This window comes from Fischerella major NIES-592 (assembly GCF_001904645.1).
Classification (GTDB): domain Bacteria; phylum Cyanobacteriota; class Cyanobacteriia; order Cyanobacteriales; family Nostocaceae; genus Fischerella; species Fischerella thermalis.
Map to the genome: position 1 here is coordinate 90,322 of NZ_MRCA01000003.1, position 57,671 is coordinate 147,992.

Here is a 57,671-nt window from a genome sequence, read left to right on the forward strand (position 1 = left end):
GTTGCAATTAAAGCTGGGGATAGTTTGTTAGTACCTCCTAATGGTACTCACGTGATTGAGAATACGGGTTCGGGACGTTTATATACGTTGACTGTTATGGTTCCCAATGAAGATTTTGCCGAACTCATTCGCAGTGGTACGCCTGTGGAATTTGACGCGGAAGATATGGCTGTACTTGGTAGGTTTGATGCTTTTATTTCAAATTGAAGATATTATTATCGGTGTGTATCGGTGTGCATCTGTGTTCGATTTTTCCACGAGATTGTAACTAGGTTGTGTAGGTGAGTGATGAACGAACACCGATGAACACGGATGAACACGGATGAAAACCATCCGTGTTTGGATTTATCGCACAATCCGTTTAATTTCGACTTTGGGATTACCGAAATTTATCAGTAAACAGACTTTTAGTCGAGAGGCTTTTAAGTAACTCATACATTGAGCAAAGTTACCATCATCCAAGTTTTTCACCGCTTTGAGTTCTACTAGTACGCACTCTTCTACTATTAAGTCAACAAAATACTCTCCAACTACAATACTGTCATATAGTATTTGTAAATTGTATTGTTGTTTTACTCGTAACCCTGCCTTCCGTAATTCATGAAACAAAGCATTTTCATACACCTTTTCTAAAAAGCCGACGCCCAAAACGTTACTTACTGTGTAGGCACAGCCGATAATTTTCTGCGTAATTTTATCTATTTCATCTGGATGCATCTGTATTCATTTATAGTTAAGTTCATAATCCCTCCATCATACCCATGCTCAAAGTCCTTCCTAAACAAACCGCATCCATGTACACTCGCGATGGAATTCGTCTGGATGCAGATATTTATCGCCCTGATGCTGAAGGAAAATTTCCGGTATTATTGATGCGCCAACCTTATGGTAGAGCGATCGCATCTACTGTTGCCTATGCCCATCCACGTTGGTACGCTGCCCAAGGTTACATTGTGGTAATTCAAGATGTCCGGGGACGCGGTACATCAGCTGGTGAATTTAAATTGTTTGCCCATGAAATTGCTGACGGTGAAGATGCGGTAAATTGGGCTGCAAGTTTACCCGGTAGTAATGGGGCTGTGGGGATGTATGGTTTTTCCTACCAAGGAATGACTCAGCTATATGCTGCTGCTGCTAAACCAGCAGCCCTGAAAGCGATTTGTCCGGCAATGATTGGTTATGATTTATACACAGACTGGGCTTATGAAGGTGGAGCATTCTGTTTGCACACTAATCTGGCTTGGGCAATACAATTAGCGACGGAAACTGCCCGTTTGCGAGGAGATAAACAAGCTTATCAAGCTTTATTAGCAGCATCTCGGAATTTACCTCTATACGATCCCATTCCCACACGTCCTGAAGTTCTCCAAAATCTTGCCCCAGATTCTTTTTATCACGAGTGGGTAGAACACTCCCAACCCGATGCTTACTGGGAAAATCTTTCGCCCAAAACGCATTTGCAAAATATTGATTTGCCCATGTTTCATATCGGGGGATGGTTTGATACATATTTGCGTGGTACCCTGAATTTATATAAAGAGATGGCATCTCGGAGTCAGTACCGCCAACAGCTTTTAGTGGGGCCGTGGGCGCATTTGCCTTGGGGTCGCAAAGTTGGTGAAGTGGACTTTGGTGTTAATGCTATTAGCCCTGTAGATCGAATGCAAATATGTTGGTTTGACCAGTTCCTCAAAGGTATAGACACTGGTTTAACCCATCAGTTACCTGTGTGGCTCTTTGAGATGGGCAGCAATACTTGGCAAGGATTTCTCAGCTTTCCTGAATTTGAACACAAACCCTACTTTTTGTCAAGTTACGGAATAGCTGGTATTCGCGAGGACGAAGGCATTCTCACCACGGCTTGCCCAGAAAATGGCGTAGATGATGTCTTAGTTCATGACCCCTGGCGACCTGTTCCTAGTTTGGGTGGTCATGCGGGCATACCTGCGGGTGTTTTTGAGCGATCGCACATTGATTGTCGTTCTGATGTTTTAACTTACACCAGTGAACCACTTGATTTCGACTTGCATTTAGCAGGCGATGTAGTCGTAGCTGTTTCTTGTAGCGCTGACAAACCCAGCTTTGATTTATCTGTGGTGCTATCGGAAATTTATCCTGATGGAAAAGTGTATAACTTGACACAAGGTTATCTACGTTGTCAAGATGGTATGAATCATACTACTAGAAAAATTCAATTACAAACCACTTGTGCGCGCATCGTTAGAGGTAATGCCTTGCGATTAAGTATAAGTGCGTCTTGTTTTCCAGCCTATGCAATTAACCCTGGTAATAATTCAAGTATGGGTATGGAAGCAGAAATTATTACATTAACAATCAGTTGTGGAGGTGCTTCCCTTTCCCAAATTTTACTCCCTGTAATTGCAGGATCTTGAAAACTAGGTAGGAGGCAGAAGGCAGGAAGGGTAATAATTTTCATGTTTGGTTATGTACCAACGTTCATGAATGGCTTCCAACACAATCGTTTGACCTTCGATGTAGTTCATCGCCAATTTGCTGTTCTGGTTCTTCACCAAAAAGTTTAGCGATCGCTGCTCCCAATGCCCCCCGGGTGGGTTATATTCCATAACCACTTTGACTTCAGTACCCCGATCACTAGGTGCTTTCGTGAAGCGGACAAAACTAGAGTTATCTACATCTGACCCTTCTGGGGAAGCCCAAGAAATAAATTCGTTTTCCCGATCTTCTAGGATATACGCATCCCATTCCACACTTTGACCCCAAGGTGCATTAGCAATCCAGTGCGACTTTTTTTCGTCATACACCTCCACATTTTTAAGATGCTTCCTGTGATGATAGCCACTTTGCCTTCTAAACGTCTATCCATTCGCATCCTTCCTTTGGGTTATTTAATTATTAATTCCGTTGATAATTGGTGATTAGTAATTGATTTTTTTCTATTATTCATTACCAATTACCCCTTTTAATTCTTCTGCAATTTGGTTGAGATACATCTGTCTTCAGTAAGGTTAAATAATCAATAATGCTTTGATAACTTTACTGTTGGTATCTTAATTTATGGCAAATCGGAGTTATCATGACATATACCCAAACTAACGATCCAACTATTCGTGAATATGTACAATCCTTTCAAAATTTACCTGTAGATGAACAGCTTGCTTTATTTTGGTTTATTTACACAGAAATGGGTGATTCTATAACCCCTGCTGCACCAGAAGCTAGTACTGTTTCTCCCAATATTGCTGAAGGTTTATTCAATCAAGTCAAGGAATTATCTCACGAAGAACAGCTACAATTACAGCGGGATTTAATCAATAACGCAGATAATAGATATACCCGCGAATACGGTTCCATGAGCGATACTACTAAATTACTATTTTGGTATCGTTTAGCCCAAGGAATGGAAAATGCTACCATCGTTCCTATGCCTCCTAACTATCAGCTTTCTTCTCAAGCAGACGAACTCTTCAATAAAATTAAAGAGTTGGATTTTGGTCAACAAATAACTCTTTTCCGTGATTACGTTTCTCCTATGGGTGCTGAACCAAAAACAGGTGCTGAAGTTTAAAAATTATTCAATAGGTATGACTTAAAGTTATACCGATAATTTTGAAGTTTGCAAAATCCTATCTCCCCCAGCCCTCTAGCTTACTAAGAAGGCTAGGGGAACGCTATTATTTATTAATATTTATAAATATAATTTTATTGGCATTTTATATTTTGCTCTGACCATAGACAGATGTAATACATCTATTGACGGTTAAATTATCTATCTTTTGATAGTGATTTATTTACTAACAAATTTAGCTATTAATGTAAAGTAGACAACCATATATTTTTTGATAAAAGTATACAGTCAGGTATTTATGTTGAGACAAGACACAGTTGCAAGAAGCAATACGATCAAAAGAAAGCATCTTGTTTTTAGTTTGATTACTGGTTTAATTATCGGTACATTGTTGGGTACGCCTATCGGCTGGTTAGCTCATCGTTTTTATGAGCAGCAACGTTTGGCGAAGGTTTTATTGTGTCGAGAAGAAAACAGAAATCAACCAGCAGTATTTGTTGACTCTATCTGTGGTCGAGCATATTAGAGTTTTCTGCGTTGCACAGATGATAGTAAGATGATGTGAAGAAAATTTTTGAGATTGCTTTGGGAATTATTACTAGTAAAATGAATTTGTAAAAATATCATCCAAAAAATTCCCGGATCAGAACATGGCAAATTATGATGTTGATTTGGAACTATTGCTGGGCAAACCAGTAGTAGATCCAACAGATACACCTGTAGGCGTAATTGAAGAAATACGTGCTGAAAAGCAAGGTGACGAATGGGTTATGCAAGCATATCTCATCGATTGCATAACAATGCTAGAACGATTATCGATTTGGACTAGCAGCTTGGAAATTTTACATCTAATGGGAGTGCATGAAATTCATGGCGGCTACATTATACCTTGGGAGAAATTAGATTTAACCTACCCAGAAAAACCACGCTTGCTTTGTACTCTTAATGAATTACAGAAATATTAAATGAGCTAAAAAGGAGAAAATATAAAAGTTGGATATTGCCAAAATATTATGACCTTAATTCTGACTAATGACGATGGGATTGACGCTCCAGGTATTAAAGCACTTCGTGAAGCTGTAAACAGACTTGGTATGAATGGCAAATATCCAGCATCCAGTACTCACTTACCCGTGATTATAGCCGCTCCTAGAGATCATCTCTCCGGCTGTGGGCATCAAGTAACCACAACTCAACCGATACACGTTCACCATCGCTCAGATCATGAGTATGCTATTGCAGGCACTCCTGCTGATTGCGTGAGAATTGCCATAACACATATCTGCGAGCATGTCAACTTTGTCATATCTGGCATCAATGCTGGTGGTAATTTAGGAGTAGATGCCTATATTTCTGGTACTGTTGCTGCCGTAAGGGAAGCAGCGATGCATGGTATTCCGGGAGTTGCGATATCTCACTATCGCAAAGGTAAACTTAATGTTGATTGGCATGTAGCTGCACGCTGGACAGCGAATGTTTTAGCTGACTTACTCAACCGTCCTTGGGAAGCGGGAACTTTTTGGAATGTAAATTTACCCCATCTCTTGCTAGGAGAACCCGATCCAGAAGTAGTATTTTGCCAACCTTGTACTAAACCATTGCCCATTAACTACCGCATAGAAGGTGATAAATTCTATTATGCTGGCGTATATCAACAGCGCGATCGCACTCCTGGCAGTGATGTTGATGTTTGCTTTTCAGGTAAAATCGCAGTCACTCAGTTAAAAGTATAAATTTAGTGACTAGTGATCATTATTGAGGGAGACTGAGGAGAATTAATTTATAAAGTAAATCTAAAGTAGGGGAGCCAGTGCGGTGGACGGGTTTCCCGGTACAAAGCATCTGGCGTTGTGTCACGGCTTTAGCCTGACGCACTATGTTATGTTGCGGTAAGTTAGGCGCTTTGATAAAGTTTTTGTTACCAATCATCTCGAAATACGCGCCTAACACGCCCAACCGTAATTTTATTTTTACTTTATAAATATCTCTAAAGCTTGATGGTTAACAAATTTATCTATCTTCACGGCTTTGCTTCTAGTCCTAATTCTGCCAAAGCTCGGTATATACGCGATCGCTTTGCGGAACTTAATATCAAGGTGAATATTCCTGATTTAAATTTTGGTGATTTTTCCCACTTGACAATTACTCGCCAAATTAATCAAGTCGCGTCAATCATTTCAGCAGATGGTAAAGGGGATACAGAACAATCTCCACCTCAATCTACGCCAGTAACCCTCATTGGTTCCAGTCTCGGCGGTTTAACAGCTGCTCACCTAGCACAGCAATATCCCCAGGTGCAACAGCTGATTTTGTTAGCACCAGCCTTTGGCTTTTTATCCCACTGGTTAGCCCAGCTAGGAGATGCACAAGTACAACTTTGGCAAAAAGAAAAGTATTTAATGGTTTATCATTATGGCGAAGGGCGATCGCTACCTTTAAGTTATGATTTCCTAACAGATGCGGCTCAATATCAAGAAGAAATATTACAGCGCCCAATTTCTACCCTCATCCTACATGGAAAAAATGATGAGGTTATTCCGATCCAAGCCAGTCGTGCTTTTGCTAAATCACGTCCTTGGGTAGAGCTAGTGGAATTAGAGAGTGATCACGCCTTAAGTAATGTCCTAAGACAAATCTGGCAAGCAATCTACCAGTTTTGCCAGCTAAATAAAAGTTAAATTAAGTTTAATAAACTAGTCTACTATCTATATTACTGCCTAAACGGCGTACTATTGAAACTGTTTGTGGTAAAACACCTACTAATAGTGCAAATGCTTCATCTGGCAAATGTTCTACCATCTCAAGCGGAAAGTACTGCTCAAATTGATCCAGAATCTTTTGAACTCGCTGAGTAGGTACAGGGTTTTCTGTAATCTGTTTGATTAGCCTAATCCATTGTCGCCTAATTAAATAAGCTTTCTGCCGCTCTTCATTGGTTTCAGGAGTTAATAAAGATAAATTTCCTATTGGTAATACTCCTTGACAATCACAATCATAATCGCCGCCTACCGCTGCTCCTGGACCAGCAAACTCTGTATGGTAGCGTTTAAAGAGTATCAACCCATTTCGTCTTCGACTGTTAACAATGAAAACCTTTCTACTTAGCAAATTTGTTAGGATATCCGAGCCATAGGATTGCTCAGTTCCATCTGACATGACAATATAGTCAAGAAAACTTGTGTCTGGGTAATAAGTAGATACCATAGCAGTCTGATAGCGTTGATTTTTTTCGCTATCCATCTTCTTTCAAAACGAGGATGAATTCGGGACTAGTTTGTGTCTAAATATAGATATATTGCTATTAAATCAAAGTTTTGATTTTTTATTAACAAGATTGCTTCTGTGAATGTAACTTATGATGAAACTTAATAGAGACTGTGCTGTATATTGATTATCCATATTCTATGAGATTTAACATTGATTTGTCTGCTGTATAATGGTATTTTTTTTAAATTTTCTATAAAGATGAAGATTTTTAATGCAAATTTATTGTGAGGTCTTGACAGATGACTTTCAGTGTTTTTACTGAATATATCTAAAATCACGAAATATTTTATATCGCACTCATAAATCATTATTCATTATCTATATATTATTTTTTGACCAAAAAAATTTGAACAATATATACTAAAAAACATATATTTTTGTTTGTACAAATTCACAATTGAATTTTAACAAGACTCTATCATGATTTTTCAAATCTAATATAAAAGTATTAGTTTTTTATTTATAATAGATTTTATCAAAAATTACCTTGGCTGGCATCTTCTGAATTTCACGAGAAAAGATATACATTTATTTAACTAATGTAATAAAAATTTATCAAAACCATCAAATTACAAAGTGATTAGAAAATAAGCACACATGGCTAAGAGCAACTGAATACTCAGCCAACCAAAGTTTTCCATGATTTAGCAAGGAATTAATTGCTATTCTCAAATCGAGGATTAGTAGAAGACAAAAGATACAGTAAACAGGCAAAAAGACTTTTCTAGGCTATTCCTAGTTATAAGTAAAAGAAAGTTGACATTTCCCGTCCACCCATCACTTAAAAATTAGCTAGTTGAATTGGGCATAAGATGCTTATGCAATAATATCTGTCGTGAGTTTCTAAAAAATAATATATTCCAATTAGATTCCACTTTATGCACACGATATCCGAACTTGAGATAGAGTTGCCGTGCCTGATGGTTGTTTTCTAGGACATGAAGATATAAATCTTCAAATCCCCATTCTCTAACAAATTTTTCACTAGCTTGAAGTAATTGAGAGGCTGCACCCTGTCTACGGCACTTTGACGAAACAGCCAAATTAGACAGGTAAGGAAAAACTTTGCCAACCTCTGTCCAAGAATCACTGAACCGCACACCTACCTCCAAAGTACCAACTAAGTTATTAGGTGTATTGGCTGCGGTGTCAACGACAACTAAACAGACGTGGTGGGATGTAGATGATACTAGTCGGTGTCTTAAATCTTCATAAATACCCAAGCGTAGTAAAGGGAAAGCCCATGCCCAGATACCATTTTGGGAGTGAAAGCTTTCAGCAATAATTTGGGCAACGCTAGTCAAATCAGCAGGTGTCGCTGTACGGACTTGGAACCGACAGGAAGCTTGTTCAGCAGATGCTGCTGTGACTGGTGGTTGATGGGATTGTTGGAAAAACCAGGGTGTCAAGGCTAGTTATGTGGTGAATTAATAGAACAAAAATCCTTTCAAATATCGTAAAACACCATTCAATACTATGTGAAAAACTTAAAAAAAGCTGGTGTGAGGCATAGGGGATAGAGGATAGGTGAATGGGGATTGGGGATTTGGCATGAATCAGTGACCAGTTTAATTTGATAACTGATAACTGATTAGTTGTCCTTCTTGTCCCCCTTGTCTCCATAGTCCCCCTTCCCTTGTCCCTATTATCTATATCTCTTACCACTTGTCTAGTTGATAATCCTAATGGCTAAATTGTAAATAGCTATTTGTCTAATAGTATACTTTGCTCTTTAATCTTAGTTGTTGTGGGATTGCTGACTTGAAAATGACTGTTATAAATAAAATTTACCCAAAAGTGTTAGTGTCGATGCTACGGCGGGAAAAATTAATATGCAGCTTCAGTTGGATTGTTCAACCAGTCTTGATTGCTGTATATGCTATAAAACAGTTCTCGTTGGAGGTGAGCAGAGATTTGGCTACAAAACAAAAATTCTGTCAAACTAATACTGAGCATCAAATTAATTGGGGTGCACCAAAGCAAACAGTAATCGGCATAATTTATTGAGACAGATGACTGTGAGCAAACCCTCTTCCAATCAGCACTCATGTGGGCAAACGGCTTAGGTCGTCAAAATGCTCTGCTCTTACCTGAGTCAGTTTCATCCTTATCTGATCAGATTATTGTTTATCCGACTGCCTTTGCAGCAGGAAAGCGGTGCATGAAATCCCAAGCAAACAATAAGCCTAAAATTTTAGTTGTCGACGACGAACCTGACAACTTAGACTTGCTTTACCGCACTTTTTATCGCGACTACAAGGTGTTGAGGGCAGGTTCTGGTCCAGCTGCGTTGGAGCTGCTGGCGCAAGAGGGAGATGTGTCAGTAATCATCTCCGACCAGCGAATGCCAATGATGAGTGGTACTGAATTTTTAAGCCTAACAGCAACTCAGTATCCAGATATCATCAGGATAATTTTGACTGGCTACACCGATGTCGAAGACCTAGTAGAAGCCATTAACTCTGGTAAGGTATTCAAATATGTCACCAAACCGTGGGAAGCAGAGGAACTTAAAGCAGTAGTACGCCAAGCCTTGGATACCCACAATGTCCTCAAGGCCCGTACTCGCGAATTAACTCGTACACTCCGCCAAGAATCGCTGCTGAACACCGTTACCAATACTATTCGCAGCGCTTTAGACTATCGACAGATTCTGCAAACGATTGTGGATACGGTAGGGCATATGCTGGAGGTGGATGTTTGCCTCTTGCGTCCTTTCCAAGAGAATCAATTGGTTGATGAAGGGTTTATTTATCAGAAGCTACCAGAGAAAGACACGGAGACATTAGGACACGGGGACGCGGAGAATGGGAATCAAAGTTTCTCCGTGTCTTCTGACACTCCATTACCCCTGTTGTCTCAAACAGTTTGGGAAACCCGGGAAGTACAAGTAATTCATGATGTAGCCAGTGACGAACGCATTCAAGGGGATGCTGTTGAGTTGCGATCGCGTGCTGCTGCTTTCACTGATGCCAATATTTGCTCTAGTCTAATTGTGCCGCTGATTTGTCGGCAGGAACTAATGGCGGTGCTGGCGTTGCACCAGTGTTATGCACCTCGGATCTGGAGTGAGGACGAAGTGCAGCTGGTGATGATGGTAGCAGATCAAGCCGCTCTGGCTTTGTCTCAAGCCTATGCTTACGAGCAAGTACGCGCTCTTGCTCAAAGGGAAGCTCTGATTAATACAATTACTAGTGCGATTCGCTCTAGTTTAGATCCACAAGATATTTTTGCTGCTATTACCCAAAAATTAGGACAAGCTTTACAAGTGGATGGCTGTGTGCTGTCTTTGTGGACAGAAGATGATGAATATGTTCGCTGCGTAGGTTTGTATGACAGTTCTGAAGATGTAAATACTCATAATCCCAAAAATATTGAGGATGTCAAAACTCATAATTTACCTCAGTCGCAAGCACCGATCAAAGGAAATCCGATTCTGCAAGAAATGTTACGGACACAAGAACCGGTGATTGTCCCAGATATGGGCCAGTGTCCGCCAGAAACCAGGGGATTTGACCTACATTTGCGAGTACCAGCGCGATCGCTAATGGTAGTTCCCCTCTTAGCTGATGGTAAAAGTATTGGTAGTATTACTTTAAAACAAAGTAAAAAATCACGTCAGTGGTTGCCTTCAGAAATTGAGTTAGCAAAAGCAGTTGCAGCACAAGCAGCGATCGCAGTACAGCAATCTCACTTGTACCAAAAAACTCGCGAACAAGCCGAACGCTTACTGGAATTAGACAAACAAAAAACCGAGTTTTTCCAAAATATTTCCCACGAATTTCGTACTCCCATTACCCTCATTCAAGGGCCACTAGAAACAGCAGTATCTGAAAAAGAGGGTTTATCTTACGAACAAAGCGCGATCGCCTTACGTAACTCCCGTCGTTTGTTAAGGCTTGTCAACCAATTACTGGATCTGCAACGCTTAGATGCAGGTCGGATGCAACCAAGTTTTCGTCCCTGTGATTTAGTCGAATTTGTCAGTCAAATTGTTGAGTCGTTTCGTCCCTACTGCGAAAAAAAAGGACTGCGCCTGACCACCGACATGGCTGAATGCCCAAAAGTATACTTAGACATGGAAAAATTTGACAAGGTGGTTTACAATCTCCTGTCTAATGCCATGAAGTTTACTCCTGAAGGTGGTACAATCACTGTTGCCATCCAGTATCAAGATGATCATTGCATTTTGACAGTAGAAGATACTGGTATTGGTATTGTTCCAGAACAAATCCCCCTCCTATTTGAACGCTTCCGCCAAGCTGAAGGCTCTGAAAGCCGTTCCTATGAAGGCACTGGTTTAGGTTTGGCTTTAGTAAAAGAATTAGTAGAACTCCACGGTGGCAAGGTAACTGTAAAATCAGTTTATGGTCAAGGTACTACCTTTAGCGTCTGGTTAATTCCTGGCAATGCTCATTTACCCCCAGATCAAGTGTCGGAAGTGACTGTAGAAGTCAATCTTAGCCGTGCTGCTGTGGAATTGGCAGATTTAGAATTGCTCGAAGAAAGGGCTGGGGATTCAGAACTAGAAACCAGGGAAGAAGATTTTAGTAATAGCCCCGAGCCTCTAGCCACTAGCCCCTATATCCTAGTTGTAGACGATAACCCGGATTTAAGAGCTTACGTATCTGGTATTCTTCGCGACCACGGCTATCACGTACGGACAACTCATAATGGTTTAGAAGGATTCCGACTGGCCAAGGAAACTTCACCTAGCTTAATTGTTAGTGATTTAATGATGCCTGTAGTGTCGGGGCTAGAGATGATTCGGATGATCCGCAACGAAGAGCAATTAAAAGGAATACCAATCATCCTGCTGACAGCAAAAATTGATGAAGAAACTCGCATCGAAGGTACAGAACTGGGTGCAGATGCTTATTTAGCTAAACCATTTAATGATCGCGAACTTTTGGCAGAGGTGAGGAATCTGTTAGCCTTGAAGGCTACTGAACGTAAAGTAGTAGAATTAAATACTTATCTCACCGAATCAGTACTCAAACGCTTTTTACCACCAGCTTTAGTACAAAAAGCCGCAGCTGGAGACTTAGTTCTGGATTTGCGACCAGAACCGCGCTTAATTACAGTTTTATTTAGTGATATTGTTGGTTTTACCCAATTAGCAAATACCCTTAGATCACGTCGAGTCGCTGAGTTGCTCAATGAATATTTAGAAGTGATGACAAAAGCGGTATTTGATAATGGCGGTACTGTAGATAAATTTATGGGTGATGCTATTTTAGCTTTGTTTGGAGCGCCAGAAGAGTTAACACCTAACGAACAGGTGCGGCGTGCTGTGAATACAGCCAGGGCGATGCTGCGATCGCTAGAAAAGTTAAACGAACATTGGCGAGAGCATGGTGTTTTTGATACGACGGAACGTCAAAGTGTACAGTTTCGCTGTGGTATCCACCAAGGTACAGCTGTTGTAGGTATGTTTGGTAGCTCTGAACGCGCCGACTATACAGCCATTGGCCCGAGTGTAAACATTGCTGCAAGATTGCAGCAAGCAGCTGCTCCCGGTACTATCTTAGTTTCGGCGGCGGTTGCAGATTACTTACAAGAGGAAGAAATTATTAAACGTAGTCCGCTAGAACTAAAAGGAGTAGACGAAACAGTTCTTACCTTCGCTCTGACGCCAGAGTTAATGGCTAATCGCTAAAATGGTCAATGGTTAGTGATTAGTTGTTGTACCAGACGTGCCATGGCACGTCTGTTTGGTGGTTAGTGGTTAACGGAACCAACAAACAACAACCAACAATCAACAACCAAACCAACCATTAGCAAAATTATGACAAAATCGGTTACTGAGCAAAAAGCAACTTCATCTCCAATATATCGCCGGCATAGCGATCCTCCTGGTTTGTGGATTGCTGTATTTACGGGTTCAGTAGCCATACATTTGCTTGCATTTTGGATGTTGCGCTTATACTCATATCAGTTGAGCCTGAGACAACAGCAAAACTCGAGTAACAATATACCTATTGAAATCATAGAAATTTCCCCAACAGAATCTGCAAAAGCTCAATCACAAGCCAAAGTCAAACCAGTTTCACCACAGTCATCATCTTTGCTCACTAATGAGGATGCGATCGCTTTGATTGATCAAAAAACAGCGATCGCCTCTAAGCCTAATTCTTCTCCACGCCAGCAACCCTCTCCAAAACCAACTGTTGCTCAGCAACAAACCGCAACAGCAAAACCTCAACCAACTACACAACCCGAATCTACACCCACGTCAGAGTCACCAGCAAATCAACAGCCTGATACTATACCTCCAACACCGCCTCCTGATAATACAGACACATCCACCTCAGAATCGGAAAATCCCATACCAGATGAGCAAAATCAGGCTTTATTACCAAATACAAACCCTACAACTCCTCCAAAAGACAGTTTTCCCTCCACAAATGAGCAACTAGAGTCCCAACTCCCAGAACAACCAAATGCCAATATTTCCCTGGGAAAATCAACGCCGCTACCAACAATAGATCCATCGCTGCAACCACCACCCCAATTACCAACAGACGAAACTCAAACTAGTGGTGGGCTGGTAGCAACCTGGGATGCTTTTTCTAGAGATGAAATGATTGATTTGATCCAAAAAGGGGTGGTGATACAAGATGTACCGCCAGATATTGTGGCTCAACCTTTGGGAGACAATACAAAAGAATTGCCCGTAAGTTTTATCAGCAGCGAACCGGATTTGGATAATGTAGATTTGGTTGCTTCCTTGGCAATTGATGAAAAAGGTAAGTTGATTGCTCGTGATGCCAATGGCAACCCAGGAGTTGAGATTATAGATATGACTCCCGAAGAACTAGCAACCAAAAAAACTAAATATCAGCAACTTCTGATTGATGTTTTTCAGAATGTGTCATTTAGTCCTGGTAGAAACCAAGATGTTAGCCAGCCGCTCCAAAGCAACTTATTTGTGCGTGTGAAAATAGAGCGCCGTTAGTTCTTGATTTGTAGCTAAGATTATGTTATATTATTGAAGTTGAAAATTTTTCGCGGGCATAGTTTAGTGGTAAAACCATAGCCTTCCAAGCTATTGATGCGGGTTCGATTCCCGCTGCCCGCTTTTAAGAGACGTAGCAATGCTACGTCTCTACAAAATGTAGATAAACACAATTCATGACCAAATTCAGCAACGCCGATTTTTGATGAAATCGTAGCATTTTTCGACGCAGTCCCGACGAAAAAATTTCACCACCAAGCATGAAAAACCTCACAAGAGGTGCCACTCTGGTGAACACGCGCAGAGGTAGGATAGAGGTTTTCCAGATCTTATGAAAAGTCAGGCTAGCCGTTCAAAGTCCTGTCAATCATCCCCAGCGTGGTCAGATGATAAAATTCATAAAAGTCTAACCTGTACAGACAAATGTGTAGCATTTATGTATTATTTTAGACTGAAATGCAAGAACAAAACACCTAATTAACCTACTATTTGTGTAGCAACTGTGTAGCATTATGCTTATAAAGCCTGAAAATATTGATAGAAAAGAGAACTTAGCATTTTTATTAGAAGTTGGTACAGAAGAATTACCTGCAAGCTTTTTGAGTAGTGCTGTTGCACAGTGGAAATCGCTGATTCCTCAAAGTCTCCAAGAACATAACTTAAAGAGTGAATCTGTAGAAATTTATGGTACTCCCCGGCGTTTAGCAGTACTAATCAAAGGTTTACCATCCCAGCAAGCCGACAGAGAAGAAGAAATAAAAGGCCCACCCGCACAAACTGCTTTCAAAGACGGAAAACCTACCCCAGCAGCACAAGGTTTTGCCAAAAAGCAAGGTGTAGAACTCGATGCTTTGGAAATTCGCAACACTGACAAAGGGGATTTTGTTTTTGTACGCAAGCTGATTCCTGGTCGTCGGATAGCAGAGATTTTAACAGAACTTGTTCCCCAGTGGATTTTTGCCTTAGAAGGTAAGCGGTTGATGCGCTGGGGTGATGGGGATTTGCGGTTTTCTCGTCCCATTCGTTGGTTGGTAAGTTTGTTAGATAATGCTGTTTTGCCCATAGAATTGGTGAATGGTTCCGAGACGATTAAAAGCGATCGCATTTCTCAAGGTCATCGGGTTTTACATCCCCAACCAGTTACAATTCCCCAAGCTACCGATTATGTAAGTGTACTGCGTTTAGCTTCGGTTGTTGTAAATATTGAGGAACGGACAAATATTATTGTTGAAGAAGTTCAAAACTCTGTTAACAAGTTAAATGGTTCTGTAGAAATTTACCCAGATTTATTAGAGGAAGTCACAAACCTCGTCGAATGGCCTTCTGCGGTAATTGGTGAATTTGAAAGCGAATTTTTGGATTTGCCTACAGAAGTTATTACTACTGTAATGGTGCATCACCAGCGTTATTTTCCTGTATTTAAAGATAGCAAACAACAAGAATTGCTGCCGTATTTTATCACCATTTCCAATGGCGATCCAGCAAAATCAAATATAGTTGCCGTTGGTAATGCCAGAGTGATTCGCGCTCGTTTAGCTGATGGGAAATTTTTCTATGATGCTGATTTAAAAAATCCTTTAGATAGTTTTTTACCAGAGCTAGCAAAAGTTACTTTTCAAGAAGATTTGGGTTCACTGTTAGATAAAGTCGGACGCATCTCTAAAATTGCTGCACAGATTGCTGAACAATTGCAATTAAGCCCAGAACAAAGTCATCATATCCACCGTGCCGCTTTATTATGCAAAGCTGATTTAGTTAGTCAAATGGTCTATGAATTCCCAGAGTTACAGGGAATTATGGGACAAAAATATGCCCTAGCAAGTGGAGAAGAAGAAGCTGTAGCAACAGCAATTTTTGAGCATTATTTGCCTCGTGGTGCAGATGATATTTTGCCACAAACAATTACAGGTCAAGTTGTGGGTCTGGCAGACAGATTAGATACTTTAGTCAGTATCTTTGGTTTAGGGATGATTCCCACAGGTTCTTCTGATCCCTTTGCCTTGCGACGGGCAGCCAATGCTGTTGTTAATATCACATGGACAGCAGATTTAGCAATTAATTTACAGCAGTTGTTGGAGCAAATCGCCACAGATTTTGTTGCACAACATAACAAACATAAAGAAGAATTAGTTGCGTCTTTGCAAGAATTTTTCTTACAACGCATTCGCACTTTATTGCAGGAAGAAAAACAAATAGATTATGACTTGGTGAATGCTGTCTTGGGTGAAAATGACCCTGAATATACCCAAAGAGCATTACAAGATTTATTGGATATACGCGATCGCGCCTTATTCCTGCAAAAAATCCGCACAGATGGGACTTTAGATAAGATCTACGAAACCGTTAACCGTTCTACCCGTTTGGCAGCCCAAGGTGATTTAGATACCAAACAACTTGATCCTACATCTATAGTGCAGCCAGAACTATTCCAAAAGTCCTGCGAAACGGCATTCTATTATGCCTTACTAGAATTAGTTCCCCAAACTCAAGCTGCACAAAAGTCACGCAACTATCAACAGTTAGTAGCAGCACTCGAAAAGATTGCTCCTACCGTGAGTAATTTTTTTGATGGGCCAGAAAGTGTGTTGGTTATAGATCCAGATCCCAATATTAAGCGCAATCGGTTAAATTTGCTGGGTTTGCTGCGTAATCACGCGCGAGTGCTAGCAGATTTTGGCGCAGTTGTAAAAAATTTGTAGCCAAAGTCTATAAAAATATTGTGTAAATTGTGCCAAGAAACGTTAGGATAAGGTGTGCTTAACCAGGGATTTCTGCTACAGTCTATGCCCAAAGCCCATGTAATTGGATTAGGAAAGTCCGGTGTTGCGGCGGCGAGATTGTTGAAGCGGCAAGGTTGGGAGGTGGTGCTAAGCGATCGCAACACCTCTTCCAACCTCCGCACACAACAACAAGAACTCGCAGCCGAACAAATCACTGTTGAATTGGGTTATACCCTGGACTTGACTGGTTCAGATTTACCCCAGCTAATAGTTGTTAGCCCCGGCGTTCCTTGGGATATTCCCCTACTAGTCCAAGCGCGAGATTTGGGCATAGAAACCATCGGCGAGATGGAACTAGCATGGCGCTACTTACAGTCTATACCTTGGGTGGCGATTACTGGCACGAACGGTAAAACCACCACTACCTCTTTAATTGCCAGCATTTTTCAAACAGCAGGGTTAAATGCTCCGGCTTGCGGTAATATTGGCTACGCTGCCTGTGAGGTTGCCCTCTCGCAAGCAGCAGGGAGAGAAGAAAGCCCAATCCAAAATTCCCTTGACTGGGTAATTGCAGAGATTAGTAGTTATCAAATCGAATCATCTGCCACCTTAAAACCACGTATTGGTGTATGGACAACTTTTACACCCGATCACCTCAGTCGTCATAAAACATTAGAGAATTATTACAACATCAAAGCTTGTCTGTTGCGTCAGAGTGAAATCCAAATCTTTAATGGTGATGATGCATACTTGCGGAAAGTTGGTTTGAGTGATTGGCCTGACGCCTACTGGACAAGTGTGCAGGGTAAAGATTTTCTAATTGGTGAAAAAGGTTTTTACATTCAAGATGGCTGGGTTTTCCAGACGCACTATGACGGTTCTGCACAAGATGAACCGATTGTCGAAGTATCTGCATTGCGGATGGTGGGAGAACACAATCAGCAAAACCTACTGATGGCAGTAGCGGCGGCGCGGTTGGCAGGAATTGATCAAGATGCGATCGCTCGAGCCATTAGTGAGTTCCCTGGTGTACCCCATCGCTTAGAACACATTTGTACTTGGGAAGGTATTGATTTTATCAACGACAGTAAAGCTACCAATTATGACGCAGCCGAGGTTGGGTTAGCATCGGTGCAAAGTCCAGTTATCTTAATTGCTGGTGGCGAAGCTAAAGCTGGTGATGATACTGCTTGGATGGCAAAAATTAAAGCCAAAGCTGCCGCAGTTTTACTGATTGGTGATGCTGCCAAAGTCTTTGCTCAACGCTTGCAAGAAGTAGGCTACACCAATTACGAAATTGTGGAAACGATGGACAAGGCTGTTTCCAGATCAGCAGAATTAGCTAAGCAATATCAAGCAGCTGTAGTGTTGCTGTCGCCCGCATGTGCTAGTTTTGACCAGTACCCCAACTTTGAAGTACGAGGTGAGCATTTTCGGCAGTTGTGCTTGGAGTGGGTGGAAAATAGGTAATATGTATGTCCGTTTGAACAGTTATCATATCTGTGAAGGTTGGTAATCGGTAATGGGTAATTTGGTCGCAGTGTTAATGAGGGGAGAAACGCAACCGGATTGCCTGGTTGTAGTGTGAGGCGAAATGAACGGGTGATCGCAGCTAGCAATAAAGTAGCTTCCATGATCTGGCAAGTGATCGCCCAAAACCGTTTCTAACTCTTGTTGCTTTTTTATCAGCTTCATCCAGTCGAGCAAAGTTTCGCAATGAACAAACTATTTCCCTGATGCGTTCCGCACCAACCTTCATAGAAGCAAGAATTTTGGGGAGATCAGTAGTTAAAAAATCTAGCTCAATTTGGGCGATCGCAGTTTGGATTTGTGCTATTGGTTCAGGATAATGTTGTTGATATAGGCTGAGTAAAAAGAGCAAATCCTGAAAATAGCAGCTAGCGTGATCCAAGTTGCCAGCAATGAAGTTAACAGGGTTATTAATTTCGTGAGCAACTCCAGCAACAAGCTGTCCTAAAGATGCCAATTTTTCATTTTGTACTAATTGCGTATAGTTTTTTTGAAGGTCAAGCAAACCTGTTTTAGCTACTTGTGATTCTTTCTGCGCTTGCTGTAAATGAGTCAGAGTTAAGATATAAATTTGAGAATAAGCTAGCAGTAACTGATAAAAATCAACTAGCCCATAGTTGCCAGAATCATTTTTAACTTCTTAACCTCGTAAACAAAAAATCAATATTTTAATGAGCATAGTTTACCCTTTTTTTTGGTAAAAAATCTGTAGCTATAGTTCGGTCATGAAATAAAAATTCTGATTAGAAATTGATATTAGTAAAAAATTTGTGTATTTTTCTCAAGTCAATAAAAATTTGTGGTATTTACAGCAGTTTTTAGTAAATCGAGCTACATATGCTCTAACTCTCCTTCCCTTCGTTTCCATAACTGTTATTAAAATCTGCTGTCGTGAATGTGCGTGATGTCGATACACAAGGTATCATTGTTTAACTTCCCTGCCGTGGATGCGATCGCCTGTTTTCTGTCCCAGTTGCAATTAAGTTGCATTCAAAAAGAGTAGTTGAAGCATCTGCCGATCCGGAGAGAATTTCTCTCCATCTCATAACACCCCACGAATTTCTTACACTAGATCTGCAAGACACTCACAAATGCTCAAGACAATGAAAACCCCCGGAAATTTCGACTTTGAGGATGATAAATTTAACGCACCGCCTTCTCAAGTCATCCCTTGGTGTCAGATGATTAATCCTCGCTATGGTCAAGATGGTATCCAGCCCTATGGCTTAGCAATAAAGTTAGATAATGCCCATGCTGTAGGGTTTCAGCCGGATGAGAATTGGCAGCAGATCGAGCATGAATTTAGCTCCGGAGTGGAAACAGTGTATATTACTACCACCCCACGCATAGTAGTAGTGCGGCGCGGGCCGTTGTCTGTCAAAGACCGAGAAACTGGAGTCAAATTAGGTACACTCAGAGAGAATTATGATGCTTTTTTAGCAGACAAACTTAAATTTAAAACTTTTACACGTTATCTAATTTTTATAGTTGGAGAAAATAAAAAATTTTTACATGAATTACCACTACAACTTACTTTAAATGGTGCAGCCGGAGCAAGTTTTAGTAAAGCTTATTGTGAATATCAACAAGGCAGAATAACAGGTGGATTTCTAGCGGAACTAGAAAGGGCTTATGCTGCTTACCGCAAGCTACCATTAACGCCAAAAGGGCCGCTATTTCACGCTCACGGCATTTTTTGCCCAATTATTGATTCGGAAGAAAGAGGTATTGAACCAAATACAGTTTTGGTTGCTTCTACTGTGGACTACAAACATCCGACGGTTTCGACTTTAACCCAATATTTAATAGCTTCTGATGCTCCAGAGTCGGAGATAATTATCAAGAATTACGAAGAATACAAAGATTTTGGCAAGGAACCTACTAAGGCAGAACCACCTAAGATGGTAGCAGCAGGAGTTTCTAGTTCCTATATTTATCCTGATGAGGATGACTTTAGTTATCCACCTTATTAAATTGGTTGAAGAAGGCAAAAAGCAATTAGCAAGTAGCGTGCGTTATGTACATTAGTCCTAACGCACCGAAAATATCTTCTTTCAATTGAAAATTTAGCGGTCTTCAATGCTGCTGGTTTAGAAAATCAAGCTACTGTATCTGAAAATAGGAACCGGGGATCAACTTAACAATCTGTGTGCATCGGTGTACCCTGCACCGATGCCGATGGGCGCGTCTACATTTTTTCTCTTATTTCTCTATTACCTGCCTCACTGATGTAACTTTGCCAACAATTCGGCAATTTGCTGATTAATATTTGTCACATCAAAACGCTGACTAGCTGTAGTCCGAGCATGATTAGCAATTGTCGCAGTTTTTGATAACTCTTGTAAACAGGTGGTAATTACCTGTGCAAGTTCTTGAGATTCTCCTGGTGTGACTAAAAAACCATTTACACCATCTTCTACCAATTCCACTGCACCACCAGCTTTTGCTGCTATGACTGGTTTCCCGCATAGCATAGCCTCAACAATTACCCTGCCAAATGGTTCAGCAGCTGTGGAGGTGTGAGCTACTAAGTCACAAGCTGACATTAATTGGGGAACATCTGAACGAAATCCTAAAAATTTGACTCGATTTTCTAGTCCTAAAGCGACAACTTGTTGACGTAATTTTTGAATATATTCTTGTTCACCAAATAACGCATCACCGACTAAAACTGCTGTCACTTCTGGAGGACATTGCCTGAGGGCTTCAATTAATATATGTTGTCCTTTCCAAGGTGCAAGACGACTAAAGTGTCCAACTACAAATTTTCCTTCTAGCCCTATTTCTTGTCTGGTTTGATGAATAATAGATGCGTCTATTTGATAGTTTTTGGGAGCAAAACCGTTGTAGACAACTGCGGTAATATCTGCACGTCCTCCCGCTTCTATAAATGCCGTTTTACTCGCTTGGGAATTGGCAATTACTAATGATGCCCGATTAGCAGCAGTAACAGCAATACGACGGTTAGTTTGGCTAAAATGCTCTGGTGAAAGAATGTCATGTAAATGATAAACCAAAGGACGCCCACTTAAAAAACTAGCGATCGCTCCCACAACTAATGCTTTTTGAGTGTTGGCGTAAATTAAATCGTATTCACGAGCTGTTTGCACAACTTTAGCAAGTAAAGGTATGAGTTGTCCAAGACTTGCTAATCCTTGTACAAAGGAACTTTCTTTGCGAACTTGGATGATTTTATTGCTAAAAACTTGAACTCGAATATGATTTTTTTCTAGTAAAGTTCTAAAATCACCATCAGCAAATAAGCCAACTAAACAATTATCTCGATAAGGTTTGGCAATATCTATGAGACATAGTTCTGCGCCACCTGGTTTACCACTTTGGTCTAAAAACAGAATTTTCATGTTTTACTCTTTCATCTTTCCACCATTAGATTCAGTGATCAATAAAAATACAAAAATAATATAGTCATTATAAAATAAATATAATTAGGCTAATATTACTTTCCTAACATCTTGCGCGATTTTATACCAATCAAAATTAGCAGTCACATACTCACGGCACTCTTCTCGTGAAGGTGTTACTATTTTTCCTAATAGCACTTGTTCTAATTTTTCTGCAATGGCTGAGACTTCCACAGAAGAAGTGATTAACTGGGGTGAAAATGGTTCTAAAATCTCTGGCATTCCACCCACAGGAGTACACACGACGGGAGTACCACAGGCAAGGGATTCTACTACTGCTAAGCCAAACCCTTCAAAACACTGACTGGGCATGACACTAACATCAGCAGCTTGATAAGCTATGGGCAAATCCTCATCAGGTAGAAATCCTAGAAATTTCACATGTTCATTAAGTCCCAATTCTGTTGCTTGCTGTTGCAATGCTGCTTGGATAGGCCCCCGACCAGCGATCGCTAACCAAAAATCTGCTACTCTTGGTTTAATAATTGCCAAAGCTTGCAATAATTTATCAATTCCAACTCGATGCACTAGGCGACGACTAGCGAAAATAATAGACCTGTCTTGTGGCCAGTCAAGTTTGGCACGGGCCTCGCTACGTGATAAGTTAGACTGAAACTGATCAGTATTCACTCCACCAGGAATTATGTGAATTTTTTCCCAGGGAATTTGATACTGTTCGTGTAGTATCTTACCAAAGGCCTTACTTAGAACAATAAAGTGATCGCACTGATCGTAAGTTCTTTTTTCGATCAGTTGGTGCTTAAGAACAACACTTAATCGCTGACGAACTACTTCGTGGTTACTTTCGGATGCCCAAGGCCCGTGAAAGTTAAAGGTAATGGGTACTCCTTTGGGTAATAAATCTAAGATGGGGAAGCTATATAAGGCAAAATGCAAATTAACTGCATCTGGTTTGCCCATTCTTGTTTTCTTGAAGTTTTGGCGAATTGACCATAACCGTTGCCAAATGTGACTATCTGGTGAACTCAAATTGGTCAACTTGATTGGTAGATTTGGTTGTGTTTCCGGTAAACCGACTCCACATAATTCAATCTGGTCTTGATTTGCTGCTAATTTCTGAGTCAGTTCGTACACATATCTCTCTAGTCCTCCGGGTGTTGTAGGAAACCAACCTACTCCCACACAGAGAATGGATGCAGATGAATAATGGTCTTTTTTGTTACCTTCCACGTATATATCCCCAACCATGAACTGCTCGTCTTTGTATTTACTTTTACCAGCATTTTAGCCACCTTATTTGAAAATACCAGGAAACTAGTGGCTGTAAGGTTTATATTTTTTGATTGAACACATTATTTAGTACATCTTTGTCAGATCTAAGATAGATTTGAGAAAAGTTTGCTCATCACTAAACATTAAAATAGTTTAAATGTACTACTTAAAATCATCAGGTTTTTGATTACACATTCAACAAGAATTTGAGATATCTCCATAAATTAAATACGATTTGCAAATATTTAAGCTTTGCAGGTACAGCAATAGTACTTAAAGTTCGTAACCCTTTGGACACCTGCACCTGGCTTGCATGAGTGACTGACGTCGTCACCTATGGTAATCCGATTTGATTAATGAATTTACTCGTGGAGACAGGCAATAAGCAATAGGCACTCTTGCAATAGAGAAACCATATGTGTAATTAATTCTGCATATTTACATACTTTATGTTTAATGAGGCTAAGTGAAATAGTGCTTCACATGAAATTTTCAATAAAAATAATAACTAATCAATAGATAATGATGCATCAAAATTTTTGTGATTGTGGTTTAGATTACAAAAGAGCAGAAAATATAGTAATTCATTCCGGTAAAGACCCTACCATAGAATTTTTACGAAATTGTCCTTAGCTAAATTAAAAAAATAATGTGCTTTTTGTAAATTTTTCATGAAATTAGCCATATTCACTGTAGATATTAGTTATTTTATGGATGAAGATCGTACGCATAAATAATCATGATTACTTCTAATTAAATAACTAATGCCTTACAGCTAAGTATATTTGTTAACCATTAGTAAATAGCATACTTATTTAACTATATGAATCACTTACAGTCTAAGAACCCTTGGCATCTTGGTGGTTCTCATCACTTCGACAGATCCATTGGCTCCTCGTAGAGTAGCCGAAGCATAGTTCATATAGATTAAATTTTGAGAATTCTTGCTTAAATCCTAATATTAACTAATCAAAATATAATTACTTAGATATTTCAGAAATAAGCCAAAATTCATCAATAGTTTTTTGACAAAAAATCACACATGAAAAATAAATTGCTACGGCAGATTGGGAAACTCTATCAAAAGCAACATATCAATAACTTATTAAGGAGAGGTATTTTTAGAAATAACAAAAGGTTAAGGTTTGTACTTAGTGTTATCGTCGGTTTTATAAGTGTAACTTTAATTGCTATTTATTTGACTGGCAGAGTTACATCTGTAGCGAATACTCAGACAACATCAACAATCAAGGCATACACGCTACCTGAAAAAAATACTCATACACCTTCTAACACAGATACATACACCACATCTGCTGCTAATACGTATACATTCCCAGATCAAAATACTTATACACCGACTGCTACAGACACTTACACACTAGCTGCGACAAATGCCTATAAAACATCTTGGATAGGTAACTCCTTTGGTGGCGGTAACAAATGGGTACAAATCCAAGTAACTGATATGTACGTGACTCCTGATGGCACAGTGTACACCAATACAGATTGGGATGAAGCCGGAAGAGAGGTAGGAATTTATAAAAATGGAGACGTCATTGGTAAAGCCGATGACTTGCATGGATGGGGAAGGATGGGGGGAGATGCGATCGCAGTCGATCAAAAATATATGTATGTAGGGATGCAGCAATCTGCTGATGGGAAACCAGGAGAAGATTACCCCCCCAAAGGCACAACATGGTATTGCATCAGACGCTATAACTTATCTGGAAAAGTTGCACCTTTTGCCCAAGGGCGCGGCTGGGATAAAAGCATGTTAATAGTCAGCACCAAAGGTAAAATTGCAGGATTAGCAATTGATGGCCAGCAGTTGTATGCAAGTGACAAAGCAGCCAATTTAGTTCATGTCTACAACACCGCTACGATGAAAGAAATACGTAGCTTTCAAGTCAATAATCCTAGCAAAATAGCCCTTGACAAACAGGGAAATCTGTGGATTATTCAAGACAAAAACAAGATAGGGCATTATTCGCCAACAGGAAAGCAATTACCTGGTGCGATCGCAGATGTTGCCCAACCAAGCGCGATCGCAATCGATAATCAAAACAGGTTGTTAGTTGCAGACAACGGCCCACGTCAGCAAGTATTAATATATGACATTGCCAATAAACCCAAACAAGTAGGCACTTTCGGCACTCAAGGAGGAGTTTATTCCGGTAAGCGTGGTGAAATCGGAGATTTGAAATTTTACGGTTTGAGTGGAGTCGGTACAGATGCAGCCGGAAATATCTATGTTAGTAATGTTGGTTTCAATCGTTCCGGCGTAGATTTACGCAAGCTTTCCCCATCGGGCAAATTACAATGGCAATTGCTAGGCTTGCAATTTATAGATACTGCTGATGCTGATGTTGGTACTGATGGCGCAAATGTCTTTACCAAAGACGAACATTTCATCATGGATTACAGCAAAGGTAGCGGTAAAGAATGGCAATACAAAGCCTATACCGTAGATAGGTTCCGTTACCCTAATGATGCCAGACTCCACACCACGCCCACAGCAGCCTTTGTCCGGCGTTTGCAAGGAAAGCGTTTGTTATATCTCTCTTCAGAAATGATGTCAGAACGCCTGTTAATGTATCGTTTTGACGGAGAGATCGCAGTCCCCTGTGGTATATTTGGCAAAGGCAAAGAAGACTGGCTAGCTAATGAACCGACTAATAGTAGTTGGATCTGGATTGATGCGAATGGTGATGGTTCACCTCAAACTAACGAATATCAAGCCACGGGTGAAAAAGATGATTCTGTTTGGGGCTGGGACATAGATAGCAAAGGAGATGTTTGGCTAGCAGCAGAAGCAGGCTATATCAAACATTACCGCTTTGGTGGATTGAATGCTCATGGTTGTCCAGTTTACAATACCAAAGCTGTGCAAAAAACAGCCATGCCCCAACCGTTTAAAACTCTCACAAGAATTAAATATTTTCCGGAACAAGATGCCATGTATTTAAGCGGTTATACAAGCGATCGCCCCAACATTGATGGTGATTGGGGATTGGTTGGTACAGAAATCATCCGCTACGATAATTGGAGCAAAGCCAAAAAAATACGCTGGCGCATAGCATTACCATATGAAGTCAAACGCGATCCTAAATTGCACATCAAAGCAATGGATGTAGCAGCTAACAGAGTGTTTGCTGTCAGTAGTAAAACCGCAGACGTGTTTGTCTACGACGCCACCACAGGAAAACAAGTACAACAGTTAAAACCAGGCCCCGAGGTTGCAGGCGAAAGCGGCTGGATCGATATACCCTTTGGGATTCGTGCCTTTCGTCGTTCCAATGGTGAGTATTTAGTGTTTGTAGAAGAAGACTTGAAAGCTAAAGTTCTTATGTATCGACTACCAGGATAGATATGAGATTTTGATGGGTCTGCCCCGATTCTTCTTGTTCTTCCAAACACGCTTGGGTAATTGTGGCCTGATAGCACGTTTACGAAAAGCAGCACGTTTATCTTTGGAATCGTAACCTTTATCAGCTGCCAACACCTTTACTCGTTCGTTTACGTGGTCTACCGGGTTTATTAGTTTTGACTTTGACACTATCGAGTAGTGGAATAACTTGATCTCGTTCACTGCCATTGGCAGGTGTTGTGCAATTGGCTAAAGGCATTCCATGACCGTCAGTCAGGGTATGTATTAAAATTCCTTTACCTTTATGACCATACTTAACTCCTTCACCGCCACCCTTTCCAGGGGGAAAAAGACCCGTCTACAGCACCGTAATTCCAGTTAATTAAACCCTTCTCTTGAGCAATTCCTAGTCTACGTGCTTGTAAACTTTCTAACGTTCTGTCTATTTTCCAACGCATCAGCCATCTGTGCGCTGCACTTTTTGATGCCCAGATTAATTTCGCCAACTTTTTTAATCCCACCGTTATTATCAGTTCGTTGCCACAGTGTATTTCTTTCTTGTCCACTAATCAGTGCGACAACTCTCCAGGTAGCATGATTATGAATTGGTGATACTCTTCCTGACAACCATGCGACTGTCTGCACTGTCAAGGGAAAATCTGGCTCATCATACAGAGTAAGTACCGACCAACCTGTTTGTGGATCTGGTTCAAGATATTCACCTTGTAACCATTCAGAACTGGTCAATAATCGCCGCACTAGAGGGTAAATTGCTTGGAGGCGATCGCGATCGCTCTTCCATTTATACAGAATATCTTCGAGATCTGTTAAAAATAGATAGAGCCGATATTGACCTATCGGTAATTCTAGATTACCTGCCGATTCTTCCGAAGCTTCACATTTGCCGTCGTCTGTCACTAACCAATCTTGACTTACCATATCTTTTCAAAACTCAATAATTGCTATGTATCTGCTTTTACCAAGCTTAAAAGCTCCTTGCTCTCATAGTGCTACCCGGTTTAATTGTTTGGGTAACAAAATTTTGAGTTAGGTAAATCCTTTTTGGCGTTAGGTTCGTATCAATATTAAGTTCAAGATTGGCAAGAATCTATTTTCAACAAATTAACCTATCATATTTTTGATAATATGTCAAGATTTGGGCTTTAAATAATGGTGTTATCTAATGAAACAGATACCGAAATATTTCAGGCTTTGCGTTCTGGAAACCCGTTAGCTTTAGGTATCTTCTATGATCGCTATGGAGAGGTAGTCTACCGGGTGGCACTGCGAATGTTAGGCAATGCCCAAGAAGCTGAAGATTTAACACAAGAAGTCTTTCTGACTCTTTGGCGCACGGGTAAATATGACTCAAAGCGTGGTTCTATGCTGGTTTTTCTGACAACTTTAACCAGATCAAAGGCTATTGATCGTCATCGGCAGATCAAGGCACAATGGCAACGTCTGCAACGATGGAGTCGCAACGTTCCTCCTGAGAATTCGAGTAATTTAATGGATAAGGTTTCTTTAGAAGAAATGTCTCAACGTGTACGTGAGGCGCTGGCTGAACTACCTCCTAATCAAAAGCAGATTTTGGAGATGTCTTATTATGACGGATTGAGCCAATCAGAAATTTCCGATAACTTAAATATGCCTTTAGGAACAGTGAAAACACACAAACGTAAAGGTTTGTTATATCTCAGACAAATGTTGCAAGATTTGGTGGAATAGCAATGGCAGACTTTCGAGAATCTGATGAATTAAAAGAACTTTTAGCCAGCTATGTTTTTGGAGATTTGACTCCAGAAGAGGTGGCTGCTGTTAACGAATTATTGGCAACTTATCCAGAATTAAATGATGAAGTTAGTCGCTTACAAAAAACCTTAGCATTACTTCCCTTAGCTTTACCGGAAACAACACCTTCTCCGACGCTAGGTGATCAAATCTTACAGGCTGCATCAAGGACTAGTACCGATTCTCCTACTGCAATCTCAAGCCGAGTTCGCATTTTGCCAAAAGCTTGGCTGGCTGCTGTGGGGAGTGTAGCAGCTTCTGTTGTCGTTGGGTTTGGTTTATATACTTATAATTTACATCGAGAATTAGTTACTGCTCAAACGGAATTATCGGACTACAAACAAGCGATCGCTTTGTTGCGTCAACCTAGTAATCGCTTACTGACATTTCAAGGAACTGATGTTAGTCAATCAGCCTCCGGGAGTTTAGTCATAGTCCCTAAATCTGATGTGGCTGTACTCAGTATTCAGAATCTAGCAACCTTACCCCAAGGTCAAATTTATCGCTTATGGGCTGTAGTTGATAATAAAAAAGTATATTGTGGAGAATTTAACCCTGACTCTGAAGGAAAAGTGTTTATGCAAATGCCTTTAGATGATGATATGACAGTTTCTTCTCAGGCTTTGATCACCGTTGAGCCGTTGCAAAGAATTCCTCAACCAACGGGAGAAACTGTGATGACGGGTAGTATTTCATTGTGAAAAATTACTCTCTTGAGAAGTTGTAGACACAAGTTTGTTAATTCACGCGCTTGTTGCTTTCATCGTCAAATTACTAATTACTCAGGTGCGCTCATCTTTTTATGCCTTGGTAATCTTGGATAACAAAAAATAAAGGTGGCAAGCGATCGCCACGGAGAAACCTGTACCAATTGAAGCATAACCTTCTGTATATTGAGTATAAAAAATGCGCTACTGTTAATTTCACTATTGGATTTACAGCAGTCTATATAGCCTGTATTCTGTTTGTAGCAATAGCACCAAAAGCAGCATATGTACTTCATCATACTTTTTGTTCCGTGTTAATAGTGCCATAATAGCTAGTCATAATTGATCTGATTATTGTCTTTGAAGTGCGAAAAAAAGCACGATTATTTCACTAATTACACCCGCAAGCATTCCATAGGCTGCTGAAGTAGCTCCGCTATGTCTGGTAAAAATTAAACTTCCACATACTACTAAAGTAAAGGTTGCAGCAACTACTGTTGCTATGTTGATGAACCAGTTTTTACCCCTGTGAATCAGTAGCCCTTGAAAAGTATTTTGCAGAGCCAAGAGCAGGGGTAAGCATGAGAGTATTTGTATAACTGGACGAGATGCTTCTACAAGAGAGGGATTATTCCCCAAAAACTGACGCAGTAAAAATAATCCGTTATCTGTAAACCCAAGAAAAAACGGTATGAAAGTAAAACTTAGCCCGACAATCATGACAAAAGCAACCAGTGTTCGCCTAGAAGTTTCTTCATAAGCAGAAATGATCACTTGTTGAATCATCCGTGTACCGTTAGCGATCGCCAGCACAAGTCCCCAGGCCGCAGGCCAAACGGCAAGTGCTAAACTACCATCAAATGAGCGAGCAATCAAACTCAAAAGTATGGCTCTTGCACCCCAAACCACAAGCATTGTTGAGGCTAAAGGAAGGTAATAAAATGTGACTCCACCCAAGGTTTGAGGCAGTTTCTTAGTCTCGGAATATCCTTGTTGGTTAAGAATAGAAATAGCACCAAGACGCATACAAAACCATGTCACCAATACTGCCTCAATGAGTATGGCTCCCATCATGGTGATACCTGCCAATAATGCGCCATCTAACCGTAAAGTTACTCCCACTGCCAGCGACACAATTACCCAAGTCAATCGCGCTACACTTGCCCAACCTACAGCTATGCTCTTTTGAGCGCGAATTAGCAACCCTTGAAAGAAGCGTCGCCAAGCAATCACGAAAGGCCACAGAAACATCAATAAAAAAGCAGTTCTTCCTCTAGCAGCAATTGATGAGCTAACGCCAAATACATCAAGCAATAGCCAGTTATACAAAGGTTTCCAGGTGAGTAACAGAAAGATACCACTTAGACACAATCCCGCAATCATCGTAAACTGCCAAAGTGCGCGTCGAGATTTGGCTTGACCTCCCAGTGCGGTTGAGGCATGAAGAATCATGATGATCGGGCTTTCCAGAAATACGGCAACTCCTTTGACTACCCCGACTCCAGCTAATGTCTCTTGCGGATAGGCTAGGCGACTGAGTGCAGATGTCTGAAGCGGATCGCCGAGAGTCATAGCCACATCAGATAGAGAAAGTGGAATAAACTGCGTCAGTAGTGCTAACAGCGATCGCCCTGAAGTTATTTGACTACTTTCTGGTTTGGGCTGGGGTGAGGTATTCATGTTATTTTTCAGCACTACTTAAAATAAAGGGGAGTTAGTGAAGCGATCGCATCCTCAAGACGTTTCCCTTGTTTGAGGGTAAATCCATGATGGTCGAGCCAATCGGCATCATACACTGTCTCAAGGTATCTATCGCCTCGGTCTGGATTGATCATCAGAATCCGCGCGCCCTCACCTAGATCACGCGCCAGATGCAAGCCACCTGCTACAATTGCCCCTGTTGATGCACCTAGAAGTAACCCTTCACGACGTGCCAGGATGTGGCACACTGAGTAAGCTAAATCCTCTGGTACTATATAAGCGCGATCGAGCAGGGAAAGATCCAGATTTGGTGGAAAGAAAGATAAGCCAATGCCCGTCATTTTGTATGGTTTTGCTGGCGTTCCCATAATCACTGAACCCACCACATCAACGCCAACAATTCGTGTTTTGGGGAATCGCGGTTTCAGATAACGAGCTATTCCCATTATTTGTCCAGCAGTACTAACACCCACTACGACAGCATCAAGATTGTCAGCAAAATAAGCTTCAATCTCACGGGCAGTATAGTAGGAATGTGCCTCCGTATTCAAAGGATTAAGGTGCTGACATGGATACCAAGCATTGGGAATAGTTGCAGCCAGTTCACGCGCTCGTTTCATTCTAGCCTTTTGCATTGAGCCTGATTCATCTGCCTCATCAAGTGGTACATCTACAAGTTCTGCACCATAAGCTTTCAGCATTCTTCTAAAGGGTGGTGCAGTTTTGGCATCAACGACAATCATCACTCGATATCCTCGAACTGCTCCCACCATCGCCAGCCCTACGCCAAAATTCCCTGAGCTGGACTCAATAATCGTACCACCAGGTACAAGCAGCCCTTCTTCCTCCGCACGTGTCACGAGGTAGACTGCATTTTTTTCTTTAATTGAACCCCCAGGATTACAACTTTCCAATTTCAATAAGCATTCTGAGATAGCACAGACAGGAGAAATATTTTTGAGCTTGACAATCGGAACATTCCCCAAAGCCTGGGTAACATCAGTAGCCGTAGTAGTTTTCCATTTACGATCATGATTCCACTGAGAGTTGACAATGCTTTCAAAGGATGAAGATTTTGCCAGATAATTCATATGAAGTAACCAAAAATTCAAAAATTACTACAAATTCTCATAGCTACATGAACTTACTTATTTGGATTCATTTTATGGAAACATTTTTACTAAGTAGAACGGCTTAAATAATTCACGCTATGTCATTGCGAATGAAACGAAGTGGAATGAAGCAATCGCAACAGTTTTGACGATTTTACAATCTGTTACATAGTTAGGTTTATTCTCACCGACTTACTTAGATTGCTTTCTGGAAAATAAACAGATTAACAACTATTACTCGTATAGTTAGTGACCTCTTGAATCTGTTTTAATTTACTAAAAAATAGATAATGATGAAGTTTGAATTGGGAACTAAGACAGTGTTTAAGTTACGTCCATAAAAATATTGACACCCATCACTAACTCTGCATATTTTCATATTGAAGGATAAAGATGAAATTAAGATGAAATTTCTGATTGAATATTTAATTTTTCCCAAAACAGTAGCGATAATTTATCTGTGGCAATTAATTAACTTGAGCCAAATGCCAAGCAGTAACAAAAAATAGCTAATGAAGATGTATAGATAAGAAGATACTCACCTACTATCGGTTTTTGTATAGCCTAATCCTAATTTTTAAAAATTTCATCCTAATTTCATACATTTCTGCAACCCTATTAATAGAGGTAGCCCTATGGCGAACTATGCTAAAATCAAAAATTTACTAATAAATTTTAAATATCGACTTTGATATGAGGGTTCTACTAGTCGAAGATGAGCCGGATTTGGGGGCAGCTATTAAGCGTACTTTAAATCAACAAAAGTACCTAGTTGACTGGGTTATGGATGGTAATGACGCATGGGCTTACTTAGAAAACAGTTCGGCGCAATATACAGTAGCGATTCTTGATTGGATGCTTCCAGGAATTAGTGGTTTAGAATTGTGTAAAAGACTACGTTATAAAGGTAATCCTCTTCCTATCCTGATGCTAACTGCTAAAGATAGAATGGAAGATAAAGTTGCCGGACTAGATGCAGGTGCCGATGACTACTTAGTAAAACCCTTCGGCATGGTGGAACTTCTAGCACGATTGCGGGCTTTGCAGCGTCGTTCCCCCCATTTTCAACCTCAACAATTAACTGTTGGTAATTTGACTCTAGATTATGGCAACAGTACAGTTGTTAGACAAAATACAACAGGTGAACAGCAAAGTATTCCATTAACTAATAAAGAATTCCAACTATTGGAATATTTCATGAATCATCCTAACCAGATTGTTACGACTGAGCAAATTCGTAATCAAATTTGGGAAGTTAATGCGGAATCTAGTAGTAATGTAGTGGCAGCGCAAATACGTTTGTTACGTCGTAAACTCACAAGTAACGACTGTCCTAACCCAATTGAAACTTTGCACGGTATGGGGTATCGTCTTAATTTCTCAGATGAATCAAAATAAACTGTTTCGGCTCACCCGCGTTCGTCTAGCTCTGTATTACGCTATTGTTATGGGTTTGATTTTAAGCCTATGTGCCTTTAGCTTTTACAGGTCTGTGTTTCATGCTCATGTGGTAGCTTTAGACAGTGAAATTGAGACTGTAGCTGGGACACTGCACGACAGTATTGAACTAAAACTTCAGTCACCTGGACGTTTGGAACCATTAGTAAATCAGTTATTTCCAAATACAGGTAACTGTAGAATTGGGGCTAGTAATTGTATTCAAGAACAGCCCCATCCTAAACGTCATCTTCTGGGTATTGTTACTAAAACTAGCTACTATATACGTTTTTTTGATACTTCAGGAAAATTAATTGCTAATGCTGGTTATTATCCAGAGGGATTACCTAATATTTTTAATCAAAAAACTTGGCAATTTCTCAAAGATAGCAAAGGCAACGAATACCATCAAATTACTCTATCTCTGCATACCCGAAATTATCAGGATTGGGGATATATGCAGGTAGGGCGAAGTCTAGAAGAGTTTAATCATTATTTGGATAGTGTCAAGCTAATTTTGATATTAGGGCTGCCGATGGCTATGGTTATGATTGCTGGTGCCAGTTGGTGGTTGTCAGGATTAGCGATGCAGCCAATTTATCAGTCATATCGACAAATTCAACAGTTTACAGCCGATGCTGCACATGAATTACGAACGCCTTTAGCTGCGACAAGTGCAACTGTAGAATCAGCACTTTTAATGTCAGAAATAGATGAACAAGAAACACGAGATATATTGCAAACTATACAGCGTCAAAATCAGAGGCTAACAACTTTAGTCGTTGACTTATTGATGCTAGCACGTTTAGATAGACAAGCTCAAAAGTTACAGCACGAAGTTTGTTGTTTAAATGATATTGTTAGCGATTTAATTGAAGAATTTGCAGCGATGGCAACTACTGCAGGAGTAAAGTTGACATCATCAATCCGAGTTAAGCAAAATATGAATGTTATAGGGAATTCCGATCAGCTTTATCGATTGGTTTCTAACTTAATTGTCAATGCAATTCAATATACACTCAAAGGAGGGGAAGTCACAGTTATCTTAGAAAGCAATGATAATTATGCTGTAATTAAAGTTCAAGATACAGGTATTGGTATCCCACAACATGAACTGAGGCGAGTTTTTGATCGTTTTTATCGGGTAAGTAGCGATCGCTCTCGTAACACTGGTGGTTCTGGATTAGGATTAGCCATTGCTCAAGCAATTGTTCAGGCACATCAAGGCAAATTAAATGTACAAAGTGAATTCGGTAAAGGTAGCATTTTTACAGTTCAATTACCCAGGTAAAATGAGCTATAATACGGGAAGTATTTTAACTTCATAGCCATAAAGAATTAATTCGTGCAAAGTTGCTAGTATTTGCTTGAGTGATATACTGTCCCATGGGCTGCACTCTAATATATGTTTCAATACCTGAGCGGGAGCATTAACCACCCAAAGACTATGAATTCTTTTGTTCCTAAATCCAGCACATAATTGAACAATTGGTTGTAACTCAACTGTTATTTTTGGTATATGAATAATTGCTGAACTTATAGGGATTACTGGTTTATATTCTCAGTTTTTAGATTGTGAAAAATATGGGTCACTGTACCATTGTCCGTCAATTTGGTATGCAATCATTAATATACTCATTAAACCTGTTAATAAACTCTATTTTGTCTTTGGTTTCGAGCGATCGCACTTTCATCAAGTTATAATGTCCATCGGGAAAGCGCAGCGCATCGTAGTAAAAACCATCATCTTCATCCCACAAAGAAATATCTGATTGTCCAAGACCGTCAATTGCATCGGCAATATAAAGAAAATGCTCAAAAAATTTGCTGGCAATATCCTCATAAGTGGGATTAGATTTTGCTAATTCTAAGGCAATCTCCAGCATATTTAGGCAATACATCCCCATCCAACTAGTACCATCTGCTTGTTGCAAATAACCACCTGTGGGCAGTTCGGCACTGCGATCAAATATGCCAATATTATCTAAACCAAGAAAACCACCTTGAAAAACATTTCTCCCTTCAACATCTTTACGATTTACCCACCAGGTAAAGTTGAGTAGTAATTTTTGAAAAACTCGTTCTAAAAAGTCTTTATCAGTACGGTTATATAACTCTCGTTCAATTTTATAAATATTCAAAGCAGCCCAAGCATGGACAGGCGGATTCACATGCATTAATCGATAACTCATAATGTGCTGCAAATTTTGTCCCTATGCGATGAGGATTAATAGCATCTTGACGTTGGTGAATTAAGTAATCATGAAAAGCATCTTTCACATAGGAAGATGTATTCTTGACCCCGAACAATTTTTGAAAATTTGTTTCGTTTTCGGTAAATAGTAGAGGTAGAAATTGTTGTGTATTGGTATGATGACAATATAGCGATCGCGTACCCAGTGTAGGATGATTGGCTGCAATAATACTGAAGCTGTCTGACTCATAAAATACTTTGATCATGGGTTTTTCGCAGTCGTATCCCCAAGACCATGTATATGGAATATTACAAACTAGGTTAGCGAGTCTTACGGCACGCCAAGGGCGAACGAGATGTTATTACGAATTACGAATTACAAATTAATCTGTTCCCCGCACGGGATAATTCCTTGGCAAAACAAAGTCGATAGCAGAGAGCATATCTGATATGGGTGGACGACCAAAAGGTGCGCTATTTACAGCAGCATAGAAAAGTGTGCCGTCTGGCTTAATTAAGAAAAAACCAGGTTCACAAAATAAAGGAGGTTCTTTTTCAAATGCACCTTTGGAAATATAAAGTCCCCAACTACGAAATAAGTCTATACTAGCTTCACAGCCAACGGTGAGATTTTTAATTCCCCATTCTGTAATTGATTTTTGAGCATCTGCTTGACTATCGCCACTAATAGCGATCGCCTCCACCCCAAGTTTAGTAAAATCGTCTAGAAGTCGTTCAAGTTCCGCTAAATAATTGTGACAAATTGGGCAGAACCAACCCCGATAAAAGATAATCAATGTGAAATTTTGAGGCTTCTGCTCAGACAGCTTCCACACTTTACCATCCAGGGTTTTTACTGCCAGTTCTGGAACTTGAGTACCAGTGAGTAATTTGGTTGTCTTGGTTGTATTTGTCGTCATCATTGATTTCTCACTTCTTTGCGAACATTAGCTAAACAGCAGCTACCTTGAGGATTATTCACCTCACAACCACAACGTCCAGCCTGAATATGAGTACGAATTGAAGATTCTACTGTGCTATGGTTTGTCTGTTGAATTTCTTGTAAGATGCGATCCCGTGTCCAATTAAAGCAATAACAAACAGGAACTTGTCCCCCCTGATCTTTTTGGAACACAGGAACTTTTACCTCGTCTACTATAAAAGTTTGACCCTGCTCGTTAAAATAAACAACGGGACAATCAATTGAGTCACAGAAAAAGTAATTAGATTGAGAATTGAGAGTTTCTAATGCCCTCGGTGTCAGCAAACTTTTAAGCGTAATGTTTTGAACTCGCTTTCCTTTCATTCCATTTACTGGGCAGTTTGCCTTCAAGGAATTTTGACTTGGAGAGCAACATTCTTCAGACATATTTTTTCTCCTATTTACAACAATTTTTGCGATGTGACTTGCGGTAGCGAAAATATGAAAGTACAGTTAGTGCAACCAATATTCCTAATGCTGGTAAGAGAACATAATCGAGATAACCTACAATCGCACTTAATCCGACTGCTCCTAGTAAAATAACTAAAATAGGTGTGAAGCAACATAAAGCGACAACAACTGTTCCTGTTAAACTAGCAATCAATGCGGTTTTAGGTTTCATCAAATAAATTTCCTCTATCAACTAATTGAGATCGAATTGTTAATTTTCATCATCGTTTGTAGACTATAAAACTTCTTCTTCTAAAGCCTTGCGAGCAACTTTAGTCACATAAATTGTCACAGCAACCGTAGCGATAAAGCCGATAATCCGAATCGCCCACTGGACACCAGCATTCCCAGGCTGAGATTCAGTACCAATCGTGGCAATACTACCAGCTAAAGAACCGATATAAACATACATAATTGTGCCGGGAATCATGCCAATGGAAGCAAGAACATAATCTTTGAGGGAAACTCCCGTCACACCATAGGCATAGTTCAATAAATTGAAGGGGAAGATAGGAGAAAGTCGCGTTAATAGCACAATTTTTAGCCCTTCCCTCCCCACAGCTTCATCAATTGCCCGAAATTTCTGATTCCCGGCAATCTTCTTAGCAACCCATCCCCTAGCCAAATAACGTCCGACTAAGAAAGCGGCGGTAGCACCTATAGTTGCACCAATGAAGACATAAAGCGAACCCCAAACCACGCCAAAGACCACACCTGCACCGAGAGTAAGGATTGACCCTGGTAAAAAGGCAACAGTGGCAATTATATAAAGGAGGATAAATGCCAATGCTCCCACAGCACCAAGACCATCAATCCACTGCAAAGCATTTTTTAACCATGCTTGAGGATTAAACCCTGGAGCGTTTTGAGCCGATTCTTGTCCAAAAGCTGGTTCTGTAGCCAATATTAAGGTAACGCCAAACGCTAACAGTATGAGGACAGCAAATTTAATAAGCTTTTGCCAGTTTTTAGTTGAGATATTTGCGATAGTTCTATTTTGACCTTGAGGAACTATCAAATTAATGTTTGCAGGTTGTAACATGGGTGATTTCTCCCGATTAAACAGTTGTGTTTAAAGCTTTCTTGGCTAGGCGTGCTAAATAAATAGTCACAGCAACCGTAGCCATCAATCCCACCCCCCGAATCACCCACTGTATAATTTGGGTTTCTGGACTGCTTGACTGATCAGGTTTTCCCAGCATAGCCAAATCGCCAACCAGAGAACCAAGGTAAACGTACATCACAGTGCCGGGAATCATACCTAGAGAGCCTAAGATATAGTCTCTCAAAGAAACCTGAGTCACACCAAAGGCGTAATTTAACAGGTTGAAAGGCAAGACAGGGGAAAGGCGAGTCAGGAGGACAATTTTGAATCCTTCTTGAGCTACTGCTTTATCAATCGCTTTGAACTTAGCATTACCCTGAATCATCCTGCAAACCACATCCCGACACAAGTAACGTCCAATGAGAAAAGCCCAAGTTGCTCCCAAAGTTGCTGCGATCGCTACATAGACTGACCCCCAAACTACGCCGAACAGCACACCTCCGCTCATTGTCAGCAAAGTACCAGGAATAAATAGTATCGTTGCCACGTTGTAGATGACGATAAATGCAGCTACTCCACAAGAACCGAGACTTTCCACCCAAATTAATGAAGTCCGCAAAAGTTCCTGAACGTTAAATTGTTTGGTAGCAACAACAGTAATGGCAACTAGACCGCTAACCATTAATAATTTGAGATGTAAACTGAATCGGCGTTTCTTTGGTTGGGTCATTTCATCAGTCGGTGATAGTCAGTCTTGCTTCCCCTGGCTTAATTGATTTTGGGGAATTTACCCATCAGATGAGTGAAGGTGACTTTGCCCATTTCACCAGGCATTTGACCGTGTGTTTTGTTATCTGCATGGTAGGCAACTGCCAGTATTTGATAATTATTATTGGCAGGGACAGTGATAGTTGCAGTGGCGTTACCCCTACTGTCGGCTCTGAACTCGTTACGAGAGATGCCACCTGCTGGCCCCATGTCCATACCTACAAGTTTTTTATTGACCCACCAAAAGGTGTAAAGTCCGTTAGGTGCTAGGTTGCTCGCTTTGAGCGTGACCTTATAATTATTAGCATCGACGGGTGAGACGGAAACTTCACCCTTAGCAGTCAGCCATTTATCTTTTGTAAAACCTTTGGGAGTACCGTCATCAGCAGCAGCCATTAGCATTCCAGAGGGGGTTTGGTTTTGTGCTATTAAAATTTGTGAAATACCTTTACTGGCTGTTAATGCTTGATTGCTAGAATCAATCTGGTTGGCTCTAACAGTTGGTAACACAACAGTAGATAAAACCAAGGTAGATAGACTAGCGATAATTAGACGTTTCATGTTCAAAACTCCTGAAATAATCAACTTGAATGAAGGTTGACCTCTCTTGATGGCAAGGATGAGGTACTATGAATTAACCGCAATATCTTTTGCTTTCAAGAAATCCCTATTGGACAAAAGCAATCTAGAAGCAAAGCCTGTGTTTCTATCTGTGACTGGCGAATGCTGTGTTGGTTATACTTTTGATCAGTTTTGTATCTTTCACAGGTCGTTGCCTGGTGATTGGAGATTTCAATAGTGATACGAACTTCAAATCAAAATGGATGTACTTAAAACCCATGAAATGAAAAATTTATGAATGAGACTAAATGAAAGCGCGGATATTGGCTAAACAGCAGCTACCTTGAGGATTATTCACCTGACAACCACAACGTCCAGCCTGAATGTGAGTGCGGATGGAAGATTCAGGCGTGCTATGGTTTGTCTGTTGCATTTGTTGTAAGATGCGATCGCGTGTCCAATTAAAGCAATAACAAACAGGAACTTGTAAACCTTCGTCTTTTTGGTAGACAGGAACCTTTAACTCGTTTGTTATAAAAGTTTGACCCTGCTCATTGAAATAAACAACAGGACAATCAGTTGAGTTGCAAAAAAAGTAATTAGATAAGGGAGCGATCGCTGGGAACTTATATTTTTTTGTCAAAATCAATAAGACATTCTTCTCCTTAGTTCAAGATTGAAGTATATGACTTTAGTTAGCAGCGACTTTAGCTGGATTTGGTGAAACCACAAAAGTTAAATAACTACATTCAAATCTGATATTTCAAACAGGAGATAAACTTTCATGTCACAAAAACATGCAGCCCAACTTTTCAAAGCAGTTAAAGAAGATCAAGTGTTAAAAGAAAGACTCAAAGCAGCGTCTGATCCAGAAGGCTTCATCCAGATTGCTCAAGAGCGTGGCTATCACTTCACAATTGAAGAACTAGAGACTGAACTGAGCAAATTATCTTCTGAAGAACTCGCATCTATTGTCAATCCAGGAGTAGCGCCTAGACTCCACATTTATCCAAGGTAATTCCTACGGGTAATGTTTCCACCCAGCAAAGGCGAACACCAGTTACTCATGGGGAAAGCTGTGGGCGTTTCCCCATGAGCGCACTAACTCACCGTTACGCATCTATCACCTAGTCTATAAAAAACCCCGGTGAAACCAACCGAGGTGAAACAGAGAAGTACGAATAACGATACAAGCAATAAAAAGTCCTAGCTCACACATAAAGCAACAGCATTATAAGAAAAGTTTTTGGTTTGTTATTCAACGGTAGAAATAAAGAGTGTAGAGATTACAGCGTAACTGGCAAAAAATATGACAGCAGCAACCATATAAAGCTCCTCTTGTTTTTTAGTAATTAAGTAAGAATTAATGCACTGTGCTTTCCATCTGCTGAAAAGACTATTCTCTTCAATGCCTATAGGATGAGACTTGATCAAGAAAAGTTTATTTGTAGCAAGTATAAATTACATCTAAAGAATTACTTTCAACTGCGTGACACAACTTTTTTGACTTTGTTGGTTCATAAACTGTATTCGCCAGGATCGTACCTTTGACCTTTGAGCGATCGCTTCACTCGACTATTTGTCTGGCTGTGATGCGGACGGCTGTTGGGGCTTGCATGAACTTTAATAACAACTATCTGGAATCGTATTTTGTAGGTTTGTAGTTTTGTTTAAGTATTATTATTGATAAAACTGTTATCAACAGTAACAGCTATGCACATTAGTATTGCGGACGATCTGAAGAAACGATTCCATGCAGCTTGCGCCTTGCGTGGACTGAAGATGAGTCAAGTTGTGGCAGAAATTGAGCAATGGTTAAAAGCTAACGAAGCTCCCTCATCTGAAAAATCTAAGAGAAAAGCAGATACTGTCGATTCCAATTGAACAAATTCAATATGTGTAATATGAGTTATCTAAAAAACTTGTTTTTGTAAAATAATTAATATGCTATCAAAAGAACAACGACTTCGATTGGAACGAGAAAAAAACTCCCTTGAACAAGTCTATGAACTTCAAAGGGATAAATTAATAAAAATCCGACAAGCTTTGGTTATTGAAACTGACCCATCACACAAGTTTCAATATGAACAGCAGATTATACAAGAAGAGAATGAACTTCAGAAACTTAGTGATAGATTAGATGAGATTGAAAATAAAATACAATCAGTAGAAAGTATAAATATACAGGACGAATCTAAAACTATACAGCAGACAAAAATATTAATTTTAACAGCAATACCTCACGGATTGCGCTTAGATAAAGAGATTCGAGAAATAGAAGAAGCTATTCGACGAGCTTCCAATCGGGATTTATTTGAAATTCGTGTGAGAACTGCCGTACGTCCTCAAGATATTCGTCGAGCAATTGCAGAAGAACAACCCGAAATTGTCCACTTTTGTGGACACGGCTTAAAAGATGGCAGTTTGCTGTTAGAGGATGAAGGGGGAAATAATAAACCTGTTTCAGCAGAAGCGTTAGCATCTCTTTTTAAGTTGCACGTCAATTATGTTAAATGTGTGCTGCTGAATGCTTGTTATTCAGAAAAACCTGCTGGGGCAATTAGCCAGTACATTGATTACACAATTGGCATGAATAAGCCAATTAAAGATAGAGCCGCGATTGAGTTTGCTAAAGGATTTTATGATGGCTTGGGTTACAAATTATTAGGCAACCAAGATGTGTTTCAAAGAGCTTTTGATGAAGCTATGGTTGCTATTCAAATGGAAAACCTTTTAGAGGGTTCGATACCAATCTTATGGAAGAGAGGTATTACTCAAAAGAATCCAGATATCCAAATATTTCAGGAAGACTATCCGCTCCCGAACACCAAACCACAAACTAGAAATGCTCAAAAAAGTAAAGCTGACAACTGGATATGTATTCATACATTGACTGCTCATTCAGATACAGTCAATAGTGTTGCTATCAGTCCTAATGGTCAAACTCTTGTGAGTGGTAGCGCTGATAAAACCATCAAAATTTGGAATTTAAATACGGGAAGACAGGTTCACACTCTTGAGGGACATTCAGATACAGTCAATTGTGTTGCGATCAGTCCTGATGGTCAAACTCTTGTTAGTGGTAGCGCTGATAAAACCATCAAAATTTGGAATTTACATACTGGAAAACAAGTTCGCAACCTTGGTGGCTGGTTCTCTGTACACTTAGACTCAATATGTTCCTTGGCAATCACTCCAGATGGTCAAACTCTCATCAGTGGTAGTCGGGATCATACAATCAAGCTATGGAATTTGGCAACAGGAAAACAAACAGGTACGCTATCCCAGCACTCATGGGGGGTTTATTCCCTAGCAATCACTCCAGATAGTCAGGCGATCGCTAGTGATAGTTTAGACCATACTATAAAGTTATGTCTTTGGGATACTGAGGAACTATTGCAAAGTTTTCTTGGCCATGCAGATTGGATTTGGGCGATCGCTATCAGTCCAAATGGTAAAATCCTGGCCAGTGGTAGTCAAGATTGCACAGTTAAACTCTGGAACCTGAAAACAGGTGAACTTCTCCACACCCTCACAGATCATCACAGTCCAGTGCATTCAGTAATTTTTAGTTGGGATGGTCACATTTTAGCTAGTGGTAGTTATGACAATACAATTAAGCTTTGGAGTGGAGAAAATTGGCAACTAATCCACACCCTCACCGGACATACAAATGGTGTGAATGCCATTGCTTTTAGTCCAAACAGTAGGATAATTGCTAGTGCCAGTGATGACAAGACAATTAAAATTTGGCAAAGATGAAGTTATATCATGTCCGCTTGAGGACTTTAACTAATGCACCTTCTACTGAGATACAGTCTCCAACATATCTTCAGAACAAAGTTTTTGTTTTAAAACCTTGAGTTGCTGACGAGCATAGTGCAAAATTGATAATGCCTCTTGTAATGCTTCATTCGTTGCTGTGACTGTCTGTGCTTCTTGAGCGCATACTTCTTGTGCTTGTTGCATTACTGAAAGTGAAGTTTCAATATCTTGAGAATAAGCGTTTTCGATTTGTTGCTCAATTTTTGTAGCAATATTCTCGTAAAGCAAGCGAATTTCTTTAATAATAGCTAGTTTAAAATCTGGTAAGACCATTTGCAGTTTTTGTTGATAATTCACATTCTGTCTTGCTGTTTTTAAATCTTGGATTTGCCTGATTATTAAGTCAGCAATAAAAGTCGAGGTGTCGCACTCCGACAAAATTTCAAAAGTATCAATATTTGTCCCTGAATATTCATGATTAGCTCCTGTTTTTGGTTCAACAGTGTCTTCTATACTGCTAACATTAGTTAAATTTTTAAATTCTGCAAAAATAGCTTTTTGCGCTTTTTGATAACTGGCAAAAATAGTTGGCTTATGCACAGCTAGACATTTATCAATTGCTTCTCTCAAGGAGTTAGTTAAAAAGAACTGAAAATGTCTTTTAATATCCTCAACTTTAAATTTATGAATGCTAGCGATCGCTTCATTATCAATGCGATTGAGAAACTCATTCATCCACTGACAAGCTTGGTCACTAAGTTGATTAATTTCATTTTTCATCAACTTAATATGTTGGGCAACCTTGCCAAATAATTCCGAAGTTGGATCTTCACATTGATTAATAACACGACTTAAACGCTCTCTGTCTGCTTGCATTGCATTACGCAGCAACAACAAACTGTCTTCCATTTCTTCCAACATCTGATCTGTATGGTCGGTTGCTCGGTCAAGTTGAATTAAATCACGTTGTAAACGGATAGTTTGTTCCAAACATTGACGAAATTCCTGAAATGCTGTTTCTAATGTTGCTGCACAAGCATGATTTGGTCTGGATAATGATTGAATCCGACAGAATTCATCCAAAGCACTAATCCCAAAAAGTTGAGGATTAGGAAACAAATTACTAATTTTTTTATAAGTCCCATTTAATAATCTAGCTGCTTCTGGGTCTGTGCGAATATCATCCATCCGATTCAAAATAAAAAAGACTTTCGGAAAATCTTGAGGGATGACGGACATTTGCAAAAATGCTTGTTCTGATTCTGCAAATGGTGCTAGTGCGGAAGATACAAATACTACTGCATCAGCTTGTAAAAGATAAGTATGAACTTGGCGATCAAATCGCTTGAAAATATCCCCAGTTCCGGGAGTATCTACAAGGCGCAGTCCTCGTAACCATTGATTGGGAGTTTCAATTGTCAAATGACTAATGGGCTGAGGTAGTTGGGCTAAAATTTGATTAAGTTGTTCTGATTTTAATTCTTCTTTTGTTAATTGAATTTGTCCGCCATTTGTCAAACAAATATAAAATTTATGTTCAGAACCGTATTGTATATGATTAATTGTTACCGTTTCTGGCAACACATCTGTAGTCACGATCGCTTCACCTAATAAAGCATTGATGAATGTCGATTTACCTCTTTTGAAGTCACCAATTACTACAAGCACAAAGTCTGCATCTAAACGACTCAATATCTGGTTGATTTGACTTTGAATCTGTTTGATAAGTCTTTTCCCTAGAGCATTTTGAAATTTTTCTAAGCGCAATTCTTCTGTAAAATTAGTGAGAATTGCTAGAAACTCTTGGCGTAAATAGGTAAAGTCATAACTGAGAGATTTAGCAAATGATTCCATAGCAACTTAATATCCTTGAGGCATAACACGAAGAGCTTGCTCACATAAATTATCAGTTTCTTGTTTACTGCGTACATCTGCTGTTTTTGCATCCGGTCGCCAAGAATGAAAAACATTACATTCAGCAAACAAGCGCAGCGCCTTAATCCGTTTAGGAATTAGCGGATGAGTCTGAAAAAGTTCTTGCATTTGCATAGGAGGAGATGGATTTTTGCTCATCTGTTGCAGGTATTTATCAATATTAATTTGCTTTAAGGAATCTCCACTGCCAATAATCAGCTTGACGAAAGCTAATTCTGCGGTTCTCACATCTCCACAGCAAATTAATCCGGCGCGATCGCAAGTAATTTCTGCATACCGACTCCAGCGTTTAAAAAATATTGTTAGTCCGCCTTGAACAAACAAATCCAATACTCCTTGTGTGGGAACCGACTTTAAAACTCCTTCTGCTAATTGATTGGTCATAATTTCGATCACAGTGTTGTAAACACCATGTAAATTATGAATGTGCCCACATTCATGACCAATGACGAATTTGAGTTCTTCTGGTGTAAAAGATTCGACAATTTCACTAGAGAGGACAATAATTGGTGCGATATCATCAGTGGCGAAAGTATAAGCATCAGACTCAGAGCCGGGCTGAATAAAAATCTGCGGGACACCAATACCCAATCTGTGAGCGCAATCTTCACCAAGTGCATAGATATGGGGATATTGTTGTGGATCTACCTCAATACTTTCCATCAGGAGTAATTGCTGAAAAATAGGTACAGACCAACTAACTAACGCCTGAGCTACAGTTCTGACTGGCCCCATTGCTGTGAGTTGCTGGCGCAGTTTTTGATCTAAAGAAAAGGCATAGTCAGGGATTCCACCGACCAAATGAGCTGATAATTGGCGATCGCGCACTTCCAAATAATGGCCAAAATTTAGGTCAACTGCTGCTGTCGGGTTGGTAGGTGATGGATTTTGCATAGTTCAAACCAGGATTGTGAAATGCAATCTCTCAACTGTGAGGTCAGAGTTTTCAACCTCACAGTTAAATTTATGTAAATTTTTATACACTCATGATTTCGACCAGCTCCTGCGATCGTCTTTGAGCGCTACCCAAAATTCTCTCTGTCTCTGCACGCATCTCATCTAGTTCCTTTTGTTCAGCTTCGGTGAGAGCCTCGTTCCGCTGCCGTTTTTGATTCAGTTCTGTGAGAGTATTTTGGGTGTTATCTAGCAAAGCTTCTACTTCCTGAGAAAGTGTTTGTTTGAGATGATCGAAACTCGCAGAAATGTGATCCTCAACTTTTTGGTTGATGGGATTTGATTTCATTTGTTTTTCAATTTCTTGGAGAATAGCTGCTTTGTAATTTTCCTTAAAGGCTTCCACTTGCTCACCACCAAACACCAGTCTCGTCAGCCAACCACCTGTGAATATAGACACAACACCAATAGCAACAAGTGCAGGCCAGGTAATAGGTAATCCAATTGATGCGGCTAAGATCCCTGCACCAAATGCTGTACCGAAACTACCAACTGCACCAACTGCTGCACCCTTCACACCCGCAATCCGAAAACCTGCCCAAATACCACCAAATCCTGTAAACACAGCTAAAGCTGCTGCGATCGCTTCTCCGCCTGCACTTCTTTTGCGTTTCGCATCAGCTTCTACATCCACAAACTGCATTTCAATGCGATTTAAAACCGTTACCACAGAGTTAGCAAAATCTTGTAAGCGGTCAATTTCTTCTGCCAACCCTTTTTGAATCTCTGTTTGAATTTTATCTGCTAACTTCTGCCCAGTATTTTGCAAGCTATTAGAAACTTTGCGACCAAGTTTCTCAGTCAGAGCTTTTTTGTTGCTGACTTCTTTGGCGGTAATAGTAGTTGAATCAATAACTTGGATTGCTGTTTGCTTCAACTCTTCTTCTAACTTATTCAATAAAGGTCTAACATTGTATCTGACATTTTCAGCTGCTCGATCAATCAGCTGCATTTCTTCTTTTTTTCTACGGCGCAATTCGGAAATTTCTTGAATAGAAGTTTCGTAGGTTTTCTCAAAATCCTCTAACTTCATTTTGAGGGCATTCTCTTGAATGTTAATTGTTGATAAAATTTCCCCAGCCGAAGCAATTACTCGATTGAGAGGCACTTGCAATTCAATTGCACCCCGTTCTCTTGCCAAAAATTGCTCTAATGCTTTTTCAAATTCCTGAAAACGACTTTTAGCCAGCAATTCATCATCATTGTTATCTTTGGCTTCTAAAGCTTGGTAAGCAGACAGACCAAAAACTTTCGGTTCACCAATTTTTTTCAAGTAAACCTCATATTCTGCTGAGTCTTCACCCCACTGTTGGGCTGCTCGCTCTAAAACATATTCTTTGATTCGCTTTCTGACACTGGCAATCACTTTATCAGCATCTCCAGGCCGATTACAGCGGTCAATTCCCGTGACTACAAAAATGACCCGACCGAGATCATTTGTTAATAGTTTATTCTCTAAAAAGTCTCTTTCCACTTCCGAAACTGGCGACTGCGCCATAATTACCAAAATAGCAGCATCAACCTTTGGTAGTACTGAAAGTGTCACCCCTGTCATGCTCGGATCATCATTCAATCCTGGGGTATCAATTATATCTACATTATTTCTACAATAAGGAGCCGGATAATAAACAACCGCTTCTTTAACATTTGCCGCAGTTGCTTCAGCTTCTGGGGTTAATTTCGTGACATATTCACTTAGTTGGTCAATCTCTACTCTCTCTTTACGACCATCTTTGAATTCCACCTCTACATAAGAATTCAAACTATAAGTAACGCGATTGATTGTAGCAGAGCAGGGTTCAATATCTGAGGGCAAAATTTCCTGTCCTAACAAAGCATTAATAAAGGTACTCTTACCACGTTTAAATTCTCCAACAACTGCTACCCAAAAAGTTTTATTTTCTATCTTTTCCAAAACATCATCAATTGCTGTCAGAGATTGTTGGATATTTAGCCTTTCCGAAAAAGAGCGCAGTCTTTTCAAATCAAGTACTAAGTTATTCGCGAGTTTGTTGTAATCTGTGAGTGAGATCAGCGGTGTATTTTGGTTAGTGTCGGCTTTCATTTTCACTCCTAGATATGTGGTTTACTTCCAAAAATTTCGACTCAAACACTGGACTTTGTGGTTCTGATGAGATTTTTTGAGTAAGTTGTCGATCTGATGTTCATATCTTGCATAAAGCCCAAACAGCCGCAAATCATGGTAAAAAAAGCATATCTACATGTATGAACTATTGACCAGCCAAGGATTTTGTCGTTTGTAGATAGGCTTGTGAAAATACTGCAATTTTAGTTTGACGCAAAATATGAGATGGACAGATTTGATATGTTTAGTAACGAATACGATTCGCTAGCTATTTTTTCACCAGACTAATTAGCGATACACCTTGAAATGCAGTGATTTCGGATTAGCTAAAATTTTATTGTCAGCATTTTATGACAAATTAGCAGTTTTATGTCATCATAATTGCAAATATAGAAATTTTCTCTTTCTTGTTGCGTTGTTACTATTTTTTTTATTTCGCAATCCAGCAAAAATTTGAAATTACTCGTATTTTGCACCTACCCCATATCCCGGTGTGCGAAGAAATTCCACCTCTCATACTATTTCAGGTTAATCACAATACACATAAACTTTGTAGAGACGCAATATATCCTGTCTCTACAGGATCTGTGTTTGTATTAGGCTTTTTTGGGAATGGTATTATTTCTTAGCGGGAGGGAAAGCCGATGCAAAATCTGAAATTAGGTTTGTAATTATCTACCTGAAATCTAGAATGTTACGTTTTTATAATTCTTGCCAAAAAAATGTTTACAAAATATCATTTAACTATCTATCAGATAGTCTAGTACCGCACTTAATACAAAACTTGCAATTCGCCGCATTCTCGTAATTGCAATTTGGACAAATCTTTGTTCCTAACTTATCTTCCTGTTGCATAGTTTGGTAAAGCTCCTCAGATAAAACCCAAGCATGATTGAGGATATTTTGGGTTTCGGTGAGCATTGCATTAATTTTTCTCTGTTCGCTTTCAACCACAGCCTGTTGTTTTCCCTGCAATTTAGCAAGTGTATTTTGAGTATCTTCAATCCAGAAAGTAAGTTCTTGATCGATGTGATTTTTGAGTTTATCTATTCTTCTGCTAGTTGCATAAACGTAATCATCAACTATTTGATTGCTGTTGTGCGATCGCAATTGTTTTTCAATCTCTAAAATGACTTTCGATGTATAATTTTTTTTAAAATTTTTAACTTTCTGAGAATTACCTAATCCAGCACCTACTGCTGCACCTACAGCCATTCCTACAGGGCCAAATAAGGAACCAGCAACCCCACCAACAATTGTGTATAAACCATTGGCTTCATCTTTCAACAGAAATATTTCTGAACTGCTAGGAAACAAGTTTGATAAATTTCCAAGTTGCTCTTGACTAAATTCATGCAGGGCTTGATTTAGGGAGTTGCTTACTGCTCCTAAATTAGTTTTAATAACTATAATATTCTCATCAAACTGATTTAAATGTGTTTCAACAGTACGTATCACTTCAGATGCGATTTCTACTAAAGTGCTGACTTGCTGCAAAGCTGTTGATAATTCTCGATGAATTACAGCCTGAATTTCCTTGGCTATGCTTTGACTAACCTTTTGCACAGCATTGTCAACTTGAGTAGCAAATTGCTGTAGTAGAGCATTGATATCATGAGAAGAGTTTGTTTCTGTTGATTCAATTATTTGCTCTGCTGCTTGTTTTAATCTATTTTCTAATTGATTAATTAACGGATTTATTTGTTTTTTGATATTATCAATAGCTGCATATATCTGTAAGTTTTTTTGATTTTTTACATTTTTCAATTTTGTAATTAGATTGTTTATTTTAGCATATTTATTTTCAACTTCTTGATAAGAATACGATGATTTATTCTTTGTGTTATTCAAGTAGTCTCTAATTTCTGTAGAGATACTAATAACTTGATTTACAACTACCTGTAAAAGTATTTTTCCTCGTTCCTGCGATACAATTTTCTGGAGTGCAAATTCAAATTCCTGAAAACGGCTTTGAGCCAAAAGTACATCATTTTTAGCAATTTTTGCTGACAATGCTTGATAAGCAGAAAGACCAAAAATCTTGATACTGCCAACTTTATTGAGATAGAGTTTGTATGCTGGAGAATTCTGTGCAAAATTTTCTTCAACCCAATCTTGAACAAAGCCTTTGATACGCTGTTTAACGGTTTTTAATACCTTCTCAATATCTTGATGTCGCTTGTAGTGATCAATTCCTGTGACTACAAATATAATTTGGCTCAGATCAGTTGTGAGTAACTTCTGGGTAAGAAAATTACCTTCAGATTCACCAAAAGGTGCTAATACTGATGTCACCATGATAGCAGTTTCAACCTTTTCCAGAACAGAAAGTGTAACTACTGTCATGTTTTCATCGTCACTTAAGCCAGGTGTATCAATAATTTCTACATTCTGGCGACAGTAATTTACTGGATAATAAATCACTGCTTCTTTAACAGTTGCAGCAACAGCTTCACACTCTGGTGTGAGTTTAGTCACAAAGCTGACTAATTTGTGAATAGCTATGTCCCGCTCTTCATCGTCTTTAAATATAATCTTGACAAATGGTTCTGAACCATAGGTTACGCGGTTAAGAGTAGCCGTTGTCGGTAAAACGTCTGCTGGCAGAATTTCATCACCTAAAATAGCATTAATAAACGTACTTTTACCTCGTTTAAATTCCCCAACAACTGCGATAGAAAATGAATCTGTTTCCATCCGCTTGATGGCATTATCAGTTTGTTGGATCAGTTTTTCCAGATGAAATTTTTCTGAAAAATTTCGTAATTGATTTAAATAAGCTACCAGCGTAAGCACTAATTGCTTATAATCGGCGGCAAACGACATATATATTTAATAATGCTGTGATATATTACGTATCATACTAACAATGCATCAAAAATCTTGTCGATACACTTTGTCTTACTCCACTTTAGCGGACAAAGACACAAGCCAGTTCTAATGAAAAATGTGATGACTTCCAGTCAAGGCTCATACAAAGAGTTAGTCATTTAGTAGAGCAATATTTGTACTCAACCATATTAATTTTGATAGGCTGTGAGATCACCAACTTTTTTAAAAAGTTGGTGATCTGGCCCCTCGCAACTCCTGAGAAAATCTAGTTTCTTAGAAGAGGGCTATTCCCAAGCGTTTTGTGGACAGCGGATGTTTCCGCATTTTATGGGAATTTTCAGGCGATCCGCAATGTCTCTTTAGAAATAGAAATTTACAGAAATGAAATCACTGCATTTAATCGGTTCTTCAGGATGCAGCAAAAGCACTATTTTGAGATGCTTCAACCGCTTACATGATCTGATTCCGGGCGCACGAGTAGAAGGAAAAATTATTTACAACGGGAACGACTCATATCAAAAAAACTTAGACCTGTTGAAATTCGTCGGAAAATAGGCATGGTTTTCCAAAAGCCTAACCCTCTCCCCAAGTCAATTTATGAAAATATTACCTTTGGCGCACGTATGAATGGGTATCAGGGTGACTTGAATGAATTAGTAGAGCGATCGCTCAGACAGGTAGCTTTGTGGGACGAAGTTAAAGACAAGCTAAAACAAAGCGGATTATCTCTCTCAGGTGGTCAGCAACAAAGGCTTTGCATCGCTCGTGCCATAGCAATTGAACCATTAGTAAGTTTTTATCTATCATTATTTTTGATTATTTATTTTAGCGGTCTTTTATATAAAATTGCTAAACGAAATTCTATTATAATAAAAAATTAATCTAGGTTTTTGAGTGTAAAAAAGACCTAGATTAGCTGTGTAGAAAAATTTGATTCTTAAATAATTTTTTGACTGGATCAAGCAGACACTTGACATATGGCATCTCTATATGCAGTTAGATACTTATTCATTTGCAATATTAAAAATCAAAATAATCTAACCAAAAAATAAAAATTAACCAATTATTAACCTTGAGTTTAATCGAAATTAATTTGATTATAAGACTCTATATATTAATAGAAATATTTTTTGAGTTCGACTAAATTTATGAGATTTTAAAGCAATGATTACATCCGATAATTGCTTACGTTAAGTTTCATTCTTGGTTTGTATATATTCTCTTTCCTGGGAATTATATAGAGTTAATTTTTTTAAAAAATATTCTGATGTAAAAGAGACTAAAAATTTTTTACGTTACCCAAATTTGGCTATTTATTTATCAATTTGCAGACATCTCAGCGGATATCTGACAGAGGTTACATCAGCAACATCTTTAAGTTTTATATTTCTATGTTTTCACCAGAGTTAAGTGAACTGAATAGCAACTTTAATAACCCTCAAATGGAGTAATCAGAATGAAAGGTTCCCTTCACCCTAAGAACAATGTAACGATCAACCCATCTGGCAACGAGTCAATCCGTGATGTGATTGAACGCATGGGTATGAGCCGTCGGCGGTTTATATTCACGGCTGCAAGTGCGTCAGCGCTTACCGTCATCGGCGAGGTTTCCATCGGTGGCTTTCTCCGCAGTGTCGAAGCAGCACCAATTCCACCTAGTCCCGGATTTGGTGGCATTGGCTTTGAGAGCATCTCACCAAATTTGAACAATCCAGCGACTGGACTTCTGGAGAAGGATCTTGTCAGTGTTCCTCCAGGCTATAAAGTTGAAGTACTAGTTGCTTGGGGTGATCCAATTATGCGTGGTGGTCAACCATGGGTGGCAGACGCTTCACAGGATGCAGCAGCACAGGAAAAACAATTCGGAATGCACGCTGATGGTATGCACTACTTCCCACTCCAGCAGCAGAGGTTTTTTGGGCAGAGACGGGCATCAAATCGTGGAATTCTGTGTGTGAACCATGAATATACTCATGAAGAAATTCTTCATTCTGATGGTCTAGTTTTCATTCCAGCAACAGAAACTGCTCCGCAATTTGGATTGCCTGGTTCACAAGTAACAATTGAGAAAGTACGCAAGTCTCAAGCTGCTCATGGTGTATCCATTGTAGAGATATTTAAGACTGGTAAAACCTGGAAAGTCAATCGTAATTCGCCTTATGGTCGCCGCATTACAGGTAACACCGAAATGCTTGTTTCAGGACCTGCGGCAGGGGATGCACTGTTGAGATCAAAGAAGTTTTTCATAGCACCAGATGGTTCAATTGAGACTGGTGTAGTCAACAATGGCTACACGGCATACGGCACATTGAATAACTGTGCCCATGGCTACACTCCGTGGGGTACATACTTGACCTGTGAAGAAAACTGGAACGGTTACTTTGCCAACCCTGACGAAGACGTAGTTTCTATTCCAGGAATAGAAAAATCAGATATCTTAGCAGGGCAAAAACGCTATGGTATCTCGAAAACAGGGTTTGGTTATCGCTGGCATGAAGTTGATCCACGTTTCAATGCAAGTACAAATCCACTCGAACCCCATCTATTTGGCTGGGTAGTCGAGATTGATCCATACGATCCACAAAGCAAACCAGTGAAGCGCACCGCACTTGGTCGGTTTAAACATGAGAGCGCCCAGGTAGTGGTTGATGACAACAACTATGTTGCTTTCTATATGGGTGACGATGAGCGTAACGAGTATATCTACAAGTTTGTTTGCGCTAGACCTTTAAACGGATTCAATCGCGCTGCTAATAGCGATATGCTTGACCATGGTATTCTATACGTCGCCAAGTTCAAGGATGATGGTACTGGCGAGTGGCTTCCTTTAGTTTACGGTCAGGGTGGATTGATACCTGAGAACGGATTCAGGAGCCAAGGGGAAGTGCTTGTCAAAACACGGCAGGCAGCAGATCGAGTTGGTGCGACGATGATGGATCGTCCAGAGTGGACAGCTGTACGTCCCCGCGTTGGTGGATTCCAAGAGATTGAAGTTTACTGCACGTTAACAAATAACAATCGTCGTGGGACAACCCCGCCCTCCTCAAACGAGCCAGATGGCACAACAAGTGCAGGCAGCGCACGTCCTCCGGTCGATGCAGCCAACCCTCGCCCTGATAACCGTTACGGTCATATCATTCGTTGGCGTGAGGACGGACGCAGTGTTACAGCTACTACCTTCACTTGGGATCTTTTCGTCGAATGTGGTGATAAACTCGATCCCGATCCAAATCATGTTGGTAATATTAACGGCGACGATTTCGGTGCACCGGATGGTCTCTGGTTCGACGACTTCGGCCGCCTCTGGATACAAACAGACCAGGCCGGCAACGGTCTTGGTGATTGGAAAAATATCGGTGGTAATGTGATGATGTGTGCCGATCCTAACACTAAGCAGATTAGACGTTTTTTGACTAGTCCGATGAACTGTGAGGTAACTGGTGTGATCACTACACCAGATGGCAAAACGATGTTCGTTAATATTCAGCACCCTGGCGAGGATGCGGTCGCCTCGAATCCTATCCAGTTCAGCAACTGGCCGCATAGCCAAGGTTACGGTCCGTCTGGACGCCCACGCTCTTCAACGGTTGTGATCACGCGTGAGGACGGTGGTATAATCGGTGGACTCTAACCACTGTTTTACATATAAGCACTCGTCCTTTTGCAAGATAAATTAATAGGATAAAAACTTAACCGGAGTTCGCCATAGAAAGGACTTCGGTTCATCCAATATAGGATATTTATGTAAATCAATATAAAGTTTTTTAAATTACAAACTTAATGAAAACTTCATAAAAGATACAGTATGCATCAAAAATAACAAAATAATGGTAAAAAATAATACTTGCATTTATGAAAAAAACCTTAATCTCAAAATAAAATAAAGATTGTGTAAAGCTTTCTTGATCTAAGTGTCATTCAACTTCAGAAAGACTACATTTTTATTTAAAGGCGTAATGAAGCATTGATGAAAAAAGCATAAACATTTTTTGCGTGTTTTGGAAAGTAGAAGGCTTGCTCAGTGTACATGCGAGAGCAATCTGCTTTTGTGGCTAAGCGTAGGTATTTTTCAAAGTTTCAAAATAGATTCCTTAACACGTAATACTACCATCGGAGGAATTCAAAAATCATCAATGTTTTTACATTTGAAAAAATACAGAACTGATGGAAGTAACCAATATTTCTTGAGGGTTTGTTGAATTGCAAACACCTAATTAATTGCACAATCATTGTGCAGGGTGCATCTCATGCGTAAACCTATTCTGACAATTTTTTATCAATTCAATCCTTGGAATACCACTATTGGCGGAATTCAGACACTCATCAAGAATTTTATCAAGTACGCTCCCAGTGAATTTGAGGTGCGCTTGGTAGGAACAGGATGCAGTAGCAACCAAGCTGTAGGTAAATGGCAAGAAGCAGAATTAGCTGGTAGGGTAATTAGTTTCCTGCCTTTATTTACATTGCACAATGACAATGTCAGAAGTTTTATACCTACCACATTGAAGTATACAAGCGCCCTTGTAGGGCATTGCTTTGCTTCAGACTTCATGCATTTTCACAGATTGGAACCAACCTTAGCAGCCCTGAATTGGTGTGGAGAGAAAACTCTGTTTGTTCATAATGATATTCGGGCACAGATGCAGGCTGCGGGTGACAATAAGGCGATACTGTGGCGAAAATTTCCCGCAGCTTATTTTGCCTTGGAAAAATTTTTACTTAGACAGTTTCACGACATATTGTCATGTAACACTGATGCAGTAGAACTATACCGACAGCGCTACCCAACAATAGCAAAACGTGTAACTTACATCAAAAATTCATTTGACAATGAAATTTTTTATCCATTGAGTAAGGAAGAACGAGAAGCATCAAGATGCAAACTAGCATCTGATTTAGGGTTGGCTGAAGATACGCATTTTGTGTTATTTGCTGGCAGATTACACCCACAGAAAGACCCGGTTTTGTTGGTACGCGCATTTGCGGCATTGAACATTGCCAATATTCATTTACTCTTGGCAGGTGATGGGGAGTTAACAAATATTGTACGTACAGAAATTGAGCGATTAGGCTTATCTAGGCAAGTGACCATGCTGGGCGCAGTGGAGCAAACAGAAATGGCACAGTTGCATCGTATCAGCAATGCATTTGTTCTCAGCAGTGCCTACGAAGGTTTACCTTTAGTGGCGCTTGAGGCACTTGCTAGTGGAACACCTGTAGTTACAACTAGATGCGGTGAAACCCCAAAAATTCTGTCTGCTGATACTGGAGTTGTTTGTGAAGAACGCACTCCCCAGGGTATAGCAGATGCTTTAAAACAGGTACTGCTGCATCCAGAGAATTATCCAACTGAGTCTTGTCTACAGGCTGCCAAGCCTTATGCTGCACATACTGTCATTAAAGAAGTTTATAGCCAAATGTGGCAACGCTGGAACAAATCAAATTGACCGTGCCAATTTGAGGTTTGACTCTTATATCAAGAGGCTTTAGAGCACAAGGACAACTGATTGGTATGTTGGTATGAAAATTGCCGTTATTGGTGCAAAAGGTCTACCTCCTAAACAGGGTGGTATCGAACATTACTGTGCGGAAATCTATCCGCGCATGACAGCACAGGGTCACACTGTAGATTTATTTGCCCGCTGTTCCTATACCCAAGCTCCCTGGCTGGTTCATGATAATTTTCAAGGAGTTCGAGTCATCTCCTTACCCGGTTTGCCAAGGAAAGGCGTAGACGCTTTCCTGACCTCAGCATTAAGTGCGATCGCTGCTGCTGGAAAAAAATACGATATTATTCATTTCCATGCTCTTGGTCCATCTCTATTTACTGGTTTAGCTAAAATTACCACTACCGCCAAAGTGGTAGTCACCTGCCAGGGATTAGATTGGCAACGCGCCAAGTGGGGTAGTTTTTCCACTCGCTTAATTCATATGGGCGAAAAAGCAGCAGTACGTTTTGCTGACGGAATCATTGTGGTATCAGATGCTCTGAAATCCTACTTTTTACAAACCTATGGTCGAGAGACAGTCTACATTCCCAATGCTCCAGCCAGGTATGGTGAATCAGATCCAAATTTCACCTATGGAAAGCAGCTAGGTCTTGATTGGGGGCGCTACATCCTGTTTTTGGGCAGAATAGTCCCGGAAAAACGTCCCGACTTACTTATAGAAGCCTTCAGTAGCTTGAAACCCAAAGGATGGAAACTAGTTGTAGCTGGAGGTGTTAGTGATACAAAATCCTTTACCGCAAGGTTGTTAGAAAAGATTGCTAGCAATCCCAATATCATATTTGCAGGCGAACTCAGGGGTGTTCGTCTGTGGGAAATTGTCCGGGGCGCAGGATTATTTGTTTTGCCTTCTGATTTAGAGGGACTACCTCTAGCAATGTTAGAAGCAATGCACGAAGGTATACCAGTCCTGGCAAGTAATATCCCACCCCACCAGCAATTGATTAGTGGGGGACGGGGAATGCTTTTTGAAGTTGGAAATCTTCACTCTTGTATTTATTCTCTAGATTGGGCAATTCATCACCCAACACAAATAGCTGCAATGGCTGAGAATGCACAAAGACATGTGCAACTTCACTACGGCTGGGATCGCATTACCTCAGAAACCTTAAAACTATATACAACTCTGTTGAACTCACCTGAACTAGTAATCAATAGTCCAGAGTCAATGGTCAAGAGTCAATAGTCAATAGTTTGTTGATTGTTGGTTGTTGATTGTTAGTTGTTAGTCATTGGTTATTCTCCCTTTTCCCCCTTGTCTTCCTTGTCTTCCTTGTTTCCCTTGTCTCCCTTGTTTCCGATCCCTGATGCCCAAAAATTATGGAAAAAGGCTTGTCATCTTTACCATCTATTTTGAAACGGCGTGCTTTGCCTGCCCTAGTTACATTTGCTGCTGTCATTGGTGGAGCGATCGCCTACCTTCAGATTACCCCACATCAGTATCAGACATCGACGCGACTGATGCTGGATCAAAAGAGGGTAAGTGTTTCGGAATTAGGACGCGACCTGACGCAACTCAATTCAGGTACACCAGGTGGTTCTAACCCCTTAGCTGATCAAGCAGAATTAATCAAGTCGCAACGGGTTCTCCAAAGAGCGTTGACTGAGGTTACGGCTGAGTCTGGATTTCGTTCACCGGAAAATGAACTTACAGTCGATCAGCTCAGTCAAGGCTTGAAAATCAAAATTGTTCCTGCTACCAACATTTTGGAGGTTAGCTATCTCAACGAAGACCCTATACTCGCAACCAAAGTCGTCAATGCTGTTTCCAGAGCAATGGTTGAGGATAATACTCAA

43 protein-coding genes, 1 tRNA gene and 5 pseudogenes (1 of these 49 running past the window's edge) are annotated in these 57,671 nt (G+C 40.0%); 25 read left to right on the forward strand and 24 right to left on the reverse strand.

Features of this window, described 5'->3' with window-relative positions; genetic code table 11:
* Nucleotides 1–207: pseudogene (locus NIES592_RS07650) on the forward strand (cupin domain-containing protein); the annotation flags it as partial.
* Between the two features lie 138 nt (nucleotides 208–345).
* Here NIES592_RS07650 and NIES592_RS07655 read toward each other — a convergent pair.
* The gene (locus tag NIES592_RS07655; RefSeq protein ID WP_062246024.1) at nucleotides 346–717 is read right to left on the reverse strand and encodes a GxxExxY protein; all 372 of its coding nucleotides are present in this window, start codon (nucleotides 715–717) and stop codon (nucleotides 346–348) included.
* Between the two features lie 77 nt (nucleotides 718–794).
* On the opposite strand from NIES592_RS07655, the gene NIES592_RS07660 reads away from it, so the two are divergent.
* Nucleotides 795–2,393, forward strand: coding sequence for a CocE/NonD family hydrolase (locus tag NIES592_RS07660; protein ID WP_062246022.1), 1,599 nt, complete (start codon nucleotides 795–797; stop codon nucleotides 2,391–2,393).
* 64 nt (nucleotides 2,394–2,457) lie between these two features.
* On the opposite strand, the pseudogene NIES592_RS07665 reads toward NIES592_RS07660, so the two are convergent.
* A pseudogene (locus NIES592_RS07665) lies at nucleotides 2,458–2,804 on the reverse strand (SRPBCC family protein); the annotation flags it as partial.
* 251 nt (nucleotides 2,805–3,055) lie between these two features.
* Between NIES592_RS07665 and NIES592_RS07670 the strand changes: the two are divergent.
* The 4 genes from NIES592_RS07670 to surE all read left to right on the forward strand — a co-directional run bounded on the left by NIES592_RS07670 (nucleotide 3,056) and on the right by surE (nucleotide 5,280).
* Entirely contained in the window at nucleotides 3,056–3,547 is a 492-nt protein-coding gene (locus tag NIES592_RS07670; RefSeq protein ID WP_073555367.1) for an orange carotenoid protein N-terminal domain-containing protein, read from the forward strand.
* Between the two features lie 298 nt (nucleotides 3,548–3,845).
* Complete coding sequence (locus NIES592_RS07675) at nucleotides 3,846–4,073, forward strand: hypothetical protein (RefSeq protein ID WP_062246018.1); 228 nt, start codon at nucleotides 3,846–3,848, stop codon at nucleotides 4,071–4,073.
* 124 nt (nucleotides 4,074–4,197) lie between these two features.
* Nucleotides 4,198–4,512 (forward strand): hypothetical protein, encoded by a 315-nt coding sequence (locus NIES592_RS07680; protein ID WP_062246015.1) that lies wholly within the window; start codon nucleotides 4,198–4,200, stop codon nucleotides 4,510–4,512.
* A gap of 48 nt (nucleotides 4,513–4,560) precedes the next feature.
* Complete coding sequence (gene surE / locus NIES592_RS07685) at nucleotides 4,561–5,280, forward strand: 5'/3'-nucleotidase SurE (protein WP_009456349.1); 720 nt, start codon at nucleotides 4,561–4,563, stop codon at nucleotides 5,278–5,280.
* Between the two features lie 19 nt (nucleotides 5,281–5,299).
* On the opposite strand, the gene NIES592_RS24995 is transcribed toward surE, so the two are convergent.
* Entirely contained in the window at nucleotides 5,300–5,476 is a 177-nt protein-coding gene (locus tag NIES592_RS24995; RefSeq protein ID WP_178379499.1) for a hypothetical protein, read from the reverse strand.
* Nucleotides 5,477–5,544: 68 nt separating this feature from the next.
* On the opposite strand from NIES592_RS24995, the gene NIES592_RS07690 reads away from it, so the two are divergent.
* Complete coding sequence (locus NIES592_RS07690) at nucleotides 5,545–6,225, forward strand: YqiA/YcfP family alpha/beta fold hydrolase (protein WP_009456351.1); 681 nt, start codon at nucleotides 5,545–5,547, stop codon at nucleotides 6,223–6,225.
* Between the two features lie 7 nt (nucleotides 6,226–6,232).
* On the opposite strand, the gene NIES592_RS07695 is transcribed toward NIES592_RS07690, so the two are convergent.
* Both NIES592_RS07695 and NIES592_RS07700 read right to left on the reverse strand, forming a co-directional pair.
* Nucleotides 6,233–6,787, reverse strand: coding sequence for a hypothetical protein (locus NIES592_RS07695; protein ID WP_009456352.1), 555 nt, complete (start codon nucleotides 6,785–6,787; stop codon nucleotides 6,233–6,235).
* Nucleotides 6,788–7,602: 815 nt separating this feature from the next.
* A complete protein-coding gene (locus NIES592_RS07700; protein ID WP_009456353.1) occupies nucleotides 7,603–8,223 on the reverse strand; it encodes a GNAT family N-acetyltransferase in 621 nt (206 codons plus the stop codon).
* Nucleotides 8,224–8,975: 752 nt separating this feature from the next.
* Here NIES592_RS07700 and NIES592_RS07710 point away from each other — a divergent pair.
* From NIES592_RS07710 to murD, 5 genes are all read left to right on the forward strand, one after another.
* Nucleotides 8,976–12,473: a response regulator gene (locus NIES592_RS07710; RefSeq protein ID WP_073555578.1), complete on the forward strand. Its 3,498-nt coding sequence runs from the start codon at nucleotides 8,976–8,978 to the stop codon at nucleotides 12,471–12,473.
* A gap of 129 nt (nucleotides 12,474–12,602) precedes the next feature.
* The gene (locus tag NIES592_RS07715) at nucleotides 12,603–13,772 is read left to right on the forward strand and encodes a hypothetical protein (RefSeq protein WP_073555368.1); all 1,170 of its coding nucleotides are present in this window, start codon (nucleotides 12,603–12,605) and stop codon (nucleotides 13,770–13,772) included.
* Nucleotides 13,773–13,824: 52 nt separating this feature from the next.
* A tRNA-Gly gene (locus NIES592_RS07720) sits at nucleotides 13,825–13,895 on the forward strand.
* Between the two features lie 389 nt (nucleotides 13,896–14,284).
* Entirely contained in the window at nucleotides 14,285–16,471 is a 2,187-nt protein-coding gene (gene glyS / locus NIES592_RS07725; protein WP_073555369.1) for a glycine--tRNA ligase subunit beta, read from the forward strand.
* An 84-nt stretch (nucleotides 16,472–16,555) separates the two neighbouring features.
* Nucleotides 16,556–17,962 carry a UDP-N-acetylmuramoyl-L-alanine--D-glutamate ligase gene (gene murD / locus NIES592_RS07730; protein WP_073555370.1) on the forward strand — a complete coding sequence of 469 codons (1,407 nt, stop codon included), beginning with the start codon at nucleotides 16,556–16,558 and terminating at the stop codon, nucleotides 17,960–17,962.
* Between the two features lie 172 nt (nucleotides 17,963–18,134).
* On the opposite strand, the pseudogene NIES592_RS07735 reads toward murD, so the two are convergent.
* Nucleotides 18,135–18,659, reverse strand: a pseudogene (locus NIES592_RS07735) (ATPase); the annotation flags it as partial.
* A 466-nt stretch (nucleotides 18,660–19,125) separates the two neighbouring features.
* Between NIES592_RS07735 and NIES592_RS07740 the strand changes: the two are divergent.
* Nucleotides 19,126–19,995 (forward strand): DUF5895 domain-containing protein, encoded by an 870-nt coding sequence (locus NIES592_RS07740; protein WP_073555371.1) that lies wholly within the window; start codon nucleotides 19,126–19,128, stop codon nucleotides 19,993–19,995.
* Nucleotides 19,996–20,244: 249 nt separating this feature from the next.
* Here NIES592_RS07740 and NIES592_RS07745 read toward each other — a convergent pair whose 3' ends face one another.
* Nucleotides 20,245–21,384 carry a glycosyltransferase family 4 protein gene (locus tag NIES592_RS07745; RefSeq protein WP_073555372.1) on the reverse strand — a complete coding sequence of 380 codons (1,140 nt, stop codon included), beginning with the start codon at nucleotides 21,382–21,384 and terminating at the stop codon, nucleotides 20,245–20,247.
* 84 nt (nucleotides 21,385–21,468) lie between these two features.
* Entirely contained in the window at nucleotides 21,469–22,653 is a 1,185-nt protein-coding gene (locus tag NIES592_RS07750) for a glycosyltransferase family 4 protein (protein WP_073555373.1), read from the reverse strand.
* 1,066 nt (nucleotides 22,654–23,719) lie between these two features.
* On the opposite strand from NIES592_RS07750, the gene NIES592_RS07755 reads away from it, so the two are divergent.
* The gene (locus NIES592_RS07755; protein ID WP_073555374.1) at nucleotides 23,720–26,047 is read left to right on the forward strand and encodes a hypothetical protein; all 2,328 of its coding nucleotides are present in this window, start codon (nucleotides 23,720–23,722) and stop codon (nucleotides 26,045–26,047) included.
* Nucleotides 26,048–26,168: 121 nt separating this feature from the next.
* Here NIES592_RS07755 and NIES592_RS26205 read toward each other — a convergent pair whose 3' ends face one another.
* Together NIES592_RS26205 and NIES592_RS07770 are read right to left on the reverse strand one after the other, a co-directional pair.
* Nucleotides 26,169–26,306, reverse strand: coding sequence for a hypothetical protein (locus tag NIES592_RS26205; protein ID WP_178379500.1), 138 nt, complete (start codon nucleotides 26,304–26,306; stop codon nucleotides 26,169–26,171).
* A 152-nt stretch (nucleotides 26,307–26,458) separates the two neighbouring features.
* Nucleotides 26,459–26,986: a cupin gene (locus tag NIES592_RS07770; protein ID WP_256678079.1), complete on the reverse strand. Its 528-nt coding sequence runs from the start codon at nucleotides 26,984–26,986 to the stop codon at nucleotides 26,459–26,461.
* Nucleotides 26,987–27,217: 231 nt separating this feature from the next.
* On the opposite strand from NIES592_RS07770, the gene NIES592_RS07775 reads away from it, so the two are divergent.
* Together NIES592_RS07775 and NIES592_RS07780 are read left to right on the forward strand one after the other, a co-directional pair.
* A complete protein-coding gene (locus NIES592_RS07775) occupies nucleotides 27,218–27,775 on the forward strand; it encodes a sigma-70 family RNA polymerase sigma factor (protein WP_256678080.1) in 558 nt (185 codons plus the stop codon).
* 2 nt (nucleotides 27,776–27,777) lie between these two features.
* Nucleotides 27,778–28,539, forward strand: coding sequence for an anti-sigma factor (locus NIES592_RS07780; protein ID WP_062245996.1), 762 nt, complete (start codon nucleotides 27,778–27,780; stop codon nucleotides 28,537–28,539).
* Nucleotides 28,540–28,896: 357 nt separating this feature from the next.
* On the opposite strand, the gene NIES592_RS07785 is transcribed toward NIES592_RS07780, so the two are convergent.
* Together NIES592_RS07785 and NIES592_RS07790 are read right to left on the reverse strand one after the other, a co-directional pair.
* Nucleotides 28,897–30,225, reverse strand: a complete 1,329-nt coding sequence (locus tag NIES592_RS07785; protein ID WP_062245994.1) for a hypothetical protein — start codon at nucleotides 30,223–30,225, stop codon at nucleotides 28,897–28,899.
* A 14-nt stretch (nucleotides 30,226–30,239) separates the two neighbouring features.
* Entirely contained in the window at nucleotides 30,240–31,337 is a 1,098-nt protein-coding gene (locus NIES592_RS07790; RefSeq protein ID WP_073555375.1) for a cysteine synthase family protein, read from the reverse strand.
* Nucleotides 31,338–32,051: 714 nt separating this feature from the next.
* Between NIES592_RS07790 and rppA the strand changes: the two genes are divergently transcribed.
* Together rppA and rppB are read left to right on the forward strand one after the other, a co-directional pair.
* Nucleotides 32,052–32,756 (forward strand): two-component system response regulator RppA, encoded by a 705-nt coding sequence (rppA, locus tag NIES592_RS07795; protein ID WP_073555376.1) that lies wholly within the window; start codon nucleotides 32,052–32,054, stop codon nucleotides 32,754–32,756.
* A complete protein-coding gene (rppB, locus tag NIES592_RS07800) occupies nucleotides 32,743–34,086 on the forward strand; it encodes a two-component system sensor histidine kinase RppB (RefSeq protein WP_073555377.1) in 1,344 nt (447 codons plus the stop codon). Before rppA ends, rppB begins: the two co-directional genes overlap by 14 nt.
* Nucleotides 34,087–34,471: 385 nt before the next feature.
* On the opposite strand, the pseudogene NIES592_RS24065 reads toward rppB, so the two are convergent.
* The 8 genes and pseudogenes from NIES592_RS24065 to NIES592_RS07845 form a co-directional block, all read right to left on the reverse strand.
* A pseudogene (locus NIES592_RS24065) lies at nucleotides 34,472–35,288 on the reverse strand (MGH1-like glycoside hydrolase domain-containing protein); the annotation flags it as partial.
* Between the two features lie 84 nt (nucleotides 35,289–35,372).
* On the reverse strand, nucleotides 35,373–35,912 hold the full coding sequence (locus NIES592_RS07815; protein ID WP_073555379.1) for a peroxiredoxin-like family protein: 540 nt from the start codon (nucleotides 35,910–35,912) through the stop codon (nucleotides 35,373–35,375).
* Entirely contained in the window at nucleotides 35,909–36,358 is a 450-nt protein-coding gene (locus NIES592_RS07820; RefSeq protein ID WP_062245982.1) for a putative iron-sulfur cluster-binding metallochaperone, read from the reverse strand. Before NIES592_RS07820 ends, NIES592_RS07815 begins: the two co-directional genes overlap by 4 nt.
* Before the next feature lie 10 nt (nucleotides 36,359–36,368).
* Nucleotides 36,369–36,593 carry a mercury resistance system transport protein MerF gene (gene merF / locus NIES592_RS07825; protein WP_062245980.1) on the reverse strand — a complete coding sequence of 75 codons (225 nt, stop codon included), beginning with the start codon at nucleotides 36,591–36,593 and terminating at the stop codon, nucleotides 36,369–36,371.
* 63 nt (nucleotides 36,594–36,656) lie between these two features.
* Nucleotides 36,657–37,463, reverse strand: coding sequence for a TVP38/TMEM64 family protein (locus NIES592_RS07830; RefSeq protein WP_073555380.1), 807 nt, complete (start codon nucleotides 37,461–37,463; stop codon nucleotides 36,657–36,659).
* A gap of 16 nt (nucleotides 37,464–37,479) precedes the next feature.
* On the reverse strand, nucleotides 37,480–38,196 hold the full coding sequence (locus NIES592_RS07835; RefSeq protein WP_073555381.1) for a TVP38/TMEM64 family protein: 717 nt from the start codon (nucleotides 38,194–38,196) through the stop codon (nucleotides 37,480–37,482).
* 38 nt (nucleotides 38,197–38,234) lie between these two features.
* Complete coding sequence (locus NIES592_RS07840; RefSeq protein WP_256678081.1) at nucleotides 38,235–38,795, reverse strand: hypothetical protein; 561 nt, start codon at nucleotides 38,793–38,795, stop codon at nucleotides 38,235–38,237.
* A gap of 304 nt (nucleotides 38,796–39,099) precedes the next feature.
* Nucleotides 39,100–39,438 carry a putative iron-sulfur cluster-binding metallochaperone gene (locus NIES592_RS07845; RefSeq protein ID WP_256678082.1) on the reverse strand — a complete coding sequence of 113 codons (339 nt, stop codon included), beginning with the start codon at nucleotides 39,436–39,438 and terminating at the stop codon, nucleotides 39,100–39,102.
* Between the two features lie 141 nt (nucleotides 39,439–39,579).
* Between NIES592_RS07845 and NIES592_RS07850 the strand changes: the two genes are divergently transcribed.
* Entirely contained in the window at nucleotides 39,580–39,813 is a 234-nt protein-coding gene (locus NIES592_RS07850) for a Nif11-like leader peptide family natural product precursor (RefSeq protein WP_062245973.1), read from the forward strand.
* A 926-nt stretch (nucleotides 39,814–40,739) separates the two neighbouring features.
* Nucleotides 40,740–42,557: a CHAT domain-containing protein gene (locus NIES592_RS24070; RefSeq protein ID WP_084552249.1), complete on the forward strand. Its 1,818-nt coding sequence runs from the start codon at nucleotides 40,740–40,742 to the stop codon at nucleotides 42,555–42,557.
* A 42-nt stretch (nucleotides 42,558–42,599) separates the two neighbouring features.
* On the opposite strand, the gene NIES592_RS07890 is transcribed toward NIES592_RS24070, so the two are convergent.
* From NIES592_RS07890 to NIES592_RS07905, 4 genes are all read right to left on the reverse strand, one after another.
* Nucleotides 42,600–44,414: a dynamin family protein gene (locus NIES592_RS07890; RefSeq protein ID WP_073555383.1), complete on the reverse strand. Its 1,815-nt coding sequence runs from the start codon at nucleotides 44,412–44,414 to the stop codon at nucleotides 42,600–42,602.
* A 6-nt stretch (nucleotides 44,415–44,420) separates the two neighbouring features.
* Nucleotides 44,421–45,389 (reverse strand): M48 family metallopeptidase, encoded by a 969-nt coding sequence (locus tag NIES592_RS07895; protein ID WP_073555384.1) that lies wholly within the window; start codon nucleotides 45,387–45,389, stop codon nucleotides 44,421–44,423.
* Between the two features lie 82 nt (nucleotides 45,390–45,471).
* Entirely contained in the window at nucleotides 45,472–47,514 is a 2,043-nt protein-coding gene (locus NIES592_RS07900; RefSeq protein ID WP_073555385.1) for a dynamin family protein, read from the reverse strand.
* Nucleotides 47,515–48,279: 765 nt separating this feature from the next.
* Nucleotides 48,280–50,361 (reverse strand): dynamin family protein, encoded by a 2,082-nt coding sequence (locus tag NIES592_RS07905; RefSeq protein WP_073555386.1) that lies wholly within the window; start codon nucleotides 50,359–50,361, stop codon nucleotides 48,280–48,282.
* Between the two features lie 305 nt (nucleotides 50,362–50,666).
* On the opposite strand from NIES592_RS07905, the pseudogene NIES592_RS07910 reads away from it, so the two are divergent.
* From NIES592_RS07910 to NIES592_RS07930, 5 genes and pseudogenes are all read left to right on the forward strand, one after another.
* A pseudogene (locus NIES592_RS07910) lies at nucleotides 50,667–51,152 on the forward strand (phosphate ABC transporter ATP-binding protein); the annotation flags it as partial.
* Nucleotides 51,153–51,823: 671 nt separating this feature from the next.
* Complete coding sequence (locus tag NIES592_RS07915) at nucleotides 51,824–53,998, forward strand: PhoX family protein (RefSeq protein ID WP_073555387.1); 2,175 nt, start codon at nucleotides 51,824–51,826, stop codon at nucleotides 53,996–53,998.
* Nucleotides 53,999–54,614: 616 nt separating this feature from the next.
* Entirely contained in the window at nucleotides 54,615–55,814 is a 1,200-nt protein-coding gene (locus tag NIES592_RS07920) for a glycosyltransferase (protein WP_073555388.1), read from the forward strand.
* Nucleotides 55,815–55,887: 73 nt separating this feature from the next.
* Nucleotides 55,888–57,060, forward strand: coding sequence for a glycosyltransferase family 4 protein (locus NIES592_RS07925; protein WP_073555389.1), 1,173 nt, complete (start codon nucleotides 55,888–55,890; stop codon nucleotides 57,058–57,060).
* A gap of 134 nt (nucleotides 57,061–57,194) precedes the next feature.
* Nucleotides 57,195–57,671: the start of a GumC family protein gene (locus tag NIES592_RS07930; RefSeq protein ID WP_073555390.1), read on the forward strand. Its footprint extends 1,668 nt past the window's final position; the window shows 477 of its 2,145 coding nt (coding positions 1–477); its start codon is at nucleotides 57,195–57,197; the stop codon falls past the right edge of the window.

Coding starts and splice junctions, on each gene's coding strand:
- NIES592_RS07660 (WP_062246022.1), top strand. CDS start 795: ATGTACACTCGCGATGGAATTCGTCTGGATGCAGATATTTATCGCCCT.
- NIES592_RS07830 (WP_073555380.1), bottom strand. CDS start 37,463: ATGTTACAACCTGCAAACATTAATTTGATAGTTCCTCAAGGTCAAAAT.
- rppB (WP_073555377.1), top strand. CDS start 32,743: ATGAATCAAAATAAACTGTTTCGGCTCACCCGCGTTCGTCTAGCTCTG.
- NIES592_RS07695 (WP_009456352.1), bottom strand. CDS start 6,787: ATGGATAGCGAAAAAAATCAACGCTATCAGACTGCTATGGTATCTACT.
- NIES592_RS07690 (WP_009456351.1), top strand. CDS start 5,545: ATGGTTAACAAATTTATCTATCTTCACGGCTTTGCTTCTAGTCCTAAT.
- NIES592_RS07790 (WP_073555375.1), bottom strand. CDS start 31,337: ATGAATTATCTGGCAAAATCTTCATCCTTTGAAAGCATTGTCAACTCT.
- NIES592_RS24070 (WP_084552249.1), top strand. CDS start 40,740: ATGCTATCAAAAGAACAACGACTTCGATTGGAACGAGAAAAAAACTCC.
- NIES592_RS07655 (WP_062246024.1), bottom strand. CDS start 717: ATGCATCCAGATGAAATAGATAAAATTACGCAGAAAATTATCGGCTGT.
- NIES592_RS07895 (WP_073555384.1), bottom strand. CDS start 45,389: ATGCAAAATCCATCACCTACCAACCCGACAGCAGCAGTTGACCTAAAT.
- NIES592_RS07785 (WP_062245994.1), bottom strand. CDS start 30,225: ATGAATACCTCACCCCAGCCCAAACCAGAAAGTAGTCAAATAACTTCA.
- NIES592_RS07905 (WP_073555386.1), bottom strand. CDS start 50,361: ATGTCGTTTGCCGCCGATTATAAGCAATTAGTGCTTACGCTGGTAGCT.
- merF (WP_062245980.1), bottom strand. CDS start 36,593: ATGAAACCTAAAACCGCATTGATTGCTAGTTTAACAGGAACAGTTGTT.
- NIES592_RS07710 (WP_073555578.1), top strand. CDS start 8,976: ATGAAATCCCAAGCAAACAATAAGCCTAAAATTTTAGTTGTCGACGAC.
- NIES592_RS07775 (WP_256678080.1), top strand. CDS start 27,218: ATGGTGTTATCTAATGAAACAGATACCGAAATATTTCAGGCTTTGCGT.
- NIES592_RS07745 (WP_073555372.1), bottom strand. CDS start 21,384: ATGAAAATTCTGTTTTTAGACCAAAGTGGTAAACCAGGTGGCGCAGAA.
- rppA (WP_073555376.1), top strand. CDS start 32,052: ATGAGGGTTCTACTAGTCGAAGATGAGCCGGATTTGGGGGCAGCTATT.
- NIES592_RS07740 (WP_073555371.1), top strand. CDS start 19,126: ATGAAAACCCCCGGAAATTTCGACTTTGAGGATGATAAATTTAACGCA.
- NIES592_RS07900 (WP_073555385.1), bottom strand. CDS start 47,514: ATGAAAGCCGACACTAACCAAAATACACCGCTGATCTCACTCACAGAT.
- NIES592_RS07890 (WP_073555383.1), bottom strand. CDS start 44,414: ATGGAATCATTTGCTAAATCTCTCAGTTATGACTTTACCTATTTACGC.
- surE (WP_009456349.1), top strand. CDS start 4,561: ATGACCTTAATTCTGACTAATGACGATGGGATTGACGCTCCAGGTATT.
- NIES592_RS07770 (WP_256678079.1), bottom strand. CDS start 26,986: ATGGTAAGTCAAGATTGGTTAGTGACAGACGACGGCAAATGTGAAGCT.
- NIES592_RS07835 (WP_073555381.1), bottom strand. CDS start 38,196: ATGACCCAACCAAAGAAACGCCGATTCAGTTTACATCTCAAATTATTA.
- NIES592_RS07920 (WP_073555388.1), top strand. CDS start 54,615: ATGCGTAAACCTATTCTGACAATTTTTTATCAATTCAATCCTTGGAAT.
- NIES592_RS07755 (WP_073555374.1), top strand. CDS start 23,720: ATGAAAAATAAATTGCTACGGCAGATTGGGAAACTCTATCAAAAGCAA.
- NIES592_RS07820 (WP_062245982.1), bottom strand. CDS start 36,358: ATGTCTGAAGAATGTTGCTCTCCAAGTCAAAATTCCTTGAAGGCAAAC.
- NIES592_RS07915 (WP_073555387.1), top strand. CDS start 51,824: ATGAAAGGTTCCCTTCACCCTAAGAACAATGTAACGATCAACCCATCT.
- NIES592_RS07680 (WP_062246015.1), top strand. CDS start 4,198: ATGGCAAATTATGATGTTGATTTGGAACTATTGCTGGGCAAACCAGTA.
- NIES592_RS07850 (WP_062245973.1), top strand. CDS start 39,580: ATGTCACAAAAACATGCAGCCCAACTTTTCAAAGCAGTTAAAGAAGAT.
- NIES592_RS07815 (WP_073555379.1), bottom strand. CDS start 35,912: ATGATGACGACAAATACAACCAAGACAACCAAATTACTCACTGGTACT.
- NIES592_RS07840 (WP_256678081.1), bottom strand. CDS start 38,795: ATGAAACGTCTAATTATCGCTAGTCTATCTACCTTGGTTTTATCTACT.
- NIES592_RS07750 (WP_073555373.1), bottom strand. CDS start 22,653: ATGGTTGGGGATATATACGTGGAAGGTAACAAAAAAGACCATTATTCA.
- NIES592_RS07675 (WP_062246018.1), top strand. CDS start 3,846: ATGTTGAGACAAGACACAGTTGCAAGAAGCAATACGATCAAAAGAAAG.
- NIES592_RS24995 (WP_178379499.1), bottom strand. CDS start 5,476: ATGATTGGTAACAAAAACTTTATCAAAGCGCCTAACTTACCGCAACAT.
- glyS (WP_073555369.1), top strand. CDS start 14,285: ATGCTTATAAAGCCTGAAAATATTGATAGAAAAGAGAACTTAGCATTT.
- murD (WP_073555370.1), top strand. CDS start 16,556: ATGCCCAAAGCCCATGTAATTGGATTAGGAAAGTCCGGTGTTGCGGCG.
- NIES592_RS26205 (WP_178379500.1), bottom strand. CDS start 26,306: ATGCCTTTAGCCAATTGCACAACACCTGCCAATGGCAGTGAACGAGAT.
- NIES592_RS07925 (WP_073555389.1), top strand. CDS start 55,888: ATGAAAATTGCCGTTATTGGTGCAAAAGGTCTACCTCCTAAACAGGGT.
- NIES592_RS07780 (WP_062245996.1), top strand. CDS start 27,778: ATGGCAGACTTTCGAGAATCTGATGAATTAAAAGAACTTTTAGCCAGC.
- NIES592_RS07715 (WP_073555368.1), top strand. CDS start 12,603: ATGACAAAATCGGTTACTGAGCAAAAAGCAACTTCATCTCCAATATAT.
- NIES592_RS07670 (WP_073555367.1), top strand. CDS start 3,056: ATGACATATACCCAAACTAACGATCCAACTATTCGTGAATATGTACAA.